Annotated in this window: 47 protein-coding genes (1 of these 47 cut by a window edge); 29 read left to right on the forward strand and 18 right to left on the reverse strand. The window is 71.8% G+C overall.

Annotated features, from left to right (window positions below):
* Window positions 1-293: FAD binding domain-containing protein (locus ACZ561_RS23970; protein WP_470998615.1), on the reverse strand; the 293-nt coding region annotated here is incomplete at its 3' end.
* Between the two features lie 308 nt (window positions 294-601).
* Between ACZ561_RS23970 and ACZ561_RS23975 the strand changes: the two genes are divergently transcribed.
* Window positions 602-2,293: a PucR family transcriptional regulator gene (locus ACZ561_RS23975; protein ID WP_376446741.1), complete on the forward strand. Its 1,692-nt coding sequence runs from the start codon at window positions 602-604 to the stop codon at window positions 2,291-2,293.
* A 430-nt stretch (window positions 2,294-2,723) separates the two neighbouring features.
* Window positions 2,724-3,512 (forward strand): hypothetical protein, encoded by a 789-nt coding sequence (locus tag ACZ561_RS23980; protein WP_470998618.1) that lies wholly within the window; start codon window positions 2,724-2,726, stop codon window positions 3,510-3,512.
* 7 nt (window positions 3,513-3,519) lie between these two features.
* On the opposite strand, the gene ACZ561_RS23985 is transcribed toward ACZ561_RS23980, so the two are convergent.
* On the reverse strand, window positions 3,520-5,139 hold the full coding sequence (locus tag ACZ561_RS23985; protein ID WP_470998621.1) for a WD40 repeat domain-containing protein: 1,620 nt from the start codon (window positions 5,137-5,139) through the stop codon (window positions 3,520-3,522).
* Window positions 5,140-5,235: 96 nt separating this feature from the next.
* A complete protein-coding gene (locus ACZ561_RS23990) occupies window positions 5,236-6,051 on the reverse strand; it encodes a GntR family transcriptional regulator (protein WP_470998624.1) in 816 nt (271 codons plus the stop codon).
* 184 nt (window positions 6,052-6,235) lie between these two features.
* Here ACZ561_RS23990 and ACZ561_RS23995 point away from each other — a divergent pair, with 184 nt between their 5' ends.
* Both ACZ561_RS23995 and ACZ561_RS24000 read left to right on the forward strand, forming a co-directional pair.
* The gene (locus ACZ561_RS23995; protein WP_470998627.1) at window positions 6,236-7,093 is read left to right on the forward strand and encodes a (2Fe-2S)-binding protein; all 858 of its coding nucleotides are present in this window, start codon (window positions 6,236-6,238) and stop codon (window positions 7,091-7,093) included.
* Window positions 7,094-7,298: 205 nt separating this feature from the next.
* On the forward strand, window positions 7,299-8,378 hold the full coding sequence (locus tag ACZ561_RS24000) for a DUF2637 domain-containing protein (RefSeq protein ID WP_376439721.1): 1,080 nt from the start codon (window positions 7,299-7,301) through the stop codon (window positions 8,376-8,378).
* Between the two features lie 34 nt (window positions 8,379-8,412).
* Here the strand turns inward: ACZ561_RS24000 and ACZ561_RS24005 are convergent, their stop codons facing one another.
* From ACZ561_RS24005 to ACZ561_RS24025, 5 genes are all read right to left on the reverse strand, one after another.
* Window positions 8,413-8,832: an ATP-binding protein gene (locus tag ACZ561_RS24005; protein ID WP_470998630.1), complete on the reverse strand. Its 420-nt coding sequence runs from the start codon at window positions 8,830-8,832 to the stop codon at window positions 8,413-8,415.
* A gap of 94 nt (window positions 8,833-8,926) precedes the next feature.
* The gene (locus ACZ561_RS24010) at window positions 8,927-10,924 is read right to left on the reverse strand and encodes a calcium-binding protein (protein ID WP_470998633.1); all 1,998 of its coding nucleotides are present in this window, start codon (window positions 10,922-10,924) and stop codon (window positions 8,927-8,929) included.
* Between the two features lie 133 nt (window positions 10,925-11,057).
* The gene (locus tag ACZ561_RS24015) at window positions 11,058-12,800 is read right to left on the reverse strand and encodes a pyruvate dehydrogenase (RefSeq protein WP_470998636.1); all 1,743 of its coding nucleotides are present in this window, start codon (window positions 12,798-12,800) and stop codon (window positions 11,058-11,060) included.
* A 27-nt stretch (window positions 12,801-12,827) separates the two neighbouring features.
* Window positions 12,828-14,303 (reverse strand): protein phosphatase 2C domain-containing protein, encoded by a 1,476-nt coding sequence (locus tag ACZ561_RS24020; protein ID WP_470998639.1) that lies wholly within the window; start codon window positions 14,301-14,303, stop codon window positions 12,828-12,830.
* A gap of 108 nt (window positions 14,304-14,411) precedes the next feature.
* The gene (locus ACZ561_RS24025) at window positions 14,412-18,176 is read right to left on the reverse strand and encodes a S8 family peptidase (protein ID WP_470998642.1); all 3,765 of its coding nucleotides are present in this window, start codon (window positions 18,174-18,176) and stop codon (window positions 14,412-14,414) included.
* Between the two features lie 231 nt (window positions 18,177-18,407).
* On the opposite strand from ACZ561_RS24025, the gene ACZ561_RS24030 reads away from it, so the two are divergent.
* From ACZ561_RS24030 to ACZ561_RS24040, 3 genes are all read left to right on the forward strand, one after another.
* A complete protein-coding gene (locus ACZ561_RS24030; protein WP_376439737.1) occupies window positions 18,408-19,391 on the forward strand; it encodes a helix-turn-helix domain-containing protein in 984 nt (327 codons plus the stop codon).
* A gap of 136 nt (window positions 19,392-19,527) precedes the next feature.
* Window positions 19,528-20,010 carry a DUF456 domain-containing protein gene (locus tag ACZ561_RS24035; RefSeq protein WP_376439740.1) on the forward strand — a complete coding sequence of 161 codons (483 nt, stop codon included), beginning with the start codon at window positions 19,528-19,530 and terminating at the stop codon, window positions 20,008-20,010.
* Between the two features lie 77 nt (window positions 20,011-20,087).
* Window positions 20,088-20,489: a PPOX class F420-dependent oxidoreductase gene (locus tag ACZ561_RS24040; RefSeq protein ID WP_470998647.1), complete on the forward strand. Its 402-nt coding sequence runs from the start codon at window positions 20,088-20,090 to the stop codon at window positions 20,487-20,489.
* On the opposite strand, the gene ACZ561_RS24045 is transcribed toward ACZ561_RS24040, so the two are convergent.
* The 3 genes from ACZ561_RS24045 to rsgA form a co-directional block, all read right to left on the reverse strand.
* On the reverse strand, window positions 20,461-20,919 hold the full coding sequence (locus ACZ561_RS24045) for a GNAT family N-acetyltransferase (protein ID WP_470998649.1): 459 nt from the start codon (window positions 20,917-20,919) through the stop codon (window positions 20,461-20,463). The genes ACZ561_RS24040 and ACZ561_RS24045 overlap by 29 nt on opposite strands.
* Window positions 20,920-20,923: 4 nt before the next feature.
* Window positions 20,924-22,291, reverse strand: a complete 1,368-nt coding sequence (locus tag ACZ561_RS24050) for a bifunctional transcriptional activator/DNA repair enzyme AdaA (RefSeq protein WP_470998652.1) — start codon at window positions 22,289-22,291, stop codon at window positions 20,924-20,926.
* A 134-nt stretch (window positions 22,292-22,425) separates the two neighbouring features.
* Window positions 22,426-23,553: a ribosome small subunit-dependent GTPase A gene (rsgA, locus tag ACZ561_RS24055; protein ID WP_470998655.1), complete on the reverse strand. Its 1,128-nt coding sequence runs from the start codon at window positions 23,551-23,553 to the stop codon at window positions 22,426-22,428.
* Window positions 23,554-23,946: 393 nt separating this feature from the next.
* On the opposite strand from rsgA, the gene argG reads away from it, so the two are divergent.
* Window positions 23,947-25,401: an argininosuccinate synthase gene (gene argG, locus ACZ561_RS24060; RefSeq protein ID WP_470998658.1), complete on the forward strand. Its 1,455-nt coding sequence runs from the start codon at window positions 23,947-23,949 to the stop codon at window positions 25,399-25,401.
* Window positions 25,402-25,570: 169 nt separating this feature from the next.
* Complete coding sequence (locus ACZ561_RS24065) at window positions 25,571-29,473, forward strand: nSTAND1 domain-containing NTPase (protein WP_470998661.1); 3,903 nt, start codon at window positions 25,571-25,573, stop codon at window positions 29,471-29,473.
* 15 nt (window positions 29,474-29,488) lie between these two features.
* On the opposite strand, the gene ACZ561_RS24070 is transcribed toward ACZ561_RS24065, so the two are convergent.
* The 3 genes from ACZ561_RS24070 to ACZ561_RS24080 form a co-directional block, all read right to left on the reverse strand.
* A complete protein-coding gene (locus ACZ561_RS24070) occupies window positions 29,489-30,340 on the reverse strand; it encodes a sulfurtransferase (RefSeq protein ID WP_470998664.1) in 852 nt (283 codons plus the stop codon).
* A gap of 43 nt (window positions 30,341-30,383) precedes the next feature.
* Window positions 30,384-31,748 carry an MBL fold metallo-hydrolase gene (locus ACZ561_RS24075; protein ID WP_470998667.1) on the reverse strand — a complete coding sequence of 455 codons (1,365 nt, stop codon included), beginning with the start codon at window positions 31,746-31,748 and terminating at the stop codon, window positions 30,384-30,386.
* Between the two features lie 120 nt (window positions 31,749-31,868).
* Window positions 31,869-32,987: a molybdopterin-dependent oxidoreductase gene (locus ACZ561_RS24080; protein ID WP_470998670.1), complete on the reverse strand. Its 1,119-nt coding sequence runs from the start codon at window positions 32,985-32,987 to the stop codon at window positions 31,869-31,871.
* 293 nt (window positions 32,988-33,280) lie between these two features.
* Here ACZ561_RS24080 and ACZ561_RS24085 point away from each other — a divergent pair, with 293 nt between their 5' ends.
* Entirely contained in the window at window positions 33,281-33,679 is a 399-nt protein-coding gene (locus ACZ561_RS24085; protein ID WP_470998673.1) for a VOC family protein, read from the forward strand.
* On the opposite strand, the gene ACZ561_RS24090 is transcribed toward ACZ561_RS24085, so the two are convergent.
* Window positions 33,616-34,350 (reverse strand): helix-turn-helix domain-containing protein, encoded by a 735-nt coding sequence (locus tag ACZ561_RS24090; protein WP_470998676.1) that lies wholly within the window; start codon window positions 34,348-34,350, stop codon window positions 33,616-33,618. The two genes, ACZ561_RS24085 and ACZ561_RS24090, sit on opposite strands and share 64 nt — an antisense overlap.
* 104 nt (window positions 34,351-34,454) lie before the next feature.
* On the opposite strand from ACZ561_RS24090, the gene ACZ561_RS24095 reads away from it, so the two are divergent.
* A complete protein-coding gene (locus tag ACZ561_RS24095) occupies window positions 34,455-35,885 on the forward strand; it encodes a hypothetical protein (RefSeq protein WP_470998679.1) in 1,431 nt (476 codons plus the stop codon).
* A 98-nt stretch (window positions 35,886-35,983) separates the two neighbouring features.
* On the opposite strand, the gene ACZ561_RS24100 is transcribed toward ACZ561_RS24095, so the two are convergent.
* Complete coding sequence (locus ACZ561_RS24100; RefSeq protein WP_470998682.1) at window positions 35,984-37,099, reverse strand: YihY/virulence factor BrkB family protein; 1,116 nt, start codon at window positions 37,097-37,099, stop codon at window positions 35,984-35,986.
* A 17-nt stretch (window positions 37,100-37,116) separates the two neighbouring features.
* Here ACZ561_RS24100 and ACZ561_RS24105 point away from each other — a divergent pair, with 17 nt between their 5' ends.
* Window positions 37,117-38,754 carry an acyl-CoA dehydrogenase family protein gene (locus ACZ561_RS24105; protein WP_470998685.1) on the forward strand — a complete coding sequence of 546 codons (1,638 nt, stop codon included), beginning with the start codon at window positions 37,117-37,119 and terminating at the stop codon, window positions 38,752-38,754.
* 329 nt (window positions 38,755-39,083) lie between these two features.
* Window positions 39,084-40,358, forward strand: a complete 1,275-nt coding sequence (locus tag ACZ561_RS24110) for a helix-turn-helix domain-containing protein (protein WP_470999323.1) — start codon at window positions 39,084-39,086, stop codon at window positions 40,356-40,358.
* A 40-nt stretch (window positions 40,359-40,398) separates the two neighbouring features.
* Here ACZ561_RS24110 and ACZ561_RS24115 read toward each other — a convergent pair whose 3' ends face one another.
* Both ACZ561_RS24115 and ACZ561_RS24120 read right to left on the reverse strand, forming a co-directional pair.
* Window positions 40,399-41,355, reverse strand: coding sequence for a carbohydrate kinase family protein (locus tag ACZ561_RS24115; RefSeq protein ID WP_470998688.1), 957 nt, complete (start codon window positions 41,353-41,355; stop codon window positions 40,399-40,401).
* 21 nt (window positions 41,356-41,376) lie between these two features.
* Complete coding sequence (locus ACZ561_RS24120; protein ID WP_470998691.1) at window positions 41,377-43,410, reverse strand: glycoside hydrolase family 32 protein; 2,034 nt, start codon at window positions 43,408-43,410, stop codon at window positions 41,377-41,379.
* A 140-nt stretch (window positions 43,411-43,550) separates the two neighbouring features.
* Here ACZ561_RS24120 and ACZ561_RS24125 point away from each other — a divergent pair, with 140 nt between their 5' ends.
* The 16 genes from ACZ561_RS24125 to ACZ561_RS24200 form a co-directional block, all read left to right on the forward strand.
* Window positions 43,551-44,567: a substrate-binding domain-containing protein gene (locus ACZ561_RS24125; RefSeq protein WP_470998694.1), complete on the forward strand. Its 1,017-nt coding sequence runs from the start codon at window positions 43,551-43,553 to the stop codon at window positions 44,565-44,567.
* Between the two features lie 37 nt (window positions 44,568-44,604).
* On the forward strand, window positions 44,605-45,618 hold the full coding sequence (locus ACZ561_RS24130; RefSeq protein WP_470998697.1) for an ABC transporter permease: 1,014 nt from the start codon (window positions 44,605-44,607) through the stop codon (window positions 45,616-45,618).
* The gene (locus ACZ561_RS24135) at window positions 45,615-46,424 is read left to right on the forward strand and encodes an ATP-binding cassette domain-containing protein (protein WP_470998700.1); all 810 of its coding nucleotides are present in this window, start codon (window positions 45,615-45,617) and stop codon (window positions 46,422-46,424) included. The genes ACZ561_RS24130 and ACZ561_RS24135 overlap by 4 nt, the downstream gene beginning before the upstream one ends.
* Before the next feature lie 24 nt (window positions 46,425-46,448).
* Entirely contained in the window at window positions 46,449-47,477 is a 1,029-nt protein-coding gene (locus ACZ561_RS24140) for a LacI family DNA-binding transcriptional regulator (protein WP_470998703.1), read from the forward strand.
* Window positions 47,478-47,580: 103 nt separating this feature from the next.
* Window positions 47,581-48,150: a GNAT family N-acetyltransferase gene (locus ACZ561_RS24145; RefSeq protein WP_470998706.1), complete on the forward strand. Its 570-nt coding sequence runs from the start codon at window positions 47,581-47,583 to the stop codon at window positions 48,148-48,150.
* 116 nt (window positions 48,151-48,266) lie between these two features.
* The gene (locus ACZ561_RS24150) at window positions 48,267-48,350 is read left to right on the forward strand and encodes a putative leader peptide (RefSeq protein WP_329125294.1); all 84 of its coding nucleotides are present in this window, start codon (window positions 48,267-48,269) and stop codon (window positions 48,348-48,350) included.
* Window positions 48,351-48,476: 126 nt separating this feature from the next.
* Window positions 48,477-50,174: a nitrite/sulfite reductase gene (locus ACZ561_RS24155; protein ID WP_470998709.1), complete on the forward strand. Its 1,698-nt coding sequence runs from the start codon at window positions 48,477-48,479 to the stop codon at window positions 50,172-50,174.
* On the forward strand, window positions 50,171-50,350 hold the full coding sequence (locus tag ACZ561_RS24160; protein ID WP_470998712.1) for a hypothetical protein: 180 nt from the start codon (window positions 50,171-50,173) through the stop codon (window positions 50,348-50,350). Before ACZ561_RS24155 ends, ACZ561_RS24160 begins: the two co-directional genes overlap by 4 nt.
* Window positions 50,347-51,054 carry a phosphoadenylyl-sulfate reductase gene (locus ACZ561_RS24165; RefSeq protein WP_470998714.1) on the forward strand — a complete coding sequence of 236 codons (708 nt, stop codon included), beginning with the start codon at window positions 50,347-50,349 and terminating at the stop codon, window positions 51,052-51,054. Before ACZ561_RS24160 ends, ACZ561_RS24165 begins: the two co-directional genes overlap by 4 nt.
* Window positions 51,054-51,620, forward strand: a complete 567-nt coding sequence (gene cysC / locus ACZ561_RS24170; protein WP_376439785.1) for an adenylyl-sulfate kinase — start codon at window positions 51,054-51,056, stop codon at window positions 51,618-51,620. Before ACZ561_RS24165 ends, cysC begins: the two co-directional genes overlap by 1 nt.
* Window positions 51,617-52,555: a sulfate adenylyltransferase subunit CysD gene (cysD, locus tag ACZ561_RS24175; protein WP_470998716.1), complete on the forward strand. Its 939-nt coding sequence runs from the start codon at window positions 51,617-51,619 to the stop codon at window positions 52,553-52,555. The genes cysC and cysD overlap by 4 nt, the downstream gene beginning before the upstream one ends.
* Window positions 52,556-52,557: 2 nt before the next feature.
* Complete coding sequence (locus ACZ561_RS24180; protein WP_470998719.1) at window positions 52,558-53,904, forward strand: sulfate adenylyltransferase subunit 1; 1,347 nt, start codon at window positions 52,558-52,560, stop codon at window positions 53,902-53,904.
* 200 nt (window positions 53,905-54,104) lie between these two features.
* Window positions 54,105-55,211, forward strand: coding sequence for an aliphatic sulfonate ABC transporter substrate-binding protein (locus ACZ561_RS24185; protein ID WP_470998722.1), 1,107 nt, complete (start codon window positions 54,105-54,107; stop codon window positions 55,209-55,211).
* Window positions 55,212-55,245: 34 nt separating this feature from the next.
* Window positions 55,246-56,040 carry an ABC transporter ATP-binding protein gene (locus ACZ561_RS24190; protein ID WP_376439795.1) on the forward strand — a complete coding sequence of 265 codons (795 nt, stop codon included), beginning with the start codon at window positions 55,246-55,248 and terminating at the stop codon, window positions 56,038-56,040.
* Window positions 56,027-56,923: an ABC transporter permease gene (locus tag ACZ561_RS24195; protein ID WP_470998725.1), complete on the forward strand. Its 897-nt coding sequence runs from the start codon at window positions 56,027-56,029 to the stop codon at window positions 56,921-56,923. The genes ACZ561_RS24190 and ACZ561_RS24195 overlap by 14 nt, the downstream gene beginning before the upstream one ends.
* A 1-nt stretch (window position 56,924) precedes the next feature.
* On the forward strand, window positions 56,925-57,046 hold the start of the coding sequence (locus ACZ561_RS24200; protein ID WP_470998728.1) for a sirohydrochlorin chelatase. It continues 703 nt past the right edge of the window; only the first 122 of its 825 coding nucleotides appear in the window; it begins with the start codon at window positions 56,925-56,927; the stop codon falls past the right edge of the window.

Here is a 57,046-nt window from a genome sequence, read left to right on the forward strand (position 1 = left end):
ATCTGCGGGGAGGCCACGGTGTGCGAGGCGAGCGCGAGGCCCGGCAGCTCGGCCCGCAGGTTCTCCATGATCCGGGTGTACGGAACGGACGCGCCGAGGCGGACGTTCTCCTCGCCGATCTCCCACTCGCGGAGCAGCTCGATACGGTTCAGGTCCAGGAGGTACTCGGGTCGCCGGTGGTCGAAGTTGATCTCGACCATGACGTCGGTGCCACCCGCGATGGGCACTGCCGTGGGGTGCTCTGCCTTGGCGGCGAGCGCCTCCTCCCAGCTGGCGGGGCGAAGGAAGTCCATGGTGGCTCTCTTCTTGTGCTTCTAGTGATCGGGGGTCGGTCTCATGGGCCTGGGGATGACCGGCCCTCGACTTCGAATTCATGTTCACGTGCTGTTAACGCGATGTGTGGCCTAGTACACAAGCCCGGCTGGCTGGGGTGCAGTCACCGAAAACATGAAGGAGTTGGCTGGTGTCCCGGTTCGTCTTGTAGATTCGAACGAAAGGCGGGGCTCACTAACCTCGCCGTTTTCCCCTGGAAACGGTGGCACCAGCCGCCGATGACAACGCGACAGACGAGTGACTGACGAAAAGGAACGGCGGCGACGAGATGCGGCTGCGCGCACTGCTGGAAACCGACGCGCTGGGGCTGCGCCTGCTCGGTGGTGAGGACGAGCTGGACCGCACCGTCCGTGGCGTGATGACGACGGACCTGAAGGACCCCAGCCGGTACCTGTCCGGCGGGGAGCTGGTCCTCACCGGCCTCGCCTGGCTGCGGGAGCCGGAGGACGCCGAGCCCTTCGTCCGGATCCTGGCGTCCGCCGGGGTGGCGGCGCTGGCCGCGGGCGAGGCGGAACTCGGCGACATCCCCGACGATCTCGTACAGGCGTGTTTGCGCCATCGGCTGCCGCTGTTCGCGGTGAACGAGTCCGTTGCATTCGCGACGATCACCGAACATGTTGTTCGACAGGTCTCCGGGGAGCGGGCCGGTGACCTGGCGGCGGTCGTGGACCGCCACAGGCGCCTGATGACCTCCGGTCCGGCGGGCGGCGGGCCCGAGGTCGTCCTCGACCTGCTCGGCTCCGACCTCGACCTGCGGGCCTGGGTCCTCTCCCCCACCGGCCGCCAGATCGCGGGCGCGGGGGAGCCGCTGGACGCCGGTCTCGCGGCCACGCTGGCCGGCGAGCACCTGGCCGCCACCCGGACCGGGCGGCGTGGGCCGCACCGTCTGAGCGTCGCCGGAGCCACCTACTCGCTCTTCCCGATCCGCAACACCGGGCGCGGGGCCCCTCCCGCCTCCAGGGACGTACGGGAGACCGTCCTGTCCGACTGGCTGCTCGCCGTCGAGGCCGACGCGGGCGACTGGCCGGCGGCCCGGCTGGACCTGCTCCAGGGCGTCACCCAGCTCATCGCCGTCGAGCGGGACCGGCGGGACGCGGCGCGCACCGTACGGCGCCGGCTCGCGCAGGAGGTCCTGGAGCTGGTCCAGACGGGCGCCGCGCCCGCCGAGATCGCCGCCCGCCTGCGGGTCGCCGCCCCGGTGCTGCTGCCGGGCCTCGGGACCGCACCACACTGGCAGGTCGTCGTCGCCCGCGTGGAATGGGACGCGGAGGGCGGGACGGGCGCCGTGGAGACCGGCCCGGTGGCCCAGGCGCTCCTGGAGGAGATCCTCGTCGACCCCGCGACGGTGGGCGCCGACTCCGCCGACCGGATCGCCGTCGCCCACCACGGCGACGAGGCCATCGCCCTGGTCCCGCTGCCCGCCGGGCCCCTGCCGGACAGTGAGGACGAGGGCACCACCAGCATCGGGCTGCACGCCGACGCGCTGCTCGCGGCGGTACGGGACCCGCTCTCGTCGGGTCTCGCCGACGACGGCCGCCTCACCCTGGGCGTCAGCGCGGCGGTCCACTCGGCCGAGGGCCTGCGCGGCGCCCTGGAGGAGGCGCGCCACGCCCGCCGCGTCGCCGCCGCCCGCCCGGGACGCGTGTGCGCCGCGGGCCACCACGAGCTGGCCTCCCACGTCCTGCTCCTCCCGTTCGTCCCGGACGACGTCCGCCGCGCCTTCACGGCCCGGCTGCTCGACCCGCTGCGCGACTACGACCGCCGCCACCGCGCCGAGCTCATCCCCACGCTGGAGGCCTTCCTCGACTGCGACGGCTCCTGGACCCGCTGCGCGACCCGTCTCCACCTGCATGTGAACACCCTGCGCTACCGGGTGGGTCGGATCGAGCAACTGACGGGCCGCGACCTGTCGCGTCTGGAGGACAAGCTCGACTTCTTCCTGGCCCTGCGGATGTCGTAGGGCGCGGAAGGCAACGGGGAGCGGGTCGGGAGGTCCTGGAAGGGACCCTCCCGACCCGCTCTGCGTTCGGGGGCCGGCCTCCCCCGCCCGGGGGAACGTCGGTCGAACCACCCGCTCGGCCCAACGCGGTCGACCGATCCGAGGAGATTCATCTCTTCGGGGGAACCGGGGAACTGACGGTACCGAAGGTGACGCCCCCGCTCGACGACGGCGGGCGTCCCGCCCCGATCGTGCGGCGCGACGGAGCCCAGGCCCGTCGGATCGGTCGCTGAGCGCGACCGGGCGACGCCGTCCGTATACCGGTACGCAGGAGGCTCTTGTGAATTGATTCACCTGACCCCTTGGCCCGGCGCACCCGTTCGTGTTGAGATGCGGGCCTACTCAACAGCTCAATGGCGCGCTCGGGGAGGGCAATGTGGCGGACACCGCCATGTCTGGTTCCGAAACGACGGGTGGCGACGATCCGTCCTCTGCCTACGGCAGGAAGACGCCCATGGAGACCGCCATATGGCGACTCCGCTCACGCGGCTGTTGGACTGACGCGGCCGCTCTGCTCGCACCACGCGCGACCGAACCGGCGGCGGCCCTGGAACGGGCGGCCCTGCTGATCGAGCGCTGCCTGTACACCGAGAGGGGCTGGGCCGAGGCGGAGGAGGCGCTACGAGCGGCCGAGGCGGTCGCGCAGAGCGACGAGGAGCGCGGGGCGGCCGCGTGCGAACGCGGTTATCTCGCCTACGCGTCGACGCTGCTCGGGGTGCGGGACCGGGCCGACGAGGCCACCGCGGCGCTCGGCCGGGCGGCGGCGCTGATCGGCCCCTCGGCCGACGGGCGTCCGCTGCTGGACTTCCGGCGCGGGCTGATCGCGCAGAACCTCGGCGACTCGCCCCAGGCCGCCAGGGCCGCGTTCCGTCGGGCGCACGCGGGTGCGACGGACCGGGGCGACACCCTGCTGCTCTCCTCGACCTGGCGCCATCTGGCCGGAATCGCCCTGCGCGAGGGCGAGTTGGCGGAGGCGCGGCACGGCTTCGCCGAGTCGCTGCGGATCCGCGAGGAGCTCGGCTTCTTGGTGGGCACCGCTCCGGCCCTGACCGCCCTCGCGGACACGGAGACGGAGCCGGAGGCGGGCCGTCTGCGGGCTGAGGCGGGGCGGCTGTTCCGGCTCCTGGGCGGAGTGCCGACCTGGCTCTCGGCCCAACTGTCGCCCCAGCCCGCGACATGAGGGAGCGTCATATCCCCTGACGGAGAGCGGCACGGGGCCCTTCGTCCAGCCGGAGGAGCGCCTCGTCCATGCCCGCGACCACTCCCCCGTCCGGGGTGACCACCACCGCACGGACGGGTGGCCCCGGGCGGAAGGACAGGCGCTGCTTCGTGTCGAGGTGGTGGAGTTCGATCAGGCCGTCGGCCCAGGCGATCGCGAGCGACGGGCCTTCGGGGGTCGGCGCGGCGTGCAACGCCACGACCGGGCAGGGGCGTTCGGCCAGGGGCTCGGGGTGCGGGTCCTGGCCGGGGGTCCAGAGGCGGACCGTGCCGTCGAGGCCGCCACTGCACAGGAAGGGTGTGGGCGGTGCCTCGACCGCGGTGACCGCCGTGACGCGCCCGCTGTGCAGCGCGGCCTGGTGAATGCCCGTCAGGCCGAAGGCGTGCACGGATCCGAGCCGGTCACCCACCACCACGGACCCGCTGATCGCCGCGAGCGCCGTGCCGGGGTGCCGGGTGAGGGTCGCCGCGACGGCCGCGGTCAGCCGCTCCAGGTACGGCGGGCGAGGCCCGGGCAGCCCGCGCACCGTGTGCAGTCGGCCCCGCTCGTCCAGGAGCAGGAGGGTGCCGTCCGGCGCGGGGGCGAGCGTCTTGATGCGCCGGGCGGGGCTGGCGAAGGTCTGGCCCGCGAGGGTCGCGTCGGACGTGCGCAGCAGGTGCACGGCGTCGGTGGGTCCCGCGACGAGGAGGCGGTCGCCGATCGTTCCGAGCGCGGTGACGGGTCCCGGCCAGGGCGGGGTCAGATCTCCCCGTACCCGGGTCCACCGCACGCGCCACGGCGCGTCGGCGGCGAGGTGCCGCAGGGCGGGCCGGAGCCGGGGGTCGGCGCCGTCGCCGAGCGCGCCGAGGAGCACCAGGGCGCGGTCCGCGGGTTCCTGGTCGCGGCAGAGCGACTGTCCGGCGCGCAGCCAGGCGGACCGCAGTCCGCCGTGGTCGTCGCCGGAGCCGCTGGTGTAGCCGGCGGTGACGAGCAGCGGGTCGGCCTCGCAGACAGCGACGGGATCGGCGAGATCGACCGCCGCGCCGGCGAACCTCTCCGCCGCCCGGCCCGCCTGCCGCCGCCCCGCGGCGGCGTCCGTTCCGGCCGGCTCGGGCACATCCACCGACGTGGCGCGGCGGGCGGCGAGGACGGTGTGGGCGGGGGTGCTCGTGCGGACCTCGACGACGAGCCGGACCCGGCCCAACTCCGAGAGCTCACCGAGCAGTTCGGCGACCGCCTCCGGCTCCGCCGCTCGGTGCAGGTCCGTCAGGACGAGGACGGCGCGGCGGGCTTCGGTGGTGGCGAGGACCTGAACCAGTTCGCCGGGTGTCCTGGCGACGACACCGAGGCGGTTCGCGATCGTCCAGGCCGTGCCGAGCGCGCTCTGCCCGGCGAGCGGGATCAGTTCGCGCGTCGAACGCCTGCGGCGGGCCCCGGTTCGGGCGCCGTGCGCGGCGAGCCAGGAGAGCAGCGCGGACTTGCCCCGGCGAGCGTCACCGGTGACCAGACAGAGCCGGGGCGCGTCCGGGTCGGTGAGCCAGCCGAGCAGGGCCGTCGCCTGGGCCTCCGTACCGGCGGCGGGGCGCTCCCCGCGGGCGGATCCGGTCACGGGCACCATCCCCATGCCGGGAACGGAGTCGCGGACGGCATGGGACACCTCACGGACGGCGCTGTGCGAGCGGGCTGACGGCAACGACCTTAGTCGTCAGCCCTGCGATCCGGTGAAGTGCTCCCGTACGAGTGACTGCACGACGGTGAGATCTTGGGCGATGAGCGCGTCGAGAAGGGCGGTGTGTTCCGCCGCGTCCGCGACCAGTTCGCCGTGGCGGGTCGCCGGGGCGCTCATCAGGGGCCACTGGGAGCGGCGGTGGAGGTCGTCGGCGACGGCGAGGAGTTGCTCGTTGCCGGCCAGGGAGAGGACCGCGCGGTGGAAGGCGCGGTCGGTCTCGGCGTAGTGGGCACGGTCGCCTCGGGCAGCGGCGGCCGAGGTGGCCTCGGCGAGGGGACGGAGTTCGGCCCAGCGGGCGGCCGGGACCGTACGGGCCAGGCGCAGCATGACCGGGATCTCGATGAGCGCGCGGACCTCGGCGAGTTCGGCGAGTTCGCGCGGGGTGCGTTCGGTGACGCGGAAGCCGCGGTTCGGCACGACTTCGACGGCGCCTTCGGTCGCCAGCTGCTGCATCGCCTCACGCACGGGGGTCGCCGATACACCGAAGCGTTCGGCGAGGACGGGGGCGGAGTAGACCTCGCCGGGGACCAGTTCGCCGCCGACGAGGGCGGTGCGCAGGGCTTGGAGGATCTGCCCGCGCACGGAGTGGCGCCGGACGGGACGGGGGACGAGTCCGGGGGCGGGGGGCTCGCTGTGGGTGTGCTCTCCGCGGGCCTGCGCGGTGGGCGCCTCCGAGGGATGCGCCGGGGGGGCGGACATGCCGCCGCGCACCTGCCCGGGGACCCGTACGGCGTCGCCGAACGGAGGGTACGGCTCCTGTCGCGCCCGCTCGCGCGCTCCGCCCTGCTCCACCCGGGTCCTCCTGCGGGGTCGTGCGGGGCCCGGCTCGCGATACCGGTGCCCCCTGTGCACCATATGCGAGACAGGACCGCATCGGGGGGTCCGGGGGCTTGCCCGCTGGACGGTAGGGGCAAACCTCGATCGCGTCGGGTAAGGTAAGGCTAACCTGCTAACGATCGCGATTCGGTGGTCCCGTATGGCCGTCCCCGCCCTGCTCCCCGCCCCCTTCACCTCGCCTGTCGCGGCTTCGTACGCCCGCCTCGGCGAGGTGTTCTCCGGCCTGCGGATAGAGGAGCTGGACCAGGCCGAGAGTGCGCCCAGCGGCGGCGGCTGGGTCGGCGCGGACGAACTGGCGGCCGGCGGCGCCGCGCTCGACGCCTTCCTCGCCTGGGACAACGCCCAGGTGCTGCGCGACTACGGGCAGCAGGCCCGCCCCGACGTGGTCGCCAGCTTCGGACTGCACCGGTACGCCTGGCCGGCCTGCCTCCTGGTCACGGTCCCCTGGTTCCTGCACCGCCGGGTTCCCCGGATGCCCGTTCGGAACGTCGCCTTCCAGCGGGCCCTGGGGCGCATGACCGTCCGCGTCGAGGAGTTCGCCTGTCTGCCCGGCGACCCCGCCGCCACCCTGCCCGGCGCCCGGGTCGTCCCGGACGAGGAGGCGCTGCGTGCCGAGGTCCGGACCTCGCTCGCCGAACACTTCGAGTCCATCCTGGCCGGCTTCGGACCGCGGATGCGGCGCGGCAGGCGGGCACTGTGGGGCATGGCGACGGACGAGATCGTCGAGGGCCTCTGGTACATCGCGGCGCTGCTCGGCGAGGAGGAGCGGGGGATGCGCGAGCTGGAGCTGTTGATGCCCGGCACGGCCAAGCCGTACGCGGGCGCCGCCGGCTTCCGCGAGCTCGCCGGCTCCGTGGACGCCGACGGAACGACCCGCTCCACCCGGGACCGGGCGACGTGCTGCTTCTTCTACACCCTGCGCCCCGAGGACACCTGCATGACGTGTCCGCGCACCTGCGACGCCGATCGGGTCCGTCGGCTCGCGGAGACCGCCTGACACTCCCGTGGGATTACGCCACCCGCACGGGTGGCGTAAATCGAACGCAACTCCCTTGCTACGTGCGGCCGTTCGACCAGATGGCACCTATTCGTATGCCGTGCGGTCCCAATGGCGTGCTCTTGCCGCGAAAACCCTTGTGGGCCCTCCGAGGTCGGCCAGTATGGGCCGCCGAAAGGCCCTACTGCGATGCAAGGGACACCGCATGAGACTGACCGACATATCGCTGGACTGGCTGCTTCCGGGTGGCGTCATGGTGGCCGGAGTCCTGACGGCGGTGGCGGTGCTCGCGCGCGGCAAGCGCGCCGGTGACCAGGCCGCGGCCGAGGACTCCTGGGAGCGCAGCGAGGAACGCCGCAGACGCAAGGAAGCGATCTACGGAACCGCCTCCTACGTGCTGCTCTTCTGCTGTGCGGCGGTCGCCGCCGCACTCTCCTTCCACGGGCTCGTCGGCTTCGGCCGGCAGAACCTCAATCTCACCGGGGGCTGGGAGTACCTCGTCCCCTTCGGCCTCGACGGCGCGGCGATGTTCTGCTCGGTCCTCGCGGTCCGCGAAGCCAGCCACGGTGACGCGGCGCTCGGCTCGCGCCTCCTCGTGTGGACGTTCGCGGGCGCGGCGGCCTGGTTCAACTGGGTCCACGCCCCCCGGGGACTGGGCCACGCGGGCGCCCCGCAGTTCTTCGCGGGCATGTCCCTCTCGGCTGCGGTCCTCTTCGACCGGGCCCTCAAGCAGACCCGCCGTGCGGCGCTGCGCGAGCAGGGCCTGGTGCCCCGCCCGCTGCCGCAGATCCGGGTCGTACGGTGGCTGAGGGCGCCCAGGGAGACCTTCGGCGCCTGGTCGCTGATGCTGCTCGAAGGCGTGTCGTCGCTGGACGAGGCGGTCGACGAGGTCCGTGAGGACCGGCGGGAGAAACAGCAGAACCGACTGCGTCGGCGCGAGCAGGAGAAACTCGGCCGGGCCAGACTCAAGGCGATCAACCGACAGCACCGGGCCTTCGGGCTCGGCCGGGGCGGTGGCCGTCAGGTCGAGCTGCCGGCCCTGACCTCCGGCACGGGCTCCATGGGATCGGCGGGCTCCGCGACGACGTCCACGGGGACGCCCGTCGCGGAGCCGGCCATAGCGGACCCCGGACAGCTGCCGCTTCGACACCGGCCCTCCCTCCAGGCCGTGAAGGGTACTGAGCCGCGGACGGTGGATCTCACCGCCGAGGACGACACCCAGACGCTGCCACGGCTCGACTCCCTGGAGCGCAAACTCAAGGACCTCGAGCAGCAGTTCGGCTGAGATCGGGAGCACACACGAACGGCGGGGCCGGCTGTCAGGCGGCCCCGCCGTTCAGTTCGAACCACACCACCTTGCCCACGCCGTGGTCCTCGACTCCCCAGGAGTCGGCGAGCTCTCGGACCAGGACGAGGCCCCGCCCATGGGTACCGTCGTCGGCGACCGGTACCCATGGCTCGGGCAGTCCGGGGACGAAGTCGCGCACTTCGACCCGGAGACTGTCGGGGACAACGGTCGCGGTGACGACCGCGCCGTGGTCCGTGTGGATCAGCGCATTGGTGACCAGCTCGCTGGTGAGCAACTCCGCCACGTCGGAGGCCCCCGGCCCGCCCCACTTCCGCAGCATCGCTCGTAACGCATGACGCACCTCCGGTACCGCGGTGAGATCCGCGCATCCCACCTTCCTGAGCAGTTGAGTCGGCTGTCTCGCCTCCCCGGCCATAACCCCCACCCACATATCGGAACGACTCTCCTCGAACAGGCTCACGGGGATGCATGCCCCACCGACCGTCCCGCATTCATGCCGGAGCGTCACCGAACGGACATCGCGCCTACGGGCAGCTGTTGCGGGTGTCGCCCGCGTCGGTCGTGCAGGTGTCGAAGCCGAGGCCACCGAACGCCTGGTCATTGCCGGTGACGCCGTCCCGGGTGTCGAGGTTGTCGTTGCCCGAGTCGCCGTTGAGGCGGTCGTTGCCGCTCTGGCCGATCAGCCGGTCGCCGCCGTTGCCGCCGTTGACCACGTCGTTGCCGGGACCGGCGTGGACCGTGTCGTTGCCGCCGCCTCCGTTGACGGTGTCGTTGCCGCTGAGTGCGCAGATCACGTCGTTGCCGAAGGTGCCGTTGAGCGTTTCGCCGGTGCTCCTGCCGATGATCGTGCAGCCGCGGGAATTGTTCACCGAGGTGGTCGCGGTGGCGGTGTTGTTCGCCGGGACCGGATCGGCCTCGGCCGCCGCGGTCGTCACCCGGTCGGTCAGGGTGCCGGTGGCCCGGGGTTCGGCGACCACCGTGACGGTGGCGAAGGCGCCCGGGGCGATGGTGCCCAGGCCGCAGCTCATGGTGGTGGCGTTCACCGTGCAGGGGCCGCCCTGGCTGGGCGTGGCCGACAGGAGGGTGCCGGAGGCTCCGGTGAGGGTGTCGGAGACGGAGACCCCGGTGGCGGTGGCGGTGGTGCTCCTGTTGGTCACCCGGACCGTGTACGTGGCCTGGTCGCCGATGCTGACAGTCGAGGGTCCGGTCCCGGTCTTGGTGACCGCCAGGTCCACGGTGGGCGGCTGGGGTGTGCCGGTGACCGAGTAGCGGGCCACCGCGTGGTTGTCGCTGCCGTTGCCGGCGACGACGATCCTGCCGTCGGTCTGCAGGGCCACCGCGCGGCCCTCGTCCCAGTTGCCCTCGAAGTCGGTGGTCACCCGCCCGTCGCCGCCGAAGTCGGTGTCCAGGGAACCGTCCGTGGCGAACCGGGCGAGTGCGAAGTCGCCGTTGGCGACGCCCACGACGACGATCTTGTCGTCGTCCTGGAGCGCCATGTCGTGCCCCGCGGCGCCGTTGCCTCCGAAGCCGGTGGTCACCGTGCCGTCGCCGCCGAAGGTCGGATCCAGGTCACCGTTCCCGTCGTAACGGGCCACGCCGAACTGGGAGCCGACACCGGTCCCGTGGGAGCCGGCGGCGACGATCTTGCCGCCGGCCGCGAGCTCCACGCCCTCGACCGCGGTGCCGAACGGGGTCGCCACCTGACCGTTGTCTCCGAAGGTCGCGTCCCGCCCGCCGAACTCCATGTAGAGGCGTACCAGACCGAATCCGGCAGGGCTGGAGCCGCCCGCGATGATCGTTCCGCCGCCGTACACGGCCAGGGAGTGGATCGCGGAGTCGCCGCCCTCGAAGGGGAAGACGGCCTTGCCCGAGTTGTCGTCGCCGAAGGTGTCCAGGCCGCCGGAGGGGGTGAGGCGGGTCACCATGGCGTCGCCGCCGTAGGAACCGCCGATGAGGATGTTGTCGTCGGTCCCCATCAGCACCGCGTGACCGATGGTGGGGACGGTCCCCCCGAAGCTGGTGACGACCTTGCCGTCGCCGTCGAAGGTGGTGTCCAAGGAGCCGTCGGCGTTGTAGCGGGCCGCCGCGAGCTGGGGCCGGCTGCCGTCGGCGGTGTCGCTGCGGCCCACCGCGACGATCTTGCTCGGGCCCGCCAGGGCCAGGGCGTGGGCCTCGTCGTTGGTGAAGCCGCCGAAGTCGGTGTGGACGATGCCGTCCCCGCCACCGAAGGTCGTGTCCAGGGTGCCGTCGGGGTTGTAGCGCACCAGGATGAAGTCGTTGGGGCCGTCGAAGTCGAAGCCCATGCCGAGCGTGACGATCTTGCCGTCCGGCTGGATCACCACGTCCCGGCTGTCCTCGATGTTGGCGGTGTCGGTGATGACCTTGCCGTCGCCGCTGAACGTGGGGTCGAGGTCGCCGGGGGCGGCGGTCGCCGCTCCGGGCAGGCTCACGAGGAGCGCGAGGGCCGCGGCGCCGACCGCGGCGATGCGCCCGGCCCGGCGCGATGGGGAATGCAGGGGCATGAAGAACCACTCCGTCTGTCGGCACCTGGGGCCTCACAGCTTTCTGTGGGGCCGATGCCTTCCCGGTCGCGGCATGACGGCATGACGGGGCTGCGCCCACTGGACCCCGGGTTCCACTCCCAGGAGTGAGCCCTCAGGGTCGGGGCACGTTGCGGAGGTTGGAGCGGGCCATCTGGAGCATTCGACCGACGCCGCCGTCCAGGACGATCTTGCCGGCGGAGAGCGCGAAGCCGGACACCATCTCGCGGCTGATCTTCGGCGGGATGGAGAGGGCGTTGGGATCGGTGACGACGTCGACGAGCGCCGGGCCCTTGTGCTTGAAGGCGTCCTTGAGGGCGCCGGCGAGCTGCTTGGGCTTCTCGACGCGGACGCCGTAGGCGCCGGCCGCGCGGGCGATCGCGGCGAAGTCGGGGTTGTGGTTGGTCGTCCCGTACGAAGGGAGTCCGGCCACCAGCATCTCCAACTCCACCATGGAGAGCGAGGAGTTGTTGAAAAGCACGATCTTCACCGGCAGGTCGTACTGCACCAGGGTGAGGAAGTCGCCCATCAGCATGGTGAATCCACCGTCTCCCGACATCGAGATCACCTGGCGGGAGCGGTCGGTGAACTGCGCGCCGATGGCCTGCGGCAGGGCATTGGCCATCGAGCCGTGCGAGAACGAACCGATGATGCGGCGGCGGCCGTTGGGCGAGATGTAGCGGGCCGCCCAGACGTTGCACATACCGGTGTCGACGGTGAACACGGCGTCGTCGTCGGCGAGTTCGTCCAGGACGGAGGCGACGTACTCGGGATGGATGGGCCTGTGCTTCTCGACCTTGCGGGTGTACGCCTTGACGACTCCCTCGAGCGAGTCGGCGTGCTTCTTCAGCATCCGGTCGAGGAAGCGGCGGTCCGTCTTGGCGCGCACGCGCGGGGTGATGCACCGCAGGGTCTCCCGTACGTCACCCCAGACGGCGAGGTCGAGCGTGGAGCGGCGGCCGAGGCGTTCCGGCCGGACGTCCACCTGGACGATCGTGACGTCGTCGGGCAGGAAGGCGTTGTACGGGAAGTCCGTGCCGAGCAGGATGAGCAGGTCGCACTCGTGGGTCGCCTCGTAGGCGGCGCCGTAGCCGAGCAGCCCGCTCATGCCGACGTCGAACGGATTGTCGTACTGGATCCACTCCTTCCCGCGCAGCGCGTGCCCGACGGGCGACTTCACCCGCTCGGCGAACTGCATCACCTCGGCATGGGCGCCGGCCGTGCCGCTGCCGCAGAACAGCGTCACCCGATCGGCCGCGTCGATCATCCGCACCAGGGCGTCGATCTCGGCGTCCCCTGGACGGACGGTGGGGCGGGAGGTGACGAGTGCGGTCTCCCAGGCCTTCTCAGGGGCCGGCTCGGAGGCGATGTCTCCGGGCAGTGAGACGACGCTGACTCCGCCCTGTCCGACGGCGTGCTGAATGGCCGTCTGCAGCAGCCGGGGCATCTGCTTCGGGTTGGAGATCAGCTCGCTGTAGTGGCTGCATTCGGCGAAGAGCCGGTCGGGGTGGGTCTCCTGGAAGTAGCCGAGGCCGATCTCGCTCGACGGGATGTGCGAGGCGAGCGCCAGGACCGGGGCCATCGAGCGGTGGGCGTCGTACAGCCCGTTGATGAGGTGGAGGTTGCCGGGGCCGCAGGAGCCGGCGCAGGCCGTCAGCCGACCGGTGATCTGCGCTTCCGCCCCGGCGGCGAAGGCGGCGACCTCCTCGTGCCGGACCTGGATCCAGTCGATGTCGGGCGTACGGCGAATGGCGTCGACGACGGGATTCAGACTGTCGCCGACGACTCCGTACAGCCGCCGGACGCCCGCCCGGACGAGGATGTCGACGAACTGTTCTGCGACATTCTGTTTGGCCATGCGTCCATCAACACATGGGCCGAGGCGTTACGCCTCCCAGACGGCCACGCCTGTACGGTCATCGGCGTACCCCTTCACCCTGAGCTGTATGTCGGCGAGGAACGCGGCCAGCCCGGGCGGCTCGGGCGCGGTCCAGCGCGCTGCGAGCTCCTTGGCGAGGGCGGGCTCGCCGCGCATCGGCTCGGCGAGGCCGTTCGAGGCGAGGAGCAGGGTGTCGCCGGGGCGGGCGACGGAGGCGCGGAAGCGGAACGGTTCGGCGGGGGCCGGGAGAGGTTCCTCCACGAAGGGGGCGCCCGGGGGGCCGGTGACGCCGAGTCTCATGGTGTGGCGGTCGCCCTCCTCCGTCTCCGAGGGAGGGGAGCCTCCCCCAGCCTCCGGCCGGGGGGACCCCCATCTCGCTTCGCTCGCCACGACGGGTGCGCCGGTGAGCGTGGCCGGTTCCGGGATCAGCGGCTCGATGTCCTGCCAGGCGCCGTCGCGGAGCCGGAACAGCCCGCCGCGGCCGATGCCGAAGAAGACGCGGGTGCGGCAGTCGGGATCGGCGGAGAGGAGCAGACAGCGCAGGCTCGCCGTGTACTCCTCGGGCTCCACGCCCAGTTCGGCGGCGCGGGCGCGGAGTCTGCCGAAGGTGCGGTCGGTGAGGCGGTGGAGCCCCGACTTCAGGTCGCCGCGGCGGGCGGCCCGGATGTCCTCGGAGAGCCGGGCGTGGCTGCGGCCGACGGCCTCGCCGATCCAGCGGCAGGCATCGGCGGCGGCGAGGTGGGCGGCGTCCGCGGTACGTGCGCCGCCGGCCACGGCGACGAGGACGAGCGCGGCCTCGGCGTGGCCGAAACGGGCGGTGAGCAGGGCGTCCCTCCGGGGGTCGCCGCGGTAGCGGGCGGAGTCGCCGCGCAGGGAGGCGGCGCGCAGGGTGTAGGTGCCGTAGCGGGCCCCGTCGAGCACGGTGTCGGCGACCAGATCGAGGAGCTCGTCGGGCCGGGCGGCGGGCAGTGCGGTGGGCTCGGACTCGTAGGTGGGCGGTCTGGTGCCGATGTGGGCGGTACGGGGACGGGGCACGGGCGGCCGGGCGGCGTCCGGGACGGTGTCCCCCTCCGGGCGCTCGGGCGCGGGGCGCTGCTCCGGCGCGGGTGGCACCGGCCCGGCGGGCGGGGCGACGGGTTCCGGCGGCGGGGGTGGGGCGGCGGGCGCCTCTCGTGCAGGTGCGGCCTCCGGCGGAGGTGGCACCGCGTCGGGCATCCGCCCGGCGGGCGGCGGTGGCGGAGGCGGGGCGACCGGGGACGGTGGCCCCGCGGGCGCCGGAGGTGGCGGGAAGGCGCGGGGGCCGGACACCGGGTCGTCGAGGGGCTCCCAGGGGGCCCGGAGCGGCGGCTGCGCCCCCGGGCTCGTCGCCCGTGACGCCGAGTCGAAACGGTCGTCGAGTGTGTCACCCGTCGCGGTCGGCGCCGTGTCCGGTGCCGCGTCGTCGTAGAGCTTGTCCCACCAGTTGTCCCCCTGCTGAGTCATGCCCTTATTGTCCACCGCGCAGGCCGCCAGAAAACGGGACATGACGAAAAAGAGGTCCGCCGGGCGACCCCACCCCCCACGGGAAGGACGCCCGGCGGACCGGCGTGATCAGCGCACGTCGTAAGCGCGGACCACGGTCTGGGTGACGGAGTTGCCGTTGGCGTCCGTCAGTTCGGTCTTCAGGGTGACCGGCTTGCCGGCCGCGCCCGCGTGGTTCACGGTCGCGGTCCACACACCGCCCTGCTGCGAGACCTGCGCCTCCGTCCAGGTCGTTCCTCCGTCATAGGAGTACGAGAGCCTGGCCGAGGTGAGCGCGGCTACCTGATAGCCCGCGTGACCCGTCGCGGTGAGGCCGATCTTCTGGCCGTCGGTCGCGGCGAGGGTCTTGAGTCCGTCCTCCGGAAGGGTGTACCGGGGGAAGAGAATCGGGATGCCTTGAGAGTAGACGCTCTCGTCGGCCTGGGAGGCGAATTTCCAGACCGAGTTGACGGATGTGGAGCGGTTCCACACCTTGCTGCCGATCTTCATGGTGTTCTGTTCGAGCGTGTACGTGCCGCGCTCGGACGGGACTTCGAAGACCCCGAACGGCCATCCGGTCTCGCCGATCGACTGGCCGTCCTTGCTCAGACGGAGGTTGCCGATGTCGCCGAAGGAGCCCTGCTCGGCGTGGTGGGTGCTGTCGCCCCACATGGCGTTCGCGAAGCCGATCAGGTTGCCCTGGCGCTCGGCGACGAGGACCGGGTTGCCGGCCGCGTCCCGCGGGGCGGTCGGGGCGACGACGCCGTCGTACCAGCGCTCCGTGCGCTTCTCCCCCGCCTTGTAGGCGTGCTTGGACCCGATCATGAACTCGCCGAACGGGAAGCTGGAGGACAGCATCTGGTCCCACTGGGTGTCCCCGGGCGTGTAGTACTCCGTCCGGGTGCCGGGCGCCGGGACCGGCTCGATGGCGCCGAAGTAGACGGACGTGCCGTCGGGCCGGTAGGCCGCCGCGTTGTCGATGAAGTCGGTGGCGACACCCATCGAGCCGTAGGTCGACTCGGTGCGGCCCAACTCGCCGTCCCGGACCCGGTAGGTCTTGTCGTCGCGGATCGAACCGGCCTCAGGGAAGGCGAGGTTGTAGAGGTACGGACTCTTCGCCGTGGCCTTCCAGGAGAGGGAGACCTCACCGACGGAGAGCTCGGTCAGGAGCGCCGCGCCCTCGGCGGAGCCGATCGCGAGGACCGGGAGCCCAGGTCCCGCGAAGCCCGCGGTCGGGATCCAGCGGACGGGCGAGGTCCGGTGCACCAGGACCGCGACGGCGCCCGCGGCCTTGGCGTTCCGTGCGACGGTGGCCACGAGGTTGGAGGTGTCCGGGATGCGGACCAGGGCGACGCGACCCTGGACACCGGCGGCCGTCAGCTCCTCGGGGGTTCCGGTGCCCGCGTCGACGAGCGAGGCGGAGCCGGTGCCGTCGAGGTTGTCGGAGCCGAGTGAGGTCGTGTACGGGTGCAGGACGGTGCCGTCGCTCGTCTTCAGCTCGGTGATCTGCGGAGCGGCGGTGCGCCAGTAGCTGCCGAACTCGAAGTCGCCCTCGTCGGCGCGGCCTTCGACCGAGGCGTAGTAGCCGCGGATCGAGCGCGTACCGGCGGCCGAGCCGGAGTGCATCCAGATGTCGTCCCAGGAGCGGGAGAACGCCAGGGTGGTGCCGCGCTGCTCACCGGGCTTGTCGGTCTTCACCGACAGCTTGTGGGCCTTGCGGGCGTCGAGAACGACGGTGGTGTCCTTCTTCACCTCGATCTGCGGGCGGGCCAGGTAGCTGAGCGAGTCGTTCAGCGTGGCGCCCTCGCCGGTGTCGGCGGTGGTGACGAAGGAGGTGAGGAAGTAGCTGCCGGGCCGGACCTGGAAGACCTGGTCGGTGGCGCCCTCGTTGAAGCGGCGCTCACCGCTGGCGGTGTCGGTGCCGATGAGGTCCAGCGACGAGGCGCCGGCGGCGGGCTTGCCCTGACGGTCGATCAGCTTGACCCGCAGGGTGACCGTCTCGGGCTGGACGTAGAGCGAGAACGGCGTGGAGACGTGGACACCGCCGGGGCCGGTGGCGACGACCCGGCCGGTGACGTCGCCGTACTGGGCGCGCTCCAGGTGGGCGGTCGGGTCCAGGTGCAGCGGGACCTCGACGGTCGCACCGGCCGGGACGGTGACCGTGCGCTTGCCGAGGCGGGCGACCGAGGACCGGACGCGCGAACCGTCGTTGCCGGTGACCTTCTCGACGGCGAGCGTCAGGGTGACGGCCTTGTCGGAGGTGTTGGTGTACGGGACGGTGACCGAGGTGCGGTCGCTGTTGTCCTGCGGCCAGTTGAAGGTGCCGCCCTGGACGGCGTCGGCGCCGAGGACCGTCTGGTCGATCGCGGCCTTGACGTCGAGGCGGCCACCACCGACCTCGCGTACGTCGCCGGGGACGGAGCTCGCGGCGGACGAGACGAGCGCGGCCTTGATCTGCTGGGCGGTCCAGTCGGGGTGGCGCTGCTTGACGATGGCGGCGGCGCCCGCGACGTGCGGGGTGGCCATCGACGTACCGGACATGGCCTGGTAGGCGTACACGCCCCGGCCGCCGGCCGCGGCGGCGGAGATACCGACGCCGGGGGCGGCGATCTCCGGCTTGAGGGTGTGGCTGAGGGTCGTCGGGCCGCGGCTGGAGAAGTACGCGGTGGAGTCGTCGCGGTCGGTGGCGCCGACGGTGAGGACGCTCGGGGCGCAGCCGGGCGAGGAGACCGTGTTGAGCGAGGGACCGGTGTTGCCGGCGGCGACGACGAACAACGTGCCCTCGTTCTGGGCGAGTTCCTCGGCGGCGATGCTCATCGGGTCGGTGCAGTCGGTCTCGGCGGGGTTGCCGAGGCTCATGGAGACGACGTCGGCGCCCTGGGCGACGGCCCACTCCATGCCCGCGATGATCCAGGAGGTGGCGCCGGAGCCGGAGTCGTTGAGGACCTTGCCGTTGAGGAGTTCCGCGCCGGGCGCGACGCCCTTCTTCTTCTTGCCGTCGCTCGCCGCGCCGGAGCCCCCGACGGTGGAGATGGTGTGGGTGCCGTGGCCCTGGCGGTCGTCGGCGCTGTCGGAGTCGGTGAAGTTCTCCGAGGCGACGACCCGGCCCTTGAGGTCGGGGTGCTCGACGTCGGCGCCGGTGTCGAGGACGGCGACCTTGGTGCCCTTGCCGTCGAAGCCGGCGGCCCAGGCCTCGGGCGCGTGGACCTGCTTGGTCGAACGCTCCAGGGTGGCCTCGACCTTGCGGTCGAGCCAGAGCTTCTTCAGGCCGGAGGCGGAGCGGGCGGCGGGGGTGTTCACGTCCGCCCAGAACGTGGCGGCCTGCTTCTTGTCGGCCTTGAGGGCGACGCCGTCGACGGCCTTGAGGATCTGGCCCCGCTGGGCGCCGCGCGGGGCGGCGGGGACGGAGCGGGCGAGGTCGGAGCCGTAGACCGCGATCAGGGGGAGCGTCTTGGTGCCGGCGTCGTCGTAACCCTGCCGGATGAGGCCGGTGACGTTGAAGAGCTCCTCGTCGACACGGCCCGCGGCGAGGGCGGCGGTGGCGCCCTCGGGGTAGACGTACAGCTCCTGTCCCGAGCGGCGGGTCTGGACGAAGGGCACCGTCCCGTCCTCGCGCGGCAGCGCGGCGGCGGCCGGGTTCCCGGCCGCGTCGCGGGTGACCAGGACCCGGTCACCCGTCACCAGCGTGACGGTCGCGGCCCGCTCCCCGGCGCGGGCCTGGGCCTCGCTGCCGACCAGCGGTCGATCGGCGGTCGAGTCGTCCGCTGGCCCGGCGGCCATGGACGGCGCGACCGCGGTGACGGCCAGGACGGCGGCGGTCGCCGCCCCCAGGGCCGTACGCGAAATCGGGCGCATCGCTCTCCCCATCTGATTCCGGGCAAGGGCAGGCAAAGGTCCCGAACCCGGAGGCTGTTGGTGCTGCGGTGGCGCCACATTGGCAGAGGTGAGGGTGGTGCAGGGATGATGTGCGAGGCGGGAATGCGCCGTGGCCGATTCCCGCCAGGGGGCCAACGGAACGAATGCGTCCGGTGGACGTCCCGGGAATGTCCGGGACGTCCTGGGACGTCCGGCGAGGGGTGGGCAGCAATGCTGGGAGCGATAGGGCTCGACGAGCGCCAGGAGTCCGCGTACCGGGCGCTCGTCGCGCTGGGCGCGGCCGAGGTGACGGACCTGGCGCACCGCCTCGCGCTGCCCGAGACGGACACCGAGCGGGCGCTGCGGCGGCTGGAGTCGCAGGGGCTCGCCGCGCAGTCCTCTGCGCGGACCGGGCGGTGGGTCGCGGCGCCGCCGGGGGTCGCGCTCGGTGCCCTGCTGACGCAGCAGCGGCACGAGCTGGAGCAGGCCGAGCTGGCGGCGGCTCTCCTCGCGGAGGAGTACCGCGCGGAGGCGGCGGAACCGGCCGTCCACGACCTCGTCGAGGTGGTGACCGGCGCGAGCGCCGTCACCCACCGTTTCCTCCAGCTCCAGCTGGGCGCGACGGAGGAGGTCTGCGCGCTGGTGACGGGCAAGCCGATCGCGGTGAGCGGCCTGGACAACGACGCGGAGGAGATGGCTGCCGGGCGGGGCGTGCGCTACCGGGTGGTCGTCGAGCGGGAGGTCCTGACCCTGCCCTCGGGGATCATCGAGCTGTCGGCGGCGCTCGGCCGCGACGAGGAGATCCGGGTGGTGGACCGGGTCCCCACCAAGCTGGTGGTCGCGGACCGCGCCCTGGCGATGGTCCCGCTCACCGGCCGCGGCGCGGAGCCGGCTGCCCTCGTGGTGCACGCCAGCGGGTTGCTGGAGTCCCTGATGGGCCTCTTCGAGGCGGTCTGGCGCGACGCGCTGCCCCTGCGGCTCGGCGCGGGCGCGCAGGTCACGGAGACGGAGGTGCCGGGCCCGGACGCGACCGACCTGGAGGTCCTCTCACTGCTCCTGGCGGGCATGACGGACGCGAGCGTGGCCAAGCAGCTCGACCTGGGCCTGCGCACGGTCCAGCGCCGGGTGAAGGGCCTGATGGAGCTGACAGGCGTGACGACGAGGCTCCAGCTGGGCTGGCACGCGTACGAGAAGGGGTGGGTGGCGCGGGGGTGACCCCCGCGCGGGTGCGTGGACGACCCCGCGCCGGGTGGCCGCCCGGCCCCGGCCGGCACCCGCGACGGGCGGCGTCCCGCCCCCCGTACGTACCCTGCGACCTGCGAGAAGATCATCGGTCCTGCACGCTTGGCAGATGGGTGTGTGGCAGCTGTTGCTCGTCGCGATGGTGATGCTGCTCGGCCTGTTCGGGGTGTTGGCTCCCGGCGTGCCCGGGCCGTGGCTGGTGTGGGCCGCCATGCTCTGGTGGTCCCTCAACGAGCAGAGCGGGCTCGCCTGGATCCTGCTCGTCTCCTCGACGGCGCTGCTCCTGCTCACCCAGGTGGTCGTGTGGCAGCTGCCGCAGCGCCGGATCCGCGGGGTCGGCATCACCCGTCGGATGGTGGCGTACGCCGGGGTCGGCTCGTTCCTCGGCTTCTTCCTGATCCCCGTGCTCGGCGCGATCCCCGGCTTCATCGGCGGCATCTACCTCTCGGAACGGCTCCGCCTCGGCGGTCACGGCCAGGCCAGGGCCTCCACCCGGACGGTGATGCGCGCGGCGGGGACGAGCATTCTCGTGGAGCTCTTCTCCTGTCTGCTGATCGCCGGGGCGTGGTTCGGCGCGGTGATCTGGGGCTGAAGTCCTAGGTCTCACGGGACGCGGACTGGGACGGATCGCCGATGCGCCGGGCCCGGTCGGCGCGCGACCCTGGCCGCATGAGGGATTTCGACGGATTCAACGAGGACGAGCGGGCCTATCTGCGGACCCAGCGGCTGGCCCGGATGGCCACGGTCGACCCCGACGGTCAGCCGCAGGCCAACCCGGTCGGCTTCTTCCCGCAGGAGGACGGCACGGTCCTGGTGGGCGGGCTCGCGATGGGCCGCTCGAAGAAGTGGCGCAATCTCCGGGCGAACCCCAAGGTCGCTCTGGTCGTCGACGATCTGGCGAGCCTACGGCCCTGGCGGGTGCGCGGGGTGGAGATCCGCGGGGTGGCCGAGCTCCTGGTCGGACCGCACGAGCTCGGCCCGCACTTCAGCGAGGAGGTCATCCGGATCCACCCCCGCAGGATCCACAGCTGGGGCCTCGCGGCTACTTCGGAAGATCGATCTGGTACCTGATGAAGCCGGTGTTCCGAGCCACCTGGTCGTAGAGCCTGCGGGCGGTGGCGTTCGACTCCTGGGTGTTCCAGTAGACCCGGTCGCAGTCCCGCTCCCGCGCCCATTCCGTCACGGCGGCGATCAGGGCGCGGGCGACGCCCTTGCCGCGCGCCTCGGGGTCGGTGAACAGGTCCTGCAGGTAGCAGACGTCCGGCCCGGAGGTGTTGGGGTGGATGAAGAAGTGGGTGATGCCGACGATCCGGCCGTCGAGCCGGGCGGCGAGGGCGTGCAGCCGGGTGCCGTCCCGGAAAGCGGTCCAGGCCCGCTCGTACATGGCGTCGGGCTCGCTGCGGCCGTAGAAGTCGATGTACGCGCGGAAGAGACGCTCCCAGGCGTCACGGTCGTCAGGTCCCAGCGGGTCGATGCCGATCTGGTGCTCATGGGTGATCATGAGCTCATTCTGCCGGTACGGGTACGAGCTCCAGATACCTGAGGGCGTACGACCGCCAGGGCCGCCAGGCCTCGTCGTCCGGGGCGCCCTCGGGAGCGACGTCGGGGTCGCCCAGGGCACGCATCCGGACAAGGGCGGCCTGCGCGGCGGTGACGCCGGGGACGGCGCGCAGGGCCCGTTCCGCCTCCTCGCGGTCGGCGCCCGGATCGAGGCGTACGGCCCCGGTGGCGAGCTCCCTCGCGAGCGGGCCGGCGATCGGGTCGGTGGTGAGCGCGGTGGGCTCGGGGAAGAGGTGGGTGAGGGTGCCGCAGGCGCTGTCCAGCGGCGTGCCGTGCGCCGCCACCAGCCGCGCCGCCGTTTCCGGGCCGACCAGGGTCCGTACCGCGAACTCCTCCGGATCGGCAGCGCCCGGCGACCGTACGCCGGGGCGGGCCGCGACCCTGTCGGCGAGTTCGGGGTCGGCGCCGAGGCGCTCGGCGACGGCGTAGGGGTCGGCGTCCAGGTCGAGGAGGCGGCGCAGCCGCTGGACGGCGGTGGTGAGGTCCCGCAGGTCGGTGAGGTGGATCCGGGCGTCCAGCCAGGACCCTGCGGAGCGCTCGTCGACGGAGACGATGCCGGTGCCGTACGGGAGACGGAGCGTGCGGCGGTAGGTGCGGGTGCCGGGGGTGCCGAGCACCTCCTCGACGTGGGGCAGGGCCTCGGCGGCGAGCAGGTCGAAGACCTCGCGGGCGGCGTACGGGCCGCGGTGGGCGAGACGCAGCGGCACCCCGGCGGCCAGGGCGGTGCGGGGTCCGGCGCCGGTGCCGGACTCGGTGCGCAGCTCCGAGGGGGTACGGGCGTAGATGCGGCGGATCGTGTCGTTGAACTGGCGCACGCTGGCGAACCCGGAGGCGAACGCGATGTCCGTGATCGGGAGCCCGGTGGTCTGCAGCAGCAGCCGGGCGGTGTGGGCGCGCTGGGCGCGGGCGAGCGCGACGGGCCCCGCGCCGAGTTCGGCGGTGAGTTGCCGCTGCACCTGTCGGGCGCTGTATCCGAGTCGCCCGGCGAGCCCGGGCACGCCCTCCCGGTCGACGACGCCGTCCCCGATCATCCGCATGGCGCGCCCGACGACGTCGGCACGGACGTTCCACTCGGCGGATCCGGGCACGGCGTCGGGGCGGCAGCGCCGGCAGGCCCGGAAGCCGTGGCCCTGGGCGGCGGCCGCGGTGGGAAAGAAGGTGACGTTCTTCCGCTTGGGCGTCACCGCGGGGCAGCTGGGCCGGCAGTAGATCCCGGTGGTCTCGACGGCGAAGAAGAACGCGCCGTCGAACCGCGCGTCGCGGCTGCTGACCGCCTCGTACCGGGTGTCCTCGCTGGTGTCGTGGTCGCTCACGACACCCAGTGTGCGGGAGCCCCGGGTACTCGTCTGGCGGTTTTCGGACGCCGCACTGCCTCCGGGGCTCCTCTGCCGGGCGACCGCCCCGGACGGCCGGAGACAGCCGCCGGACACGAGGTCACCGGCCTTCGCTACCAGCCGTTCCGTGACTCGCGCGCACGGCCGCCCCGCTTGATCTCCATCGCGGCGCGACCCTCCGCGCCCTTGCGCTTCCAGTCCTTGAGGATCTCGGCCCGGAGCCGGGCGTCGGTCTTGGCGACGATGCGCTGGTTCTCGCGCAGGAGTTTGCGGTAGCTCTCGAGCCGGCGCACCGACAGCGAGCCGTCGTCGACCGCCGCCGTCACCGCGCAGCCCGGTTCCGCTTCGTGGGCGCAGTCGTGGAAGCGGCAGTCCTCGGCCAGCTGCTCGATCTCGGAGAAGACCTGGCCGACCCCGGACTCGGCGTCCCAGAGCCCGACACCACGCAGACCCGGGGTGTCGATGAGGACGCCGCCCCCGGGCAGCAGGAGCAGGTTGCGGGTGGTCGTGGTGTGCCGGCCCTTGCCGTCCACGTCACGGGCGGCCTGGACGGTCATCACGTCCTCGCCGAGGAGAGTGTTGGCGAGCGTCGACTTCCCGGCGCCGGAGGCCCCGAGCAGCACGCTGGTCCCGCCGGACACGACCGCGGCGAGCACGTCGAGCCCCTCACCGGTCTGTGCGCTGACCGGCACCACCTGCACCCCCGGCGCCACGGACTCCACGTCCTCGACGAGGTAGGAGAGCCCGACCGGGTCGGGGACGAGGTCGGCCTTGCTGAGCACGACGAGGGGCTGAGCGCCGGACTCCCAGGCCAGGGCGAGGAAGCGCTCCACGCGGCCGAGGTCCAGTTCGACCGCGAGCGAGACGGTGATGATCGCGTGGTCGACGTTGGCGGCGAGGATCTGCCCCTCGGACCGCTTGGACGAGGTGGACCGTGCGAACGCCGTGCGGCGCGGCAGCAGGGTCCGTACGTACTGGGGGTCGCCGGCCGCGTCGACGGCGACCCAGTCCCCCGTGCAGACGACCTTCAGCGGGTCGTGGGGAACGACGAACTCGGTGTCGCCACGCACGATGCCGACGGGCGTGGCCACATCGCACTGGCCGCGGTCCACCCGGAGGACACGTCCGGGCAGCAGTCCCTGCGCGGCGTACGGAGCGAACGCGTCCGCCCAGTCGTCGTCCCAGCCGTACGGGGCGAGCGCGGAGGTGGAGATGGATGCCTGAAGAGAGGCGAAAGACAAGGGGTGACCCTTCACAAGGGTGGCCCCGGCACGCGTCGTACGACGCGGAAAGAGGTAGGTCAGCCGGCGGCCACGGAGGTGGTGTGGACGAACATCGGGATGAGGGCAGCGCCCATCGACACGGCAGCCACAGTCACACCTCCTGGATCACGGAGAACGGCGGTTTACGGGCGGCCCACTGGCCGCTCCCGCAAGAACGATCACACCCTAACGAGGCCTCTCCCGGAAGCGCTACGCATTTTCCGACGCCGCTTCCGGGAGATCGGCAGGATCACCCGGGCGTACGCCCTGAAGTCGCGGAACAGGCGGCCAAGGCCGCACCGTGGAGGGTGCGGCGTCGGCTCGGAAGAGCCCGGCCTTGCATGATCATGCGGAATCCTGCATACTCTTCCTATGTCCAAGGTCCTCACCTCCCTTCCCGCCGGCGAGCGCGTCGGCATCGCCTTCTCGGGCGGTCTCGACACCTCCGTCGCGGTCGCGTGGATGCGCGACAAGGGTGCCGTCCCGTGCACCTACACCGCCGACATCGGCCAGTACGACGAGCCCGACATCGCCTCGGTGCCCGGCCGTGCGAAGACCTACGGCGCCGAGATCGCGCGTCTGGTCGACTGCCGCGCGGCGCTGGTCGAGGAGGGCCTTGCCGCACTGACCTGCGGGGCGTTCCACATCCGCTCGGGCGGGCGCGCCTACTTCAACACCACCCCGCTCGGCCGCGCCGTCACCGGCACCCTGCTGGTCCGGGCGATGCTCGAGGACGACGTCCAGATCTGGGGCGACGGCTCGACGTTCAAGGGCAACGACATCGAGCGGTTCTACCGGTACGGCCTGCTCGCCAACCCGCACCTGCGGATCTACAAGCCCTGGCTGGACTCGGACTTCGTGACCGAGCTCGGCGGCCGCAAGGAAATGTCGGAGTGGCTCGTCACCCACGGCCTGCCCTACCGCGACAGCACGGAGAAGGCGTACTCCACCGACGCCAACATCTGGGGCGCCACCCACGAGGCCAAGACCCTGGAGCACCTGGACACCGGTGTGGAGACCGTGGAGCCCATCATGGGCGTCCGGTTCTGGGACCCGTCGGTCGAGATCGCCACCGAGGACGTGACGATCGGCTTCGACCAGGGCCGCCCGGTGACGATCAACGGCCAGAAGTTCGACTCCCCCGTCGACCTGGTCATGGAGGCGAACGCCATCGGCGGTCGCCACGGCATGGGCATGTCCGACCAGATCGAGAACCGGATCATCGAGGCCAAGAGCCGTGGCATCTACGAGGCGCCCGGCATGGCCCTGCTGCACGCCGCGTACGAGCGCCTGGTCAACGCGATCCACAACGAGGACACCCTCGCCCAGTACCACACCGAGGGACGCCGGCTCGGGCGGCTGATGTACGAGGGCCGCTGGCTGGACCCGCAGGCGCTGATGATCCGGGAGTCGCTGCAGCGCTGGGTCGGCGCGGCCGTCACCGGCGAGGTGACGCTGCGACTGCGGCGCGGTGAGGACTACTCGATCCTCAACACCACGGGCCCCGCGTTCAGTTACCACCCGGACAAGCTGTCCATGGAGCGCACCGAGGACTCCGCGTTCGGTCCGACGGACCGGATCGGCCAGCTCACCATGCGCAACCTCGACATCGCCGACTCGCGCGCCAAGCTGGAGCAGTACGCCGGGCTCGGCCTGATCGGCGCCGGCCACCCCGCCATCGGCGCCGCGCAGGCGGCCGCGGCCGGGCTGATCGGCACCATGACGGAGCTGCCGGAGGGCGGCGCCGAGGCCATCGCCTCCCGTGGCGAGGTCGCCGAGGACGACGAGATGCTGGACCGCGCCGCGATGGAGTTCGGCACGGACTGACGAGCTCGAGAGAGAAGGCCGGCTCGGCGCCTTTGGCGCCGGGTCGGCCTTCTGCTTGCTCCGGGCCGACCACCCCCTGTTCCTCCTGTCATGGCATGGTCACGTTTGCGAACTGTCCGTAGCATGCGCGTCACACAGGCAACATGGTTCTCGGAGTCGGGGGTTGTCCATGGACGAGCAGCGTCAAGCCCTGCTGGCGGACGAGCTGCACGCGTGGGCCGGCGAGCGGGGCAACGTGTATCGCTCGGCGAGGGACATGGTCGTCGTCCACGGCGGTGTGACCGAACACCACCACGAGCACTACCACTCCCGTGGCGAGTCCAGGTCCAGAACGTCCTCGCCCTCCGAGGGCGAGGAGTGCCCCTACCCCGGACTGCGCGCGTTCGACACGGACGAGGCCGAGTGGTTCTTCGGCCGGGAAGCCCTCGTCAGCAGGGTCATGAACCGCCTTGAGCTTTGCGTGAGCGACCACAGCCCGCTGGCCGTCGTCGCACCCTCCGGCGCGGGCAAGTCGTCGCTGCTCCGTGCCGGGGTGCTCCCGGGGCTCGCCCAGGGGCGGCTACCGGGCTCCCGGCACTGGCCGCAACTCCTGCTGACCCCCACGGCCGAGCCGCTGGCGGCGCTCGCATCGGGCCTCGGCCGGCTCATGGACGCCGAACCGGCCCGGGTCACCGAGGAGATGGAGGCCGGCCGGCTCACCTCCTTCGTACGCGAACGGCTGGACCTCTGGCCGGACCGCCGGGTCGTGCTCGTCGTCGACCAGCTGGAGGAGCTCTTCACCGTCTGCCAGGACGAGTCCGTCCGCCGCCGCTTCGTCGACGTGCTCGCCGAGCTGACGGGTGCGGCGCCGGCCGAGGGCACGCCCGGCGGCGAGACACCCGTCGCCCTGGCCGTCTACGGACTGCGCGCGGACTTCTACGGCTCCTGCAGCGCCTTCCCCTATCTGCGCGACGCCCTGGTGGAGCGTCAGGTCATCGTCGGACCGATGAGCGACGACGAGGTCCGCCGGGCGGTGACCATGCCCGCCGAGCGCGCCCGTCTGACGCTCGCGCCCGGTCTCGTGGACCTCGTCCTGCGCGATCTGCGGGGCAGCTCCCCACGCGACGAGGGCGCGTACGAGACCGGACGGCTCCCCCTCCTCGCGCATGCGCTGCGGGCCACCTGGCTGGAGCGCAGGGGCGACACGCTGACCGTGGACAGCTACCGCGACACCCGCGGCATCGACGGCGCGGTGGCGGCCACCGCCGAGGAGGAGTTCGGGAAGCTGACCCCGTCCGCGCAGCGGGCGGCACGGCTGATGTTCCTCAGCCTCGTCAGGATCGGCGAGGACGGCGAGGTGACCCGCCGCCGACGGACCCGCGCCGACCTGCTCCTCGCCGCCGCCGACCCGAAGGAGGTGCCCGATCTCGCGGAGCGCTTCACCCGCGCCCGGCTGCTCACCCAGGGCGTGGACTGGCGGCAGGGCACGGTCGTCGTCGAGGTCACGCACGAGGCACTGCTGGGGGCGTGGCCACGACTGCACCGCAACTGGATCGGGACGGGCAAGCGCGGCATGCCGGTACGGCAGGAGGTGGAGGAGGCGGCCGTGGCCTGGGAGCGCGGCGACCGCAAGGACGCGACGACGCTGCACCGGGGGGCCAAGCTCGTGCTCGCCCGCTCCTGGGCCTCGGGAGCGAGCCCCGAGGACCTCACGCCCCTGGTCACGGACTTCCTCGCCGCCTCCGAGCGGCAGGAGCGACGGGGCCGCCGGGTCAAGCGTGGTGCGGTGGCGGCCGTCTCCCTGCTGGCGGTGCTGGCCATGGTGGCGGCAACGGTCGCGTTCCAGCAGAGCCGTAACGCCGTCGAGCAGCGCGACAACGCCATCTTCGACCGGGTCAGCGCCGAGGCGGACCGCCAGCGGGAGACCAACGGCGCGCTGGCCGCGCAACTCGACCTCGTCGCCCACCGGATGCGTCCGACGGACCGGCTGCACACACGCCTGATGACGGCGGCCGATTCGGTGCTGCCCTCGACCGTGCCGGGCGACTTCGGCACGGCTCCGTCCGTCGTGTTCGGCCCGAAGGGACGGCTGGCCACCGGCGGCGGCTCCCTGCGGTTCTGGGACGCCAGGAACACGGCCCGCCCGGTGGCTCTGGTCACCGAGCCGGGAGCGAAGGAGACGGCCGCCGCGTCCACGATCGCGTACAACGCGAAGGGTGACCTGCTCGCCCGGGGCGACGTGGACGGCAAGGTACGGCTTATTGACGTCTCCGATCCGAAGCGGCCTGTGGCGCTGAACGCACCGTGGTCGTCGACCCAGCGGGGCATGGTGATGAGCCTGCAGTTCAGCCCCGACAGCCGGACCCTGGCCGTCGCCGTCACGGACAACTCCGGCAGCGAGACGAGCGGGACCGTGTACATGATCGACGTGAGCGATCCTCGGCGGCCACGAACGGTGAGCAAGGTGGTCTCGGTCGAATGGCAGCTCATCATGTCCGTGGCCTTCAGCCATGACGGCCGCACCCTCGCCGTCACCGGGGGCACCGGGGGACCCGACGGCGACCGCAGCCTGCTCGCGCGGCTGTGGGACGTGTCGGACCCGGCCCGGCCCAAGGCGCTCGGCGACGAGCTGGGCGAGCATCGCGGCATCGTCAACAAGGCGGCCTTCAGCCCCGTCGCCGCGGTGCTGGCCACCGCCGGCGGTGACGGAAGGGTGCGGCTGTGGGACGTGTCCGACCCGCGTCGGCCGAAGTTGAGCAACACCTTGTTCCTGGGGACGTCGGCCAACGCGCTCGCTTTCAGCTCGGGTGGCCACCTGCTCGCCACCGGGGACGACGCGGGGAACATCAACGTCTGGAACGTGGCGGCCCCCGAACACGCTCGGACGATCATCCCGACGCTGCGCGGACACAACACACTCGTCAGCACTCTCGCCTTCGCGCGGACAGGACTCACGTTGGTGAGCGGCGGCGGGGACGGCAAGGTTCATCTGTGGCGTGTGCCCTCGGGCCTGTCCGTCCTGGGGGGCGGAAAGGCCGCCGAAGCGCTGGCGCTGACCGGCGACGGACAGCTGCTCGCGGTCGCTTCGGGCCCTCAGGTCACGCTGTTCGACCTCTCCGACCCGACGTACCTGAAGTACGTCGGTGGGTTCACGGGCTCCTACGGCACCGTGTCCTCCCTGGCCTTCCTGCCGCGCGGAAGCGGCACGTCGGGGAAGAACGTGCTGGCCACCGGCGGCCAGCGCGGCGACGTCCGGCTGTGGGACGTGTCGGCGCCCACTCGGCCGCTGGCCATCGGCAACTCGCTGCCGGGACAGTCGGAACCCGTCTCCGCGCTGGCCGTCGGCGCCGACGGAAGCACGCTGGTGGCGGCGTCGATGGACCTCGACGGCGGCTACGACGGTGGCCTCCGCGCCTGGAACGTGGCCGATCCGACGCGTCCTACCCCGCTCGGCGGCGAGCTCGACGAGGATGAGCTGGCGACCAAGGCCCTGGCCGTCGGAGGCGGTTCGGGCCACCTCTACTCAACGCAGGCCGTGGGCGATGTCCGGGCCTGGCGAACGGCCAAGGGGGCCGCTCCCGTACGCGACGGTCGTCAGTTCGACGCCCAAGCCGTCATCTCCCTCGACGCACATCCACGCGCCCCGCTGGTCGCGACCGGCGGTGGGGACAGCCGGATCAGGCTCTTCGACGTGTCCCGGCCGTCCTCCCCCAAACCCGTCGGCAAGCCGCCGCTCAGCGGAGGCTCGGTGTGGAGCGTCGGCTTCGCCCCGGACGGCGCCATGCTCGCGAGCGGCAACTCCATCGGCCAGATCCGGCTCTGGAACACGTCGGATCCCGCTGGCATCACGGCCTACGGTCTCCCCGTCACCGGGCACAACGCCAATGTCAACGCGCTGCGGTACACCCCACGCGGCGACGTACTGGTGACCGCCGGCCAGGACGGCACCGTACGGCTCTGGCAGACCGATCCGGCCCGCGCACGAACGATCCTGTGCGCGTCGACCCGCTCGGCGATGAACCCCGACGTGTGGAAGGAGTTCGTGTCCCCGGCCCTGCCCTACGACCCGCCGTGCGGCAAGGGACAGCGTTAGGGAAGGGGCCCGCCCTCACCCCAGTTCGACGGGTGCCCTCACCAGCGAGCCGTACTCCGTCCAGGAGCCGTCGTAGTTCTTGACGTCCGGGTAGCCGAGGAGTTCGTGGAGCGCGAACCAGGTGTGCGAGGAGCGTTCGCCGATGCGGCAGTAGGCGATGACCTCCCGCTCGGGGGTGATGCCCTTGCCCGCGTACAACTCCTTCAGCTCGTCCGCGGACTTGAACGTCCCGTCCTCGTTGGCCGCCTGCGACCAGGGGACGTTGGACGCCCCGGGAATGTGGCCGGGGACCTGGGCCTGTTCCTGGGGCAGGTGCGGCGGCGCCAGCCTCTCGCCGCGGTACTCCTCGGGGGACCGAACGTCGACCATGCGGGCGGCGGACCCGACGCTGTCGAGGACCTCACTCCTCATCGCGCGGAACTGGGGATTCTCCTGGCCGGTCACGGTGTAGTCGGTACGCCGGTGCTCCGTGACCATCCGGGTCATGCCCCGGCTCTCCAGCTCCCACTTCTTCCGTCCGCCGTCGAGCAGCTTCGCCTTGTTGAAGCCGCGCAACCGGAGGATCCAATAGGCGTACGCCGCGAACCAGTTGTTGTTGCCCCCGTACAGGATCACGGTCGTGTCGTCGGCGACGCCCGCCGCGGCGAGGAGGTCGCCGAGAGCCTCCCGGTCCAGGTAGTCGCGGCCCACCGCGGCGTGCAGGTCGGTGGTCCAGTTCCAGCCCACGGCCCCCGGAATGTGGGCGTGTTCGAAGGCGGTCGTGTCCTCGTCCACGTCGATGACGCGAACGGTCGGGTCGTCGAGGTGGGCGGCCAGCCACTCGGTGTCCACCAGGGTCTCCGGATGCGCGTAGCCATTCGTGCCCATCGTCTTCTCCGTTCTCCCGTACGCCTCGTGCGCTTCGTGCGCCTCATCCGTGCGTCGTCAGATCCCCGACACCTCCTCGCACCACCGCCGTGACGGGGACGCCGGCCCGGTCGAGCAGGCCGGCCGCGATCGTCGCCCGGCGGCCGCTCCCGCAGACCGTCCAGACCTCGCGGTCCCGCGGTATCTCGCCCAGCCGCCGGGGCAGTTCGGCGAGCGGGACGGCGTACGTGCCGGGGATGCCGCCCTCCGGGCGCTCCGGCCGGACGTCGAGCACCCACCGGTCGGCGAGGGAGCCGGCCAGGTCGGACGCGTCCGCGGTACGGAAGGAGGCCACCGGTCGGCCCGCCTCGCGCCAGGCCTCGACACCACCGACCAGCCGGCCGGCGACGTTCTCGTAGCCGATCCGCAGCAGCTGGAGCATGGCCTCCTCGGCTGCTTCGTCGGCGGGCTCCGGAGTGACGAGGACGAGCCGCGTGCCGAACGGCACGACCTCGCCGACGAGGCTCGCGAAGCGCTCGTCCAGCTCGTCGCAGAGGGAGCCCGGCACATGGCCCTCGGCGAAGGTGCGGCGGTCCCGCCCGTCGACGAGCTGTGCGCCGCCTCCGATCAGCCCCTCGACCTCGTTCACCGAGAGCGGCCGTACGGCCGGGCGTCCGCCGAGCACCTCGGGGCCCGAGCGGTTGATCGGCGCCATGTAGCGGTAGTACGGGGGGTACGGCGGCAGGCCCGAGAGCCGTTCCCGTACGAACTCCTCCTCGTCGCGGGTGCCGAGCGTGGGGTTGGTGCGCCGTTCGCGGCCCATGGTGGTGGTCCGCTCGCCGGAGACCGGACCCGCAGCGCACGAGCTGCCCGCCCCGTGGGTCGGCAGCACCCGGGTGGCGTCGGGGAGCAGCGAGAGCCGCCGCAGGGAGCGGTACTGCGCCCGGGTGAGTTCGTTCGCGCGGTCGGGACCGGACAGGTCGGTACGGCCCGCGCTGCCGACGAGCAGGCTGCCGCCGGTGAAGACGGCGGTCGGTGCGTCACCGCCGTTCTCGCAGACGAGGTAGGCGGTGTGCTCGGCGGTGTGCCCGGGTGTCTCCATCGCCCGTACGACGACGTCCCCCACGGCGATCTCGTCCTCGTCGGCGAGCGGCAGGTGGTCGAAGGCGTAGGGCGCGCGGGCCGGCACGGCGACGGTGGCGCCGGTCGCGGCACGGACCTCCAGGGCGCCGGAGACGTAGTCGTTGTGCACATGGGTCTCCAGTACGTACCGGATGCGCACCCCCTGGGTGGTACAGGACTCGATCAGGCCCCAGCTGTCGCGCTGGGGGTCGACCAGCGCGGCCTCGTCGCCGCTCACGAGGAGGTAGCTGGTGTCGCCGAGCGAGGCCGTGGTCACGGGCCGGATCTCCATCGCGTTGGCGTTCATGCCGTCACCTGCTCTCCTGTCCTTCCCTGCGCGTTCCCTGAGCGGCGGAGCACCTGAAGGGGCTCGGTCGCCGGTCGCGGTCGCCGGTCGGCCGTTGCCCGTCGCCGGTCGCCCGTCGCCTCAGACGACGACCACGTCGACCGCCGCCACCGGGTTGCAGCCGTAGCCCTGGGCGTTCCATGGCGCCCGCGGGGGCTGGGTGTCGCCGCGCGCGTCGGTCGCCCGGGCCAGCAACCGGTACCGGCCCGGCCTCCTGGGCGTCCACCGGTACGACCAGCCGGTCCAGGCGTACGGCCCGGTCGGCGGCTCCAGGTCGGCGTCGTGCCAGTCCGCTTCCCCGGCGGGCTCCTCTCCCGGACGGTCCTCGTCCTCGTGCTCGGCCCGGACCTCGACCCGTCCCACGGCCAGTCCGGCACCCGACCACGCCCGGCCGCGTACGACGGTCTGCGTGCCGCGCCGGAGATCGTCGTCCGGCTCGGGCGCGCTGATGAACGACTTGACCCGGATGGCCGCGACGGGGCCTTCGGGGATGCCCCGCGACTCGACGTACACGTACTCCTCGGCCTGGAAGACCCCGGTGAAGGGTTCCGTGACGGCCCTCGCCTCGACCAGCCACTTCACGTCGGCGACCGCGTACCGGCCGGGAACCACGAGACGGACCGGGGCGCCGTGCTCGGGCGGGAGCGGCTCGCCGTTCATATGGGTGGCGAGGAGCGTGTCCGGGTGGAGAGCCTCGGCGAGCGGGAGGCTGCGTTCGAAGGCGGCCGGGTGACCGTGCACGGTGCCGGCGTCGGCCCCGGCGAAGACGAACTCGACCGTCTCCTGTTCGACACCGGCTCGTTCGGCGACGAGGTGGAACGGAACGCCCGCGAACCGGGCGCAGCCGACCGCCCGTTGGTCCCAGGGCAGTCCCGGCGGGCGCGGGGTCATCTGGGCGCGGCCGTTGCCCGCGCACTCCAGGACGACGTCGAACTCCCGGCGTCCGAGGCGCCCAAGGGCGAGCAGCTCCTCGTAGCCGAGGGTGACCGGTGCGGTCACCGCCCCGCCGATCCGCAGCCCCCAGTCGGTGACCGCCGTCCGCGGCACCCCGAAGTGGTCCCGGACGAACAGCGCGTCCGCGGGGGTGACGCGCTCGGCCAGCGCGGCCCTCGGCGTCTGGGCGTTGTACGGGTCGGTGGTCACCGTCTCAGGCGCCCAGGCGGTCGCACCGGGCCCTCGAGGTATGGCCGATGCGGTCATGCCGGCACCTCCGTCGGGCACGGTCCCGTTCCAGCGTACGTCCGGCCGGGCCACCCCACGAGGCCGGGAAGACCGAGCCGGGCCACCCCACGAGGCCGGGAAGACCGAGCCGGGCCACCTCACGAGGCCGGGAAGACCGAGCCGGGCCACCCCACGAGGCCGGAAAGCGCGAGCGTGCCCACCGCGCCCGGCCCACCGCCCCGCGGGCCCGCGGCACCCCGGCCGGGTCCTTCGCCGCGCCCACGTCCGATTCGTACAAGACCCACGCTCCAGCACCTGCCTACGGTGCCCCCATGGACACACCACGTCTCGACGTCATCGGCCTCGTCGTCTCCGACATGGCCGCCTCGCTCGCCTTCTACCGCCGGCTCGGCCTGGAGATCCCGGCCGAGTCCGACACCGCGCCCCATGTGGAGGCCGACCTGCCCGGTGGGATGCGGATCGCGTGGGACACGGAGGAGGTCATCGCCTCCTTCGATCCCGGCTGGTCCCGTCCCCGGGGCGGCGACCGGATCGGGCTCGCGTTCCGCTGCGCCACGCCGCAGGACGTGGACGCCACCTACGAGTCGCTGGTCTCGACCGGGTACCGCGGGCACCTCAAGCCGTGGGACGCCGTATGGGGGCAGCGCTATGCCGTCGTGCTCGACCCGGACGGCTGCGGGGTGTCCCTCTTCGCCCAGTCCGAGGCGTAGGCGGACAGGGTGGTGCCCGCCATGGCCCGGGTCTCGCGCGCCAGGTGGGCCTGGTCGACGCAGCCGGCCCGGAGCGCCGCCTCGGCGTACGGCAACCCCGCCCTGACCAGGGCGAGCGCACGCTGGAGGCGGAGGATCCGCGCCAGGGTCTTGGGCCCGTAGCCGAACGCGTCCAGTGACCGCCGCTGCAGCTGCCGGGCCCCGAGCCCTACGGCCTCGGCCGTCTCGGCGACCGGCCGGCCCGCCTGGAGCCGCCGTACGACCGCCCGGAGCAGCGGGTCGGGGGCCGGGGCTCCGGCGGCCCGGCTCAGCGCGAGTGCCTCGAGGACCGCCGCGGGGTCGGGGGCGTCCGCCACCCGCTCGGCGAGCCGTCGCGCGCTCGCCCCGCTCCACAGCGCCCCGAGCTCGACCCGCCGGTCGCGCAGTTCGCTCGCCGGTATGCCGAGCAGCGCGGGAGCGTCTCCGGGTGCGAAGCGGATCCCGGCGTAGCGGCTCGCCCCGCTCTCGGGGACGTGCGCGACGGTGTCGGGTCCCGCGACGAGGAGCCGGCCGTCGCACCAGATCACATCCATGCAGCCGTCGGGCAGGACGGGCACGGGTGGCGCCCCCACCTGGGTGGTGAGGGTCCAGAGGAAGGCGCCGTCCAGGCGCGCGGGACGTTCCTCGTACACGCTGCCGAGGGTAGTCCGCCGGACACGCCTCCAGGAGTGGGAGGTCGCGCCCGGTCGGCGTACCAGGGCGGGCGCTCCGGCGGGCCGGGGCCGAACCTGGAGTCATGCACCTGCCCAGAGTGGTCGTGGCACCACCGGACAAGCGTGGCCTGCGACCGGTCCGCCTGGGTGATCAGGTGGTCGGCGCGGCCTGGTCGGCGCGCGAGCTGAGGGAGATCCTCGTCCGCGAGGGCTTCCCAGGGGACATGGATCTCGACGACCGCGCGCTGATCTGCTGGCGGGAAGCCGGTAGCGACACCTGGCCCGACCGGAGGCGCAAGAGACTGGTGACCGCCGCGGTCATGGCGGCGGGCCTGGTCATGTCGGGGGCCGTCCTCATCATCGTCGGCAGCGAGGACGCCTTCGGGGCGCTGACGTTCGCGTCGCGGGTGACCGGCTTCCTCTTCTTCCTCGCGGGCCTTCTCCAGCTGGCGGCCGCCCTCGGGGTGCGGGACTACTGGGGCAAGCGGAACCTGCGGTACTCCGGGCTGCTGGTCCTGGTGGGCGTTCTCATCGCGCTGCAGGTCCACACCATGCTTCTGACCCTGTGGTTCGAGGAGATGGAGTTCACGCCCTGGGTCTTCAGCTACATGCCGCTGTCGCTCTGGGCGGTCTGGGCGACTTGGACCGTCATCCGGGAGAAGGCCTGGCAGGGCATCCCGCACCCCAGGAAGGTCGCCGCGGGCGTGCTCGCGACCGCCCTGCTCGCCGCCGCGAACTTCGCCTACTCGGCGGCGTACCAGCCGTACGCGGCACACGTCCAGGTGACGCTCAGCGCCAGGTTCGGCAAGCCGGAGCTGGACCCGAGGGAGCCGGTGATCCATGTCCCGGTGACCTTCTCCCTGCAGAACACGGGAAGGGTTCCCGTCAACGTCATCGCCAGCGTGTTCTGGGTGAAGGGCAGAACGTCGGACTTCGCCGGTGGCGCGAAGGAGCTGGCAGGGACGAAGGAGGACGTGGCGGGGGGACAGGACAGTGAGCTCTACGCCGGGTTGCCGACCTGGCGTGTGCTCGACACGGGGCTGATCGTCGTTCCCGGGGACTGGTTCGACCCGGGGACGGGGCAGGTCGAGAACGTGGTGGTCCAGGTGCCCAAAGGGGCCGACTACGAGAGCCTGGAGGTCGACGGGGACATCACCGTGCTGAGGAGGGACCGGGGAAGGGTCGACCGTGCGTTCGTACGGCCCCGGTACTCCTGGGTGAAGGGGGCGACGGACATGGTCGAGTGCCCGGCGGCGTGCGGGGACTACGTCTTCTACATGGGCGAGCTGACCCACAACAACAACATCATCAACGTGACCCGGAGGCAGCGCTATGTCGTCGCGATCCGGCTCCTGGGCGAGGATTCGAAGATGTACGCGGCCGTCTCGCCGCTCAATGCCCACGGGAAGGTGTCCGGCGTGAATCTCGATCCCGAGGCGAAATACGGAGTCGAGACGATCCGGACCGGAACCGTCGTCATCCCCTTCGCCACGGTCCTCAGGACCGCCACCTGAGTCCCCGCCCCGTCCTCCTCGCTGCCCCAGTCCTCCTCGCTGCCCCGGTCCTCCTCGATGCCCCAGTCCTCCTCGATGCCCCAGTCCTCCTCGATGCCCTAGTCCTTCTCCCAGCCCGAGTGCAGCCGCGACTTGACGTCGTCCGGCGGCAGGAACCGGGACCAGCGCTCGGGGAACTCCGACGGCATGTCCGGGTCGTCCTCGTCCACGTCGTCCGCCTCCGCGCGCAGCCGGGCGACGAGGTCGGCGGCCTGGGCGGCGCGGGCGCGGTCGCTGGCCTCGCGGGCCGCGGCGGTGGCGACGGAGGGCCAGACACGGTCGATCGCGGCGTTCACCGCCGCGCCGACGAGCACGGCGAAGGCCGAGATGCCGATCCAGAGCAGCACCGCGATGGGCGCGGCGAGGGAGCCGTAGATCGTGGGTCCCTCGACCTGGCTGGTCAGGTAGATCCGCAGCAGGAAGCTGCCGAGCACCCACATCCCGAGCGCCACCAGCGCGCCCGGGATGTCCTCGATCCATGGGGAGCGGACCGGGACGGACACGTGGTACAGCGTCGTCAGGAAGGCGATGGAGAGCAGGATGACGACGGGCCAGTAGAGGACGGCGACGACCTCCGTGCCCCACGGGATCAGCTCCACCACCCGGTCCGGGCCGACGACGGCGAGCGGCAGGACGACCGCGCCGATGAGCAGCGCCACGATGTAGAGCAGGAAGGCGAGCAGCCGGGTCTTGACGATGCCGCGGTGCCCGTCGAGCCCGTACATCACGGTGATGGTGTCGATGAAGACGTTCACGGCGCGCGAGCCGGACCAGAGGGCGATGGCGAAGCCGAGCGAGATGAGTTCGGGGCGTTTGCCCTGGGTGACGTCGTCCAGGACGGGTTTGGCGATGTCGCGTACGCCGCGGTCGGAGAGGACCGTTCCGGCGGCGCGGAGGATGTTCTCCTGGATGCTCGCGACGGTGTCGGTGTTGGTCCAGTCGTCGGCGTAGCCGAGGAGGGCGATCAGACCGAGCAGCAGCGGGGGAAGGGACAGGAGGGTGAAGAACGCCGCTTCGGCGGCGAGGCCGAGGATGCGGTACTCGATGCACGAGTTGACGGTGTCCTTCAGGAGCAGCCAGACCATCTTCCGCTTCGAGACGTTGCGGTAGAGGACTCGCGCCCGGTGGAGTCTGCCCACGGGCCGCCGCTCGGGTGTTTCGTTTGCTGCCTGCACCTCCTTACCGTATCGGCATGGCAGCCACCACCCACACAGTGACCAACCAGGCTCCGCCCCTGGTCGGATACGACGCGTACACCTCCGACCGGCCTCTGGCGGAGGCCGTCGAGCGTCATCTGGCGCCGGAGGTCTTCGCGGAAGCGCGCGAGGAGCTCGTGGGCCAGGGCCGGTCCGTCGGGTCGGCGCAGGCGCAGGAGTGGGGGGCCCTCGCGAACGGGAATCCACCGCTGCTGCGGACGCACGACCGGTACGGGAACCGGATCGACGAGGTGGAGTTCCATCCCTCGTGGCACCGGCTGCTGGGACGGTCGGTGGCCGCGGGTCTGACCGATGCCTGGGGCCGTCCGGGTGGTCATGTGCGGCGGGCGGCCGGGTTCATACTGGCGACGCAGACCGAGGCGGGGCACGGCTGCCCGCTGTCGATGACCCATGCCGCGGTGCCCGCGCTGCGGACGGAGCCCGCGCTCGCCGCCGTCTGGGAGCCGCTGCTGACCTCGCACGTGTACGAGGAGGGGCTGCGGCCGCCCGGCGAGAAGGCGGGGGCACTCCTCGGGATGGGGATGACGGAGAAGCAGGGCGGCAGCGACGTACGGGCGAACACGACCGAGGCGCGGCCGCTCTCCGGGGCCGGCGAGTACGTGCTGACCGGGCACAAGTGGTTCTGCTCGGCGCCGATGTCGGACGGCTTCCTGGTCCTCGCCCAGGCTCCGGAAGGGCTGAGCTGCTTTCTGGTGCCGCGGGTCCTGGAGGACGGTACGCGCAACGCGTTCGCGATCCAGCGGCTCAAGGACAAGCTGGGGAACCGTTCGAACGCCTCCGCCGAGGTGGAGTTCGACGGGACGACCTGGGCGCGCCGGGTCGGGGACGAGGGACGCGGGGTCCGCACGATCATCGGGATGGTGGCGGCGACCCGGCTCGACTGTGTGCTGGGCTCGGCGGCGCTGATGCGGCAGGCGCTGACGCAGGCCGTGCACCACACCGCGTACCGCGGCGCGTTCGGCGGTCCGCTCCTCGACAAGCCGCTGATGCGCAATGTGCTGGCCGATCTGGCGCTGGAGTCGGAGGCGGCGACGGTGCTCGGAATGCGGCTCGCGGCCGCGTACGACGCCGATACGGAGGCAGAGCGCGCTTTCCTGCGGATCGCCGTGCCGGCGGCGAAGTACTGGGTGACGAAGCGGTGCGTGCCGACGGTGGCGGAGGCCCTGGAGTGCCTGGGCGGCAACGGCTATGTGGAGGAGTCGGGGATGCCGCGGCTGCTGCGCGAGTCGCCGCTCAACTCGATCTGGGAGGGCTCCGGCAATGTGCAGGCGCTGGATGTGGTGCGGGCGTTGCAGAGGGAGCCGATGGCGCTGAACGCGTTCCTGACGGAGGTCGGCAAGGCGCGGGGCGCGGATCACCGGCTCGACGGGGCGATCAAGGGCATGCTCACCGAACTGGCCGATCTGGACGGGATCGAGGGGCGGGCCCGACGGCTCGCGGAACGGATGGCGCTGGTCCTGCAGGGTTCGCTGCTGGTGCGGTGGGCGCCGGCGGAGGTTGCGGACGCGTTCTGTGCCTCTCGGCTGGGCGGCGACCGGGGCTCGGCGTTCGGGACGCTGCCGACCACGCTGGATCTGCGGGCGGTGGTGGAGAGAGCGCGCGTGGAGGCCTGAGCCCTCGGGCGCACGCCCCCGGCGCACGCGAGTAAAGCTGAGCCGCGCGCGCCAGGGGTGGACCCGGAAAGGGTCGGCACGCGCGGAAAAGCCGAGGGTGGTGCTGCGCCGACACGGCACCACCCTCCGCTCGCACCACCCTCGTGTACGAGAGCGGTTGCGGCCAGAGTTGCACAGGGTTGCAGGATTACACGAAACGCGCTCTGCCGGACGGCAGCGAGCGGCACGATGGGCATCACGACCCGGGAACGCGGCAGAACCGATACAGCAACGCGGGTGGCTGGGAGAGACCGATGAAGAACACTCAGCTCAACAACACTCGGCTCGACATGAAGCGACTGGCCGCCATGGACGCCACCCAGGCGACCCGACTGCTGCACCGGGTCCGGGAGGAGACGCTGGCCGGCCGCAGGCCGCCGATCGCGCCCCGCCCGGTCATCGACGCCTCCTGGCAGCGGATGTTCCGGCTCGGTCTCGACCCGGACCAGACCACGAGCAGTGTCCTGCTCCAGCGCGACGAGCTCGAGGAGCGGCGGCGGTCGACGGTGCTCGGCGAGGTGATGCGCACGCTGAGCACCGGGCTCGCGGGGATCGCGGACGCCTCCATGCAGATCATGGTGGTCACCGACGAGCAGGGCCGGGTGCTGTGGCGCGAGGGCAACTCCTCGGTGCTGCGCCAGGCCAACGGGATCTGTCTGGAGGAGGGCGCGGCCTGGTCCGAGCACACCACCGGCACGAACGCGGTGGGGACGGCGCTGGCGATGCGTCGGGCGGTCCAGGTCCACTCGGCCGAGCACTACGTCCAGACGCTCCACAACTGGACCTGCGCCGCGGCGCCGGTCCACGATCCGCGCGACCAGCGGCTGTTGGGGATCGTGGATGTGAGCGGTCCGGCGTCCAGCTTCCATCCGGCGACGCTGGCACTCGTCGGCTCGGTGGCGCAGCTCGCCGAGGCGGAGATGCGCGACCGTCATCTGCGGTCGATCGAGCGGTTGCGCTCGGTGGCCGCGCCGATCCTCTGCCGGGTGGGCGGCCGGGCGGTCGCGGTGGACACGCACGGCTGGACGGCGGCGGTGACCGGGATGGCGCCGGTGGACCGGCTCGCGCTGCCGAAGTCCTTCCGCGCGGGGCGCACCTGGCTGCCGTCGCTGGGGATGTGCTCGGTGGAGCCCCTGCCGGGCGGCTGGTTGCTGCGGATCGATGAGGAGACCCGGGCGGCGGCTTCGGACGCGCGGGCGCCGAGCCGGGTGGTCCTCGATCTGAGCCGGCCGCGCCGCTGGACGGTGGCGGTGTCGGGGGCGGCGGGCAGCTGGACGCAGGAGCTGAGCCCGCGCCATGCCGAGCTGCTGTACGTCCTGGCCCTGCACCGCGACGGGCGGACGGCGGCGGAGCTGGCCGAGGACGTGTTCGGCGACCGGACGAGGACGGTGACGGTACGGGCGGAGATGTCGCGGGTCCGCCGCAACCTGGCGAGCGTGCTCGCCCACCGCCCGTACCGCTTCAGCGAGGAGGTGGAGGTCGAGATCGTCCCCCCGGCCCACCCGGCGGACCTCCTCCCCCACTCGACGGCCCCGGCGGTCCGGACCTCCCGCACGGGGCCGTGACGACCCGCGCGTAGGGGATGCCGCTCCGCGGTGAGCCGCGTCAGACCGCCGTGGCGAGATCCTCCGCCCGGGGCGGATTCGCCCCGCGTACGGCGCAGGTGGCCGCCGCGACCGTCATGCCGAAGGCGACGGCCTCGTCCAGGCTCTTCCGGTCGAGGGTGCCGAGGCGGCCGCCGAGCGCTCCGGTCTCGTGGAGGCGGTGGAGCAGGCCGGCCGTGAAGGCGTCGCCGGCGCCGACGGTGTCGACGACGTCGATCTGCGGAGCCGGCTGCCGGCTCCGGACGCCGTCGTACGAGACGAGGGCGCCGGCCCCGCCGAGGGTGACGACGACGAGCGGGACCCCGGCCCGGTGCCAGGTGTCGCAGGCGGCCTCGGGGGTGGTGCCGGGGTGGAGATGGGCCAGGTCGTCCTCGCTCAGCCGGAGGATGTCCGCCAGGGCGCACCAGCGCGGGAGGCGGGTGCGGTAGCGGTCGGGGGCGACGAGCAGCGGGCGCACATTGGGGTCGAGGGAGAGCGTGGTGGTGGGGCGCAGTTCCGCCAGCAGGTCCTCGACGGCGGCGGCGCCCGGCTCCCGTACGAGCGCGAGGGAGCCGGTGTGCAGGCAGGCGGCGCCCAGCCGGGACACGGCGGCGAGTTCCGCGCGGGTCCACTGCCAGTCGGCGGTGGCCTCCGCGTGGAAGGAGTACTCGGCGGCGCCGTCGGGGCCGAGCCCGGCGACGGCGAGGGTGCTGGGTTCGGTGGCGTCGGGGCAGAGGTCGATCCGGACGCCGGACTCGGTGAGCCGGCGGCGGAAGAGGCCGCCGAAGACGTCTCCGGAGAGACGGGCCAGGAAGTGGGTGGGGGTGCCGAGGCGGGCGAGCGCCACGGCGGTGTTCGCGGGCCCGCCGCCGGGCAGTACGTCGAGCCGGAGACCCGGGCCGTCGGCCCGGGTGGGGGCGACGAAGGCGTCGGCGACGCATTCGCCGAGTACGGCCACGGGGCGGCGGGGCGCGGTCATGCGGATTCCTTCCGGATGAGGTCAGTCGGGCAGGACGCTGGAGCCCAGCGGGGTCAGGGAGGCGCTCTTCAGACGGAGGCGGCCGGTGTCGGCGACGAACTCGACGGCGGTGGACTCGCGGTAGCGCGGGTACACCCGGGCGGTGAGGGCGGCGCCGTCCCCGGTGAAGACCTCGACGGAGGAGCGGTCGACCAGGATGTCGAGGGAGAGGGTGGAGTCGGCGCCGGGTGCGACCTGGGTGGTGTACGTCGCGGCAGTGCCGTAGCCGGCGTCGGTGGTGTCGAGGGTGAGGGTGCCGGTGGACTTGCGGTACCGCAGCACGGTCGCCTCGGCAGCGGACGCCTTGAGGCGGACGGTGACGGTGTCGGAGGTCGTCGCCTCCAGGTCGAGCACCGCCTTCACTCGTACGCTGTCGCCCTGGCCGATGCGCCACTTGCCGTCGACGGTCCTGTCCTTCACGGTGGTCGTCCTGCCGGTGGCGAGTGACGCGAGGGCGGCGACGGGCCGTTGCCCGAGACGCCCGTCGGCCGTGAGGAAGAGTTCGCGGTGGAGGGACTGGGCACCGGCCCAACCACCCACTCTGGTGGGCTCCTTGGCGTTCCAGTCGCTCATCCAGGCGGTCATCAGCCGTCGCCCGGCGTCGTCCCGGTAGCTCTGCGCCGCGTAGATGTCGCCGCCGCCGTCGAGGATCCCGTGCCGTTCCGCGCGGAATCCGCTGCCGTCGTACTCGCCGACGGCGTAGCGCTGGAGGGACTGTCCGCCCTCGTTGGTGGAGTAGAGCAGGACCCACTTCCCGCCGAGCGGGAACAGATCGGGGCACTCCCACATGGCGCCGGTCGTGCCGTCGCCTTCGGCGAGGACGCCGCTGTACGTCCAGGCGCGCAGGTCGTCGGAGGTGTACAGCTGCACCTTCCCCCGTCCGCCGTCACCCGATCCGACGACCATCCTCCAGCGCCTGTCGACCGGGTCGCGGAAGAGTTTGGGGTCACGGAATCCGGCGGACGAGCCGGGCGGTGCCTGGGTGATGACCTCGGTGCCGGGGGTGAAGGTGACGCCGTCGGTGCTGGTGGCGATCGCTACGGTCTCGGGGGTGGCACCGGGGTGGGCTCCGGTGTCGGTCGACTTCGTGTACGCGACGGTCAAGACGCCGTCGTCGTCGACGGCACTGCCGCTGAAGATGCCGCTGTTGTCGGTGGGCGTCGCGGGTGGCGGCGGGGTGAGGGCGACGGGGAGGTCGCGCCAGCGGACGGCGTCGGGGCCCTCGGCGTGGGCCCAGTGCATCGGCCCCCACTTGGGTGCGTCGGGGTAGTACTGGCTGAAGAGGTGGTGGCGGCCGCGCCACTGGATGACGCCGTTGGGGTCGTTGATCCAGCCCTGGTAGGGCGTGTAGTGGAACTGCGGGCGTAGGGGGTCCGCGGTGAAGTCCCTTGTGCTGGTGGGCTGACGGGCCTGGCCGAGGGCGCGGAAGGTGAGGCCGTTGCCGTCCCGGAGGGCGGCGTCGCCGGTGCGTACGTCGTCGAGGTTGAGGTGGCCCCAGCCGCCGGTCTTGCGGTCGACGACTTCGAGGTGGACGCGCTGGCCGCGCCAGGCCGCCGTGTCCCAGAGGATCCGGACGTACGCCTCGTCCTCGGGGCCGGTCTGCTTGAGGAGCTGTGTGCCGTCGCTGTCCCTGACCAGGGCGACGTAGAGGCGTTCGGGGTCCCAGCCACCGCCGATCAGGAAGCTGATCCGCGAAGGGGCCGCGAACGAAGAGGAGTTGAGGGTTCCGGTGGCGTCGTCGCCGGCGGCTGCGTAGCCCCAGAGGTGGTGGCCGCCCCGGTGATGGAAGGGGCCTCCCCAGTAGGTGTCGGTGGTGGTGACGGCGGCGGGGCCGAAGGCGGTGCCTTCGGTGATCGTCCAGCCGGTGAGATCCCCGGTGTCGAAACCGGGGTTGACGGGACCGGTGGCGAGGGGGCGGGGGGGTGCGGGTGGTGCGGCGTTCGCGCTGATGGGAGCGGACGCGGCGACGAGCAGGGCCGCGAGGGCGATCATGCGCGGTGCTTTCCAGCGGCTCATCCGAAAGCCTCCGTTTACCAACTCGTGACGAGTGAAGGGCATTGACGTTGCTCGCGGCGGAGTCCATCATCCTGGCGAGTCGATGTCAACGTTGACATAAGTCAACGTTGACACCCCTGCGTCCCTTGAGGAGCCGCGCCATGAAGCGCACTTTCCGCACCGCACTCCCCCTCGCGGCCACCCTGGCCTCCGGGGTTCTGCTGCTCACCGCCTGCGGCGAGGGAGCCAAGGGCTCCACCGGGGCAGGAGGCGGCGACGGAGCCGTGAAGGTCGGGCTGATCACCAAGACCGACACCAACCCGTTCTTCGTGAAGATGAAGGAGGGCGCGCAGAGCGCCGCGAAGCGGACCGGCGCCGAACTCACCACGGCGGCGGGCAAGTTCGACGGAGACAATGAGGGCCAGGTCACCGCGATCGAGAACATGGTCGCGTCCGGGGTCAAGGGCATCCTCATCACCCCCAACGACTCCAAGGCGATCGTCCCCGCGATCGAGCAGGCCCGGAAGAAGGGCGTCCTCGTCATCGCCCTCGACAGCCCGACCGACCCGCAGGACGCCGCCGACGCGCTCTTCGCCACCGACAACCTCAAGGCCGGCGAGCTGATCGGCCGCTACGCCAAGGCCGCGATGGCCGGGAAGACCCCGAAGATCGCCACACTGGACCTCGCCCCCGGCGTCGCCGTCGGACAACTGCGGCACGACGGATTCCTCAAGGGGTACGGGGTCGAGGACGGCGACCCGGCCGTCGTCTGCTCCCAGGACACCGGCGGCGACCAGGCCAAGGGCCAGACGGCCATGGAGAACTGCCTGCAGAAGGCCCCGGACATCAATGTCGTCTACACGATCAACGAGCCCGCGGCGCTGGGCGCGTACACGGCACTGAAGGCGAAGGGGCGCGAGAAGGACGTCCTCATCGTCTCGGTGGACGGCGGCTGCACCGGCACGGAGGCCGTCAAGTCCGGGAAGATCGCGGCCACTTCGCAGCAGTACCCGCTTCTCATGGCCGCCCGGGGCGTCGACGCGGTCGTCGCGTACGCCAAGAACGGCACGAAGGCGTCCGGTTACGTCGACACCGGCGTCAGCCTCATCACGGACGCTCCTGCCTCGGGCGTCCCGGCCGAGGACACGACGTACGGCCTGGACAACTGCTGGGGCTGAATCCCCCACCCCCGACTTCCCCTACAAGGAGCCCCAGTTGACCACCACCACCGCACCGCCCACCGCCGCTCCGCCGGCCACCCCGGGAACCCGCCGCACGGCGGGCCGGCTGCTCACCCATCCCACCGCGGGACCGCTGGTCGCGCTGCTCGTCGCCTGCGCCTTCTTCACCTTCCAGAGCGAGCAGTTCCTCTCCGGAGGCAACCTCTCCCTCGTCGTCCAGCAGGTGATGGTCGTCGGCACCCTCGCCCTCGGCCAGACGCTGATCATCCTCACCGCCGGCATCGACCTGTCCTGTGGTGCCGTCATGGCCTTCGGCTCGATCGTGATGGCCAAGCTCGCAGCCGAAGGCGCCCTTCCGCCCCTCGCCGCGATAGCCGCGGGCATCGGTGTCTGCGCCCTGTTCGGCCTCGCGAACGGCGCACTCGTCACCTTCGTCGAGCTGCCGCCGTTCATCGTGACGCTCGGGATGCTCAACGTCGCCTTCGCGCTCACCCACATCTACTCGGAAGAGCAGACGATCACCGAACTCCCCGGCGCGCTCACGGGCTTGGGCGAGACCTTCCCGCTGGGCCGTACCGACATCACATACGGTTCGGTGCTCACCATCGTGCTCTTCCTCTGCTTCGCGTACTTCCTCGGACAGACGGCCTGGGGCAAGCACACCTACGCGCTCGGCAACAGCCCGGAAGTCGCCCGGCTCACCGGTATCCGCACCACCCGCCTCCGGCTCGGCATCTACACCCTGGCCGGGGTGATCTACGGCGTCGCCGCGCTGCTGCTGATCTCCCGGACCGGTGTCGGCGACCCCAAGGCGGGCCAGACCGACAACCTGGACGCGATCACGGCGGTGGTGCTCGGCGGTACGAGTCTCTTCGGCGGGCGCGGCGCGATCCTCGGCACGCTGGTCGGTGCCCTGATCGTCGGGGTGTTCCGCAACGGGCTCCAGCTGATGGGTGTCGGCTCGATCTACCAGACCCTGATCACCGGCGGCCTCGTCATCCTCGCCGTGACCGTCGACCAGTTCTCCCGCAGGAAGGCCCGCCGATGACCACCGCTCCCGGAGCCACGCCCGTCCTCAGGGCCCGTGGACTCGTCAAGCGCTACGGCCAGGTCACCGCGCTCGACGGCGCCGACTTCGATCTGCTGCCCGGTGAGGTGCTCGCGGTCATCGGGGACAACGGGGCCGGTAAGTCCAGTCTGATCAAGGCGCTCACCGGGGCGCTCCAGCCCGACGAAGGGATCCTCGAGCTCGACGGCGCGCCCGTCCGGTTCCGCGATCCGGTGGACGCGCGCAGGCACGGCATCGAGACCGTCTACCAGGATCTGGCGGTCGCGGCCTCGCTGGACATCGCGAGCAACATGTTCCTGGGCCGTGAGGTCCGGCGGCGCGGCCCGCTCGGCTCGGTGCTGCGGATGCTCGACAACAAGAGGATGCGCGAGGAGTCCGCGGCGCACATGGCCGATCTCAAGATCGGGCTCCGGTCCCTCACCCAGGCCGTGGAGACGCTCTCCGGCGGCCAGCGGCAGGGCGTGGCGGTGGCGCGCGCGGTCGCCTGGGCCCGGCACGTGGTGGTGATGGACGAGCCGACGGCCGCGCTCGGGGTCAAGGAGTCGGGTCAGGTGCTCGACATGATCCGGCGCGTCCGGGACCGGGGACTGCCCGTCGTCCTGATCAGCCACAACATGCCGCATGTCTTCGAGATCGCGGACCGGATCCACGTCCAGCGGCTGGGCCGCCGGGTGGCGCAGATCCGGCCCTCGGACCACTCCATGGCAGAGGTCGTCGCGATCATGACCGGGGCCCTCACCGTGGAGGGGGCCGACGGCGGTACGGTCGTGGGCGACCGAGGCTGAAGCGACGACAGAGATGCGGTGACCATGGGGAGCACCCGGCGGCCGACCCTGGCCGATGTGGCGGCGCGGGTCGGCGTGACCCCGAAGACGGTGTCGCGGGTGCTCAACGAGGACGGGCCGGTGTCCGAGGCGACCCGGGCGAAGGTGCTCGCGGTCGTCGAGGAGCTGGGCTTCCGCCCCAATCTCATGGCCCGGAACATGCGGGTGGGGGCGCGGGACTCGACGGTCGGCCTGGTCGTGCCGGACATGGGCAACCCCTTCTTCGGCACGGTCGCGGGCGGGGTCGAGGGCGTCGTACGGGACCGGGGGCTCACCCTCCTGATGGGGTCGTCGGGCGAGCGGGAGCCGGTGGAGCAGTCGCTGATCACCGCGTTCCTGGCGCGGCGGATCAGCGGTCTGCTCGTCGTCCCGGCGGCCGGCAGCGACCACCGCTTCCTGCGCCGCGAGCGGGAGAGCGGCCTTCCGGTGGTCTTCGTGGACCGGCCGGGCACGGGTCTCGCGGCGGACGCGGTGGTCAGCGCGAACGAGGAGGGTGCCCGGGTGGGTGTGACACATCTGATCGCGCACGGACACCGTCGGATCGCCTTCATCGGTGACCGGCCGGCCACGCTCTACACGCGCAAGACACGGCAGCGCGGATACCGCTCGGCGCTGGAGGCCGCGGGGATCGCCCACGACCCGGCGCTGGTGGTGACGGCGCACGATCCGTACGCGGCCGGGGTCGCCGTCCGCCGTCTGCTCGCGCTGCCCGATCCTCCGACGGCCGTGTTCGCGGCGAACAACTTCGCCTCGCTCGGGGTCGTGCCCGCGCTGGCGGAGGCGGGACGGCGGGAAGTGGCGCTGGTCGGCTTCGACGACCTGCCGCTCGCCGCGGTCCTGGAGCCCGGCCTGACGGTCGTGGCCCAGGACCCGGCGGCGGTCGGCCGAGCGGCGGCGGAGCAGATCCTGGCCCGCCTGGGCGGTGACCGCTCCCGCGCGGTGACCCACACGATCCCGGTCACCCTCATCGAGCGCGGCTCGGGCGAGCTGCCGCCACCCCGCACGGCCCGCTAGGGGGTGTCCGGCCCCGATCCGCCGGACGCCCTGGGCGCGGTCGGGGCGTCCCAGCGGGCGGACCCCTGTGGGATCCGCGCGCTGCGCATGATGCGATGGACGTATGAGCATCACTCTCACCACCTGGTCCCTCGAGCAGACCGCGCCGTCCGACCTCCGTCCCTCCCCCGTCCCCGAGGGCGACGAGGTCACGATCAAGCGGGCCGAGGTGCCCTCGCCCGAGTACAGCCGCTTCCTCTATACGGCGGTCGGTGGCGACATCCGCTGGAACGATCGGCTGTCTCTCACGTACAAGCAGTGGCTCGAGATCGTCGAGAAGCCGGGGGCCGAGATCTGGGTCGCGTACGACCGGGGCACGCCGGCCGGATACGTCGAGCTCGACCCGCAGGACGACGGCGTCGTCGAGATCGTCTACTTCGGACTGATCCCTGCCTTCCGTGGGCGCCGGATCGGCGGCCATCTGCTCTCGTACGGCATCCAGCGCGCCTGGGACCTGGCCGACCGCTGGCCGGGCCGCGAGGAGACGCGCCGGGTGTGGCTCCACACCTGCTCGCTGGACGGGCCGCACGCGATGGACAACTATCTGCGGCGGGGCTTCCGGCTCTTCGACACCAAGGTGGAGGAGGTCGAGGAGTCCGAGACGCCCGGCCCCTGGCCCGGCGCGCACGGCTGACCCCTCCTCACCTCCCGAAAGTGACCCACGGCACACCGTCTCGCGATGCGGGACGGTCGTGTCCACATTCCGGACGAAGCTGGACTGGGTCCAAAGTCCCGTGACACGCTTCCGTCATGTCTGGAACTGGAATTGCCTTGGTGAGTCGGCGGCACGTCGACCTCGGCCGCATGTCCAGCGCCATGTGTCCGGTGCGCTGAGAGAACCAGCACCGCCGCGATCTCCCTTTCTGACCCACCTGCTGCGCACCGTCGCGCCATCCCCTGACCTGAGCACGAGTGTGCAGGTCAGAGCCGCCCTCCCGCAGTCCCGAAGGACAAAACGCCATGGCCGCCACCCCGGAAATCCCCGCACCCGCAACGCCCCGCCGCAAGGTGAGCCGTCACCGTGGCGAGGGTCAGTGGGCCGTGGGGCACTTCACCCCGCTGAACGGCAATGAGCAGTTCAAGAAGGACGACGACGGTCTCAATGTGCGGACACGCATTGAGACGATCTACTCCAAGCGTGGATTCGACTCCATCGACCCCAACGACCTGCGCGGCCGTATGCGGTGGTGGGGCCTCTACACCCAGCGCAAGGAAGGCCTCGACGGCACCAAGACGGGAGTCCTGGAGCCGGAGGAGCTGGACGCGGAGTACTTCATGCTCCGGGTCCGGATCGACGGCGGCCGGCTGACGACCGAGCAGCTGCGGGTCGTCGGCGAGATCTCGCAGGAGTTCGCGCGGGGCACCGCCGACATCACCGACCGGCAGAACGTCCAGTACCACTGGATCCGCATCGAGGACGTCCCGGAGATCTGGAACCGCCTGGAGGCGGTCGGCCTGTCGACGACCGAGGCCTGCGGTGACACCCCGCGTGTCATCCTCGGCTCGCCCGTCGCGGGGATCGCCGAGGACGAGATCATCGACGGCACCCCCGCCATCGACGAGATCTACCGCCGGATCGTGGGCAACAAGGACTTCTCCAACCTGCCCCGTAAGTTCAAGTCGGCCGTCTCCGGCTCGCCGCTGCTCGACGTGGCGCACGAGATCAACGACATCGCCTTCGTCGGCGTGAACCACCCGGAGCACGGCCCCGGCTTCGACGTCTGGGTCGGCGGCGGCCTCTCCACCAACCCCAAGCTGGGCGTCCGCCTGGGCACCTGGGTCTCGCTCGACGAGGTCCCGGACGTCTACGAGGGCGTCATCTCGATCTTCCGCGACTACGGCTACCGCCGGCTGCGCACCCGCGCCCGGCTGAAGTTCCTCGTCGCCGACTGGGGCCCGGAGAAGTTCCGCCAGGTCCTGGAGGACGAGTACCTGAAGCGCAGGCTGACGGACGGGCCCGCCCCCGAGCAGCCCGCCGGCCAGTGGCGCGACCACGTCGGCGTCCACAAGCAGCAGGACGGCCGCTACTACGTCGGCTTCGCCCCGCGTGTCGGCCGCGTCGACGGCACCACGCTCACCAAGATCGCGGAGATCGCCGAGGCGCACGGCTCGGGCCGGGTCCGTACCACCGCCGAGCAGAAGATGATCGTCCTGGACATCGAGGAGGGACAGGTCGAGTCGATCGTCTCCGCCCTCGAGTCCATGGACCTGCGGGTCAACCCCTCGCCGTTCCGGCGCGGCACGATGGCCTGCACCGGTATCGAGTTCTGCAAGCTGGCGATCGTCGAGACCAAGGCGCGCGGCGCCTCGCTCATCGACGAACTCGAGCGCCGCATCCCCGAGTTCGACGAGCCGATCACCATCAACATCAACGGCTGCCCCAACGCCTGCGCCCGTATCCAGGTGGCGGACATCGGTCTCAAGGGCCAGCTGGTCCTGGACGACGACGGCAACCGCGTCGAGGGCTACCAGGTCCACCTGGGCGGCGCCCTCGGCCTGGAGGCCGGCTTCGGCCGCAAGGTCCGTGGCCTGAAGGTCACCTCGGCCGAGCTGCCGGACTACGTCGAGCGGGTCCTCACGCGCTTCCAGGAGCAGCGCGAGGACGGCGAGCGCTTCGCCACCTGGGCAGCGCGTGCCTCGGAAGAGGCCCTGTCATGAGCGAGCGTGCCGCGCCCTTCTACTGCCCGTACTGCGGCGACGAGGACCTGTTCCCGCACGAGACAGGTCACGGTGCCTGGGAATGCCGGGCGTGCAGTCGAGCCTTCCAGTTGAAGTTCCTGGGGCTCCTCGCCCCGGGCACTTCGAACAACTCCACTGGAGGGGAAACGATATGACGACGACTCAGGCCGCCGAGGCGACCGACCTGAAGGCGCTCGCCGAGCAGGCCGGCCGCGACCTGGAGGACGCCTCCGCACTGGAGATCCTCCGGTGGGCGGCCGACACCTTCGGCAAGAGCTTCTGCGTCACCTCCTCCATGGAGGACGCCGTGGTCGCCCACCTCGCCTCGCGCGCCATGCCCGGAGTGGACGTCGTCTTCCTCGACACCGGCTACCACTTCCCCGAGACCATCGGCACCCGTGACGCGGTCGACGCGGTGATGGACGTCAACGTCATCACCCTGACCCCGCGGCAGACGGTCGCCGAGCAGGACGCCGAGCACGGCCCGAAGCTGCACGACCGCGACCCGGACCTGTGCTGCGCGCTGCGCAAGGTCAAGCCGCTCGAGGACGGCCTGACCGCCTACCGCGCCTGGGCCACGGGTCTGCGCCGCGACGAGTCCCCGACCCGGGCGAACACCCCGGTCGTCGGCTGGGACGAGAAGCGGCAGAAGGTCAAGATCTCCCCGATCGCCCGCTGGACGCAGGACGACGTCGACGCGTACGTCGCCGAGCACGGAGTCCTCACCAATCCGCTCCTCATGGACGGTTACGCCTCCGTCGGCTGCGCGCCCTGCACCCGGCGCGTCGCCGACGGCGAGGACGCCAGGGCAGGCCGCTGGGCCGGCCGGGCCAAGACCGAATGCGGGCTGCACGGCTGATGACCACCACAGAGACTTCCCAGGAGAATCACGTGACCGGTGCCACCATCTGGCTCACGGGCCTGCCGAGCGCCGGCAAGACCACGATCGCGTACGAACTCGCCGGCCGGCTGCGCGGCGAGGGCCACCGCGTCGAGGTGCTCGACGGCGACGAGATCCGCGAGTTCCTCTCCGCGGGCCTCGGCTTCAGCCGTGAGGACCGGCACACCAACGTGCAGCGGATCGGCTTCGTCTCCGAGCTGCTCGCCTCGAACGGCGTGAAGGTCCTGGTCCCGGTCATCGCTCCGTACGAGGACAGCCGCGAGGCCGTCCGCAAGCGTCACCAGTCCGAAGGCACCCCCTATGTCGAGGTGCATGTCGCCACTCCGGTGGACGTGTGCTCCGTACGCGATGTGAAGGGGCTGTACGCCAAGCAGGCAGCGGGCGAGCTCAGCGGCCTGACCGGGGTCGACGACCCGTACGACGAGCCGCGGAACCCCGATCTGCGGATCGAGTCCCAGAACCAGACCGTGCAGGAGTCCGCGGCGCAGCTCCACGCGCTGCTCACCGAGAGGGGCCTGGCGTGACGACCACCGTTACCCATGTTCATGAGGAGACCGACAGCCCGTTCGCGCTGTCGCACCTGGACTCGCTCGAGTCCGAGGCCGTCCACATCTTCCGTGAGGTGGCGGGCGAGTTCGAGCGGCCGGTGATCCTCTTCTCCGGCGGCAAGGACTCCATCGTCATGCTCCACCTGGCGCTCAAGGCGTTCGCGCCGGCGCCGGTGCCGTTCACGCTGCTGCACGTCGACACCGGGCACAACTTCCCCGAGGTCCTCGCGTACCGCGACCGCGTCGTGGCCCAGCACGGGCTGCGGCTGCACGTCGCCTCCGTGCAGGAGTACATCGACGCCGGGAAGCTGCGCGAGCGTCCCGACGGGACGCGCAACCCGCTCCAGACGGTGCCGCTGACCGAGGCGATCCAGCAGCACCGTTTCGACGCCGTCTTCGGCGGCGGCCGTCGGGACGAGGAGAAGGCCCGCGCCAAGGAGCGCGTGTTCTCGCTGCGCGACGAGTTCTCGCAGTGGGACCCGCGCCGGCAGCGCCCGGAGCTGTGGCAGCTCTACAACGGCCGCCACGCCCCCGGCGAGCACGTCCGCGTCTTCCCGCTCTCCAACTGGACCGAGCTGGACGTCTGGCAGTACATCCAGCGGGAGAAGATCGAGCTCCCCGAGATCTACTTCGCCCACGAGCGCGAGGTGTTCGCGCGCAGCGGCATGTGGCTGACGGCCGGCGACTGGGGCGGTCCGAAGGAGACCGAGACGGTCGAGACGCGGCTCATCCGCTACCGCACCGTCGGTGACATGTCCTGCACGGGCGCCGTCGACTCCGACGCGACCACGCTGGACGCCGTGATCGCCGAGATCGCCGCCTCCCGCCTCACCGAGCGGGGCGCGACCCGCGCCGACGACAAGATGTCCGAGGCCGCGATGGAAGACCGTAAGCGCGAAGGGTACTTCTAGCCATGACGAGCACCACCGAGCAGTTCGCCGACGTGGCGGCCACCACCCTGCTGCGCTTCGCCACCGCCGGCTCCGTCGACGACGGCAAGTCCACCCTGGTGGGACGTCTCCTGCACGACTCCAAGTCGGTCCTCACCGACCAGCTGGAGGCCGTCGAGGCCGCGTCCCTCAAGCGCGGCCAGGAGGCGCCCGACCTGGCCCTGCTGACCGACGGACTGCGCGCCGAGCGCGAACAGGGCATCACCATCGACGTGGCCTACCGCTACTTCGCCACCGCCCGCCGCCGGTTCATCCTCGCCGACACCCCCGGCCATGTGCAGTACACCCGCAACATGGTCACCGGCGCCTCCACCGCCGAGCTGGCCGTGGTCCTGGTCGACGCCCGTAACGGTGTGGTCGAGCAGACCCGCCGCCACGCGGCCGTCGCCGCCCTGCTGCGCGTGCCGCACGTGGTCCTGGCCGTCAACAAGATGGACCTCGTCGACTACGCGGAGCCCGTCTTCGCCGCGATCGCGGAGGAGTTCACGCAGTACGCGTCCGAGCTCGGCGTCCCGGAGATCACCGCGATCCCGATCTCGGCGCTGGCCGGCGACAACGTGGTGGAGCCCTCCGCCAACATGGACTGGTACGGCGGTCCGACCGTCCTGGAGCACCTGGAGACCGTCCCGGTCAGCCATGACCTCACGGCCTGCCACGCGCGCTTCCCGGTGCAGTACGTGATCCGTCCGCAGACCGCCGAGCACCCCGACTACCGGGGTTACGCCGGGCAGATCGCGGCCGGTGCGTTCCGGGTCGGCGAGCAGATCACCGTCCTGCCCTCGGGCAGGACGTCCACGATCACCGCGATCGACGCGCTGGGCGAGTCGGTCGACATCGCCTGGGCCCCGCAGTCGGTGACGATCCGGCTGGCCGACGACATCGACATCTCGCGCGGCGACCTCCTCGCCCCGAGCGGTGACGCCCCCACCACCAGCCAGGACGTCGAGGCGACGGTCTGCCATGTGGCGGACCAGCCGCTGACCGTCGGGCAGCGGGTGCTGCTGAAGCACACCACCCGCACGGTCAAGGCGATCGTCAAGGAGATCCCGTCCCGGCTGACCCTGGACGACCTCTCCCAGCACCCCGAGCCGGGGCAGCTGGTGGCCAACGACATCGGCCGGGTCAAGGTCCGTACCGCCGAGCCGCTCGCGCTCGACGCGTACGCGGACTCCCGCCGTACCGGCTCGTTCCTGCTGATCGACCCCGCGGACGGCACCACGCTCGCGGCCGGCATGGCGGGCGAGGCCTTCGCCGGTGCCAAGGCTGCGGCCGTCGCGGAGACCACGGAAGACGAAGGGTGGGACTTCTGATGAGCATCGACGTCTACAGCACCTTCGCCAAGGAGGGCGGCCGGGTGGGTTCCGGCGCCCTCGGTGCGGGCCGCGGAGGTGTCGCGCGATGTGCGTGCTGACGCCGATGCGCCGCGTACGCGGCGCGATTCCGCTCCACCTGCTCCACCTCGAACGACATAGACGAAGAAGACTTCGAAGACCCTGAGGGGAACACTTCCGTGCCTGCCTCCCGTACCACCCTGCGCCGCTCACTCGCCGCCGCCGCGGCTCTGCCGCTGCTGATCGGCGCGCTCGCCTCCTGCGGCTACGGCTCACAGGCCAAGAACGACGAGAAGAAGGTGGCCGCCGAGGGCGAGAAGCTCTCGGCCGACACGGTGCGACTCGGGTACTTCCCGAACCTGACGCACGCCACCGCCCTGGTGGGCGACCAAGAGGGAATCATCCAGAAGGAGCTGGGCGGCACGCAGTTGAAGGTCTCGACCTTCAACGCCGGCCCCTCCGAGATCGAGGCGCTCAACGCCGACTCGATCGACATCGGCTTCATCGGCCCCTCCCCCTCGATCAACGGCTACACCAAGTCCAAGGGCAAGAACCTGCGCATCATCGCCGGTTCGGCCTCCGGCGGCGTGAAGCTGGTCGTGAACCCGGCCAAGATCAAGACCCTGGACGACATCAAGGGCAAGCGGATCGCGACCCCGCAGCTCGGCAACACCCAGGACGTGGCCTTCCTCAACTGGATCTCGGAGAAGGGCTGGAAGGTCGACGCCCAGAGCGGCAAGGGCGACGTCTCCGTACTCCGCACGGACAACAAGGTGACCCCGGACGCCTACAAGTCCGGCTCGATCGACGGCGCCTGGGTACCGGAGCCGACCGCGTCCAAGCTGGTCAGCGAGGGCGCGAAGGTGCTCCTCGACGAGTCCACGCTGTGGCCCGACAAGAAGTTCGTGATCACGAACATCATCGTGTCGCAGAAGTTCCTCACCGAGCACCCGGACGTCGTCGAGGCCGTGCTGCGCGGCTCGGTGAAGACCAACGAGTGGATCAACGCCAACCAGGCGAAGGCCAAGGAGTCGGCGAACGCCAAGCTCAAGGAGCTCACCGGCAAGCCGCTGGGCGCGAAGGTCATCGACGGTGCCTGGCCCTCGATCCAGTTCACCAACGACCCGCTGGCCGCCACGCTCCAGGCCCAGGCGGACCACGCGGTGAAGGCCGGTCTGCTCAAGCAGCCCGACCTGGTCGGCATCTACGACCTGAAGCCGCTCAACAAGGTCCTGAAGGCCGCCGGGCAGCCCGAGGTCTCCGACGCCGGTCTCGGCGTCAAGTAAGAAGTCCGCAGCTCATACCCAGGAGGTGACGACCATGGCCACGACCGCGACGCTCGCCAAGGCCGAGGACCGTTCGGCGGTGACGCACGCCGCCCGTATCGAGCACGTCTCGAAGTCCTTCGGCGGACCCAACGGCGGGCAGCTCGTGCTCGACGACATCTCTCTCGATGTCGCCCCGGGCGAGTTCGTCACCCTCCTGGGTGCCTCGGGCTGCGGAAAGTCCACCCTGCTCAACCTGGTCGCCGGGCTCGACCGGCCGTCCGCGGGGTCCATCGAGACCCCCGGCGGCCGGCCGGCCCTGATGTTCCAGGAGCACGCCCTCTTCCCGTGGCTCACCGCGGGCAAGAACATCGAACTGGCCCTGCGACTGCGCGGGGTGCCGAAGGCCGAACGCCGCCCGGAGGCCGAGCGCCTGCTCGAACTCGTACGGCTCTCCGGCTCGTACGGCAAGCGGGTGCACGAGCTGTCCGGCGGTATGCGCCAGCGTGTGGCGCTGGCCCGGGCGCTCGCCCAGGCCAGCGATCTGCTGCTGATGGACGAGCCGTTCGCCGCGCTCGACGCGATCACCCGCGACGTGCTGCACGACGAACTGACCCGCATCTGGCGGGAGACGCAGCTGTCGGTGCTGTTCGTCACCCACAACGTGCGCGAGGCCGTGCGGCTGGCCGAGCGCGTGGTGCTGCTGTCGTCCCGGCCGGGGCGGATCGCCCGGGAGTGGACCATCGACATCCCTCAGCCGCGCCGTATCGAGGACGCCGCCGTGGCGGAGCTGTCCGTCGAGATCACCGAAGAACTGCGTGGGGAGATCCGCCGCCATGGCCAGCACTGATACGACCACCACGACGGCCGCGAAGGCCGACGACCTGGCCGGTCTGGAGGCGGGACTCGACGCGCTGGACGCGGTGCAGGTCCGCCGCACCCCGGTGCGCGAGGTCCTCACCGGCAAGGTCCTGCCGCCCGTCATCGCCGTCGTCCTGGTGCTGGTGGTCTGGCAGCTCCTGGTGATGGCCGAGGTCACCGACGAGTCCAAGCTGCCGGCGCCGTCCGCGGTGTGGGACAGCGTGACCACCATGTGGCTGGAGGGCACGCTCCTCGAAGTCCTCTGGACGAGCGTGTCGCGCGCCCTGCTCGGCTTCCTGATGGCGCTCGCCATCGGCACCCCGCTGGGTCTGCTCGTCGCCCGGGTGAAGTTCGTCCGGGCCGCCATCGGCCCCGTCCTCGCAGGTCTGCAGTCGCTGCCGTCCGTGGCCTGGGTCGCCCCGGCCGTGCTGTGGATCGGCCTCAACGACTCGATGATGTACACGGTGATCCTGCTGGGCGCCGTGCCGTCGATCGCCAACGGTCTGGTGGCCGGCGTCGACCAGGTCCCGCCGCTCTTCCTGCGGGCCGGCCGCACTCTCGGCGCCACCGGGCTCAAGGGCGCCTGGCACATCGTGATGCCGGCCGCGCTGCCGGGCTATCTCGCGGGTCTGAAGCAGGGCTGGGCGTTCTCCTGGCGTTCGCTGATGGCCGCCGAGATCATCGCCTCCTCGCCCGAGCTGGGTCTGGGGCTCGGGCAGCTGCTCGAGAACGGCCGCAACAACTTCGACATGCCGGGGATCTTCCTCGCCATCATCCTGATCCTGCTCGTCGGTGTCGCCATCGACCTGCTGATCTTCAGCCCGCTGGAGCGCGCGGTGCTGCGCCGTCGCGGCCTGCTGGTGAAGGCCTGACATGAGCGCCCCTGTCCTCCTCGTCATCGCCCACGGCAGCCGCGATCCGCGGCACGCGGCGACCGTGCACGCGCTGGTGCGCCGTGCCCGGGCGCTGCGCCCCGGGCTGCGCGTGGAGACGGC

This window comes from Streptomyces sp. NPDC039609, from assembly GCF_055596705.1.

What these genes read in the sequence shown, in the direction of transcription:
- ACZ561_RS24165 (WP_470998714.1), top strand. Translation starts at nt 50,347, where the DNA reads ATGACGACGACTCAGGCCGCCGAGGCGACCGACCTGAAGGCGCTCGCC.
- ACZ561_RS24135 (WP_470998700.1), top strand. Translation starts at nt 45,615, where the DNA reads ATGACCACCGCTCCCGGAGCCACGCCCGTCCTCAGGGCCCGTGGACTC.
- ACZ561_RS24005 (WP_470998630.1), bottom strand. Translation starts at nt 8,832, where the DNA reads ATGTGGGTGGGGGTTATGGCCGGGGAGGCGAGACAGCCGACTCAACTG.
- ACZ561_RS24105 (WP_470998685.1), top strand. Translation starts at nt 37,117, where the DNA reads ATGGCAGCCACCACCCACACAGTGACCAACCAGGCTCCGCCCCTGGTC.
- ACZ561_RS23995 (WP_470998627.1), top strand. Translation starts at nt 6,236, where the DNA reads ATGGCCGTCCCCGCCCTGCTCCCCGCCCCCTTCACCTCGCCTGTCGCG.
- ACZ561_RS24160 (WP_470998712.1), top strand. Translation starts at nt 50,171, where the DNA reads ATGAGCGAGCGTGCCGCGCCCTTCTACTGCCCGTACTGCGGCGACGAG.
- ACZ561_RS24180 (WP_470998719.1), top strand. Translation starts at nt 52,558, where the DNA reads ATGACGAGCACCACCGAGCAGTTCGCCGACGTGGCGGCCACCACCCTG.
- ACZ561_RS24080 (WP_470998670.1), bottom strand. Translation starts at nt 32,987, where the DNA reads ATGACCGCATCGGCCATACCTCGAGGGCCCGGTGCGACCGCCTGGGCG.
- cysC (WP_376439785.1), top strand. Translation starts at nt 51,054, where the DNA reads ATGACCACCACAGAGACTTCCCAGGAGAATCACGTGACCGGTGCCACC.
- ACZ561_RS24010 (WP_470998633.1), bottom strand. Translation starts at nt 10,924, where the DNA reads ATGCCCCTGCATTCCCCATCGCGCCGGGCCGGGCGCATCGCCGCGGTC.
- ACZ561_RS24025 (WP_470998642.1), bottom strand. Translation starts at nt 18,176, where the DNA reads ATGCGCCCGATTTCGCGTACGGCCCTGGGGGCGGCGACCGCCGCCGTC.
- argG (WP_470998658.1), top strand. Translation starts at nt 23,947, where the DNA reads ATGTCCAAGGTCCTCACCTCCCTTCCCGCCGGCGAGCGCGTCGGCATC.
- ACZ561_RS24040 (WP_470998647.1), top strand. Translation starts at nt 20,088, where the DNA reads ATGAGGGATTTCGACGGATTCAACGAGGACGAGCGGGCCTATCTGCGG.
- ACZ561_RS23980 (WP_470998618.1), top strand. Translation starts at nt 2,724, where the DNA reads ATGTCTGGTTCCGAAACGACGGGTGGCGACGATCCGTCCTCTGCCTAC.
- ACZ561_RS24000 (WP_376439721.1), top strand. Translation starts at nt 7,299, where the DNA reads ATGAGACTGACCGACATATCGCTGGACTGGCTGCTTCCGGGTGGCGTC.
- ACZ561_RS24065 (WP_470998661.1), top strand. Translation starts at nt 25,571, where the DNA reads ATGGACGAGCAGCGTCAAGCCCTGCTGGCGGACGAGCTGCACGCGTGG.
- ACZ561_RS23975 (WP_376446741.1), top strand. Translation starts at nt 602, where the DNA reads ATGCGGCTGCGCGCACTGCTGGAAACCGACGCGCTGGGGCTGCGCCTG.
- ACZ561_RS24150 (WP_329125294.1), top strand. Translation starts at nt 48,267, where the DNA reads ATGTCTGGAACTGGAATTGCCTTGGTGAGTCGGCGGCACGTCGACCTC.
- ACZ561_RS24070 (WP_470998664.1), bottom strand. Translation starts at nt 30,340, where the DNA reads ATGGGCACGAATGGCTACGCGCATCCGGAGACCCTGGTGGACACCGAG.
- ACZ561_RS24035 (WP_376439740.1), top strand. Translation starts at nt 19,528, where the DNA reads ATGGGTGTGTGGCAGCTGTTGCTCGTCGCGATGGTGATGCTGCTCGGC.
- ACZ561_RS24155 (WP_470998709.1), top strand. Translation starts at nt 48,477, where the DNA reads ATGGCCGCCACCCCGGAAATCCCCGCACCCGCAACGCCCCGCCGCAAG.
- ACZ561_RS24120 (WP_470998691.1), bottom strand. Translation starts at nt 43,410, where the DNA reads ATGAGCCGCTGGAAAGCACCGCGCATGATCGCCCTCGCGGCCCTGCTC.
- ACZ561_RS24195 (WP_470998725.1), top strand. Translation starts at nt 56,027, where the DNA reads ATGGCCAGCACTGATACGACCACCACGACGGCCGCGAAGGCCGACGAC.
- ACZ561_RS24075 (WP_470998667.1), bottom strand. Translation starts at nt 31,748, where the DNA reads ATGAACGCCAACGCGATGGAGATCCGGCCCGTGACCACGGCCTCGCTC.
- ACZ561_RS24030 (WP_376439737.1), top strand. Translation starts at nt 18,408, where the DNA reads ATGCTGGGAGCGATAGGGCTCGACGAGCGCCAGGAGTCCGCGTACCGG.
- ACZ561_RS24095 (WP_470998679.1), top strand. Translation starts at nt 34,455, where the DNA reads ATGCACCTGCCCAGAGTGGTCGTGGCACCACCGGACAAGCGTGGCCTG.
- ACZ561_RS24085 (WP_470998673.1), top strand. Translation starts at nt 33,281, where the DNA reads ATGGACACACCACGTCTCGACGTCATCGGCCTCGTCGTCTCCGACATG.
- ACZ561_RS24125 (WP_470998694.1), top strand. Translation starts at nt 43,551, where the DNA reads ATGAAGCGCACTTTCCGCACCGCACTCCCCCTCGCGGCCACCCTGGCC.
- ACZ561_RS24115 (WP_470998688.1), bottom strand. Translation starts at nt 41,355, where the DNA reads ATGACCGCGCCCCGCCGCCCCGTGGCCGTACTCGGCGAATGCGTCGCC.
- ACZ561_RS24140 (WP_470998703.1), top strand. Translation starts at nt 46,449, where the DNA reads ATGGGGAGCACCCGGCGGCCGACCCTGGCCGATGTGGCGGCGCGGGTC.
- ACZ561_RS24190 (WP_376439795.1), top strand. Translation starts at nt 55,246, where the DNA reads ATGGCCACGACCGCGACGCTCGCCAAGGCCGAGGACCGTTCGGCGGTG.
- ACZ561_RS24020 (WP_470998639.1), bottom strand. Translation starts at nt 14,303, where the DNA reads ATGACTCAGCAGGGGGACAACTGGTGGGACAAGCTCTACGACGACGCG.
- ACZ561_RS24045 (WP_470998649.1), bottom strand. Translation starts at nt 20,919, where the DNA reads ATGATCACCCATGAGCACCAGATCGGCATCGACCCGCTGGGACCTGAC.
- ACZ561_RS24110 (WP_470999323.1), top strand. Translation starts at nt 39,084, where the DNA reads ATGAAGCGACTGGCCGCCATGGACGCCACCCAGGCGACCCGACTGCTG.
- ACZ561_RS24015 (WP_470998636.1), bottom strand. Translation starts at nt 12,800, where the DNA reads ATGGCCAAACAGAATGTCGCAGAACAGTTCGTCGACATCCTCGTCCGG.
- ACZ561_RS24145 (WP_470998706.1), top strand. Translation starts at nt 47,581, where the DNA reads ATGAGCATCACTCTCACCACCTGGTCCCTCGAGCAGACCGCGCCGTCC.